Origin of the sequence: Draconibacterium sp. IB214405, assembly GCF_033963885.1 — a bacterium.
Classification (GTDB): domain Bacteria; phylum Bacteroidota; class Bacteroidia; order Bacteroidales; family Prolixibacteraceae; genus Draconibacterium.
Genome location: NZ_JAXBMA010000004.1, coordinates 57672 through 115342, shown reverse-complemented (window position 1 = coordinate 115342; position 57671 = coordinate 57672). Strand labels below are relative to the sequence as shown.

The following is a 57671-nucleotide window of genomic DNA, read 5'->3' as shown; positions in this document are numbered from 1 at the left end:
AAAAATCCTAATTGAAAACAAGAAAAACTATAGTCTCCTGTTTTTCTTGCTCTTTCTTCTTTTAAATATTTCGTCAAGTGCTCAAGAAAAAGAAACCCTGAAAGAGCAACTGAATATCTTGCTGAAGCAAAAAAGCAGTTCCGCCTTTTATTCTGGAGACGAAAACTACCGAAACGGGAAAAAAGTGACGCTCGATACAGCTTATTTTTCATCGGCCAACGATACGCTTTATTTACATTTTAACAAAGCATTGGCAGAAATGCCTTTTCGTGAAAGTAGCCTGGCTGCAGTTTACGATTCAATCCGACAGGTTTTGCCTGACTCGTTGCAGGATATTCCGTTGAATATTCAGGCTTTTGATCTTCCGCTAGAAGAGTTAATCCCCAATTACTATCGAAATAAGATTCCCGTTGATAAGAACAGGTTAACACCAAGTGATAGAAATCGAAAAAATGTGGTAAAAAAGATCCGTTCTTATGAAATTTCGGAAGGTCTTGATGGAGCAAATATTGCGATGTGGAACAGTCATGGTTGGTATTACGAACCTTCCCGCGACCGTTGGGAATGGCAGCGGGCACGCTTGTTTACCAATCTTGAAGATATTTCGCCAAGTTCGTTTGTAATTCCGTTTATTATCCCAATGCTGGAAAATGCCGGGGCCAACGTGTTTAATGCACGCGAGCGCGACTGGCAAGTTAACGAAGTGGTGGTGGACAACGATCGTTCAACCGAAAAAAGTAAATTCAAAAAACCACGAAAGCGTAATGGAGCTGAAAAAGGATTTGCTTATTCTGGATTGATCGAAGGAAACACAAATCCTTTTAAGGAAGGAACTGCAGTAAGTTTTGAAAGCAGAAACAAATCAAATGTTGTCACTTATATTCCCGATTTTCCGGAGGCAGGAGAATATGGAGTTTATGTTTCGTATGCAAAAGGGGACGGACCGGTGACTTATCGCGTAACACATTCAGGAGCTGTAACTGATTTTCAGGTTGACCAAAGAATGGGATATGGCACATGGATTTATCTCGACAAATTTTACTTCAACGCAGGAAAAGATAAAAATGTAGCTAAAGTAGAGCTGATCGCTCCGGAAGGTGAGGGGAAAGCATTCTCTGCTGATGCGGTACGTTTTGGCGGAGGAATGGGGAATATCGTCCGCAATGGAAGACCGGGCGGACTTGCACGTTTTTATGAAGGTGCCCGCTACAACCTGCAATATTCTGGCGCACCCGACACACTGGTGTGGAATCTCTACAACGGCGAAGACGATTACAAAGACGATTATATGAGTCGTGGTGAGTGGGTAGATTGGCTGATGGGAGCGCCGTTTGGCCCAACGAAAAGCCGAATGGCTCCGGGATTGGAAATTCCAATCGATCTGGCTTTTGCGTTTCATACCGACGCCGGAATTCTACCCGATAACAAAATTGTAGGAACGCTTGGAATTTACTCAACCGACAGAGATACTTCCGTTTTTCCAGATGGACAATCGAAATATGCCTCACGCGATTTGACGGATTTAATACAAACTCAAATTGTCAGCGATATAAATGCAGTCTACAAAAGCAACTGGACACGTCGCGGAATGTGGAATTCGCAATACAGCGAAGCTTATCGTCCGCAGGTACCAACGATGCTGCTGGAGTTATTGTCGCATCAAAACCTGGAGGATGCCAAATATGTGCTGAATCCACAATTCCGTTTTGATGTTTCACGTGCCATTTATAAGGGGATGTTACGTTTTGTAACAGCGCAAAACGGGCAGGATTACGTAGTGCAACCTTTGCCGGTTGATCATTTAAATGCCCGCTTTACAAACGAAAATTCAGTGAAATTATCATGGGAACCGGTACTTGACGAATTAGAACCGACCTCAGTTTCTGAAAAATATATGGTGTATAAACGGGTTGGCGACAACGGTTTTGATAATGGAACATTGGTAGATAAACCGGAAATAACAATTGCCGACCTGGAGCCCGGAAAAGTCTATGGATTTCGGGTAACCGCTGTAAATGCCGGTGGCGAGAGTTTCCCGTCTGAAACATTGGCAGTGGGAATTGCCGAAAACAGCAAAGGCGAAGTGATGATCGTAAATGGTTTTGATCGAATTGATGGTCCTGCCATTTTTGAGACCGATTCGCTGGCGGGTGTTTTGCGTTTCCTCGATCATGGAGTGGCATATGGATACGATGTTTCGACTACCGGCGATCAATACGATTTTGAGCGTAAATCGGTTTGGCTCGATGATGATAGTCCGGGTTTTGGCGCAAGTTATGCCGATCTGGAAACGACCATTTTTAGAGGAAATACTTTCGATTTTTCAATGATTCACGGCAAGAGTTTGCTGGCCAATGGTTATAGTTTTGTAACGTCAAGCGATGAGGCTGTAGAGAATGGTTTGACCGATCTGAATAACTATAAATTGGTTGATTTGCTTTATGGCGAAGAAAAACGAACCTATTTGCCCGGTAAAGATTCTGTTCCGTACTTCGAAATCTACACCGAAAAAATGATGAATGCGCTTACTGAATACACAAAAAATGGTGGAAACATTTTTATGTCAGGGGCGTATGTGGGGACCGAGATTCCGAAAGATAAAACGCAAAAACAACGGATTGGTAATCTGTTTGGGTTTAAATGGCGAACAGATCATGCAGTAAAAAGCGGACAGTTTTATTCCGTGAATTCAAATAGTAACTTTACCGGAGCTTTCAACACCGATTACAATTTGGAGCAATACCCAGTTGAAGCGCCGGATGGAATAGAAGCATTTGATAAAAATGGGAAAACAATTTTCCGGTATGGCGAAAATGGAATTAGTGCAGGCGTTTTGTACAAAAGTACCTACAAGTCAGTTGTTTTGGGCTTTCCTTTTGAAAGTGTAAAGGGGCAGGAACAGCGCGATTTGTTGATGCGTGAAATTCTGAAAATGTTAAATGATTAAGAGACTTATACGATAAATAATGACTAAAATTAACTGCTTTGTACCCGCCGCAGCCTGGTCGCAGGTGGCGGAAATGATTGAAGAATTACAGGCCAATCCTTCAGTAAATAAAATATTTTTACCCGAAAATGTAGCCAAAGAAGCCGGCGAAAAGGCAGAAGCTTTTTCGTTTGAATCTCTAACTTCAACGGCAACAGTAAAAAGTATGGCTGCTTTGGCAGAAGACGTGGACTACGTTTTATTGCTGACAAAAGTAACTGCTGTAAAACTGGGACAATTTGCTATCGAGCGATTAGTGGATACTGCTGAATTAACAGGTGCTGTTAAAGTATATTCCGATTATTACGAGGTGAAAGAAGGCAAACTGGCGGCGCATCCAGTAATTGATTATCAGGAAGGCAGTTTACGCGACGACTTTAATTTTGGTCCGCTGGTGTTGTACAAAGCCGATGCATTTAAAACGGCAGTGAAAAACATGACACAGGATTTTGAACATGCAGGAATGTATTACCTGCGTTTAAAAGTGGCTCAGCAGGGCGACTTGTTCCGTATTCCTGAATTTTTATATACCATTGACGAAACTGATAACCGCAAAAGCGGTCAGAAGATATTTGATTATGTAGATCCGAAAAACCGCCAGGTACAGGTGGAAATGGAACAGGCAGCAACCGAACATTCAAAAGATGTGGGAGCCTGGTTAAGTCCTGATTTTACTCCGGTTGAACTGGATGAAAAGGCTTTTGCAAAAAAAGCGTCAGTAATTATTCCGGTGCGAAACCGCGAAAAAACTATTGCCGATGCTATGGAGTCGGTGCTGATGCAAAAAACGAATTTCGATTTTAACCTGATCGTTATCGACAATCACTCAACTGACAAAACCACTTCAATCATCAAATCTTTTGCAAAAAAAGATATGCGTGTTGTTCATATTATTCCGGTTCGACAAGATCTTGGAATTGGCGGGTGCTGGAACCTTGGGGTGCATGATTCGCGTTGTGGAATGATTGCCATGCAGCTCGACAGCGACGACATTTACAAAGACGAAAATACGCTGCAAAAAGTAGTTGATGTTTTCGAAGCAGAAAAATGTGCGATGGTTGTTGGAACTTACCAGTTGGTGAATTTCGATTTGGAAGAGATACCTCCTGGAATTATCGACCACAAAGAATGGACACCCGACAACGGGAAAAACAATGCATTACGAATTAACGGTTTGGGGGCTCCACGTGCTTTTTATACGCCGGTATTACGCGAGGTGAAAATTCCGAATACCAGTTACGGCGAAGATTATGCCGTTGGTTTGGCTATTTCAAGAGATTACCAGATTGGCCGTATTTACGACAATTTATACCTGTGCCGACGTTGGGATGATAACTCGGATGCAGCTTTGGATATTGAAAAAATGAATGCACACAATACATACAAAGACAGGATTCGTACTATCGAATTAAAGGCACGCCAAAGAAAGAACAGAGGGTGAAACTATGCTTCGACTTCGCTCAGCATGACCGTGACATTGTTGTCACAGTGAGCGTAGTCGAACTGTAATGTGATATAAACAAACTTTATGAATTCAATTTCAACAGAAATAAAACAACTGCTTACCGATCAGAAAAATGAATGGGAATTGGCTGGGAAGAATTTTTCCGGGCTGGAGAATGTGCAGGTGCGCGAATTTCAGTTTGACGGATTTACGGTAAAAGTTCAGTTTAATCCCGGACGAATTGTTTCGTCGGCAGCCAAAGTGGATAAAAAGTCGATTGAAGCGCGCCCGTGTTTTTTGTGTGAATCAAATCGACCGGCAGAACAGCGGGGAGTGACTTTTGGTGATTATGAGGTGTTGGTAAATCCATTCCCGATATTTCCGGAGCATTATACGATTCCAGCTTTTGCGCACACGCCGCAGCAGATTAAAGGAAACTTTGAAAGTATGCTCGATTTGGCACAGGCGATGGAAGGTTTTACCCTGTTTTATAACGGACCAAAATGTGGCGCTTCTGCACCCGATCATTTTCATTTTCAGGCCGGTAATACAGGTTTTATGCCGTTAGATACCGAGCTGGAAACAATGACAGAAAAATATGCGGAACAGTGGTTTAAAGATGATGTAAACTACTATGTCATAAAAGATGGAATTCGCAATTTCTTTGTCTTGGAATCAGCAGACAGCAAAGCTTTGGGAAATGCTTTTGACGGAATTTACTCCATGCTTGACGTTTCGTCAGATGACGATGAACCGATGCTGAATATACTTACACGCTATAAAGATGGTGGCTGGAGAATCCTTGTTTTTCCACGTGCATTACATCGTCCGTCGCAGTATTTTGCAGAAGGAGAGGAGAATATTTTAATCAGTCCGGCTTCGGTTGACATGGGCGGCGTACTGATTACTCCCCGGGAAAAAGATTTTTTGAAGATCAGCAAAACAGATATAGAAAGTATAATGAGGCAGGTTTTATTGCCTGAAGACCAATTTGATAAACTAACCAGAAAACTTAAACAATGAGCAGTCCGAATATTCATGTGGGCATAATGAGTGTCGATCAGATCGAATTCAGTTTTGGCGGAGAATACCAGCTTTTGGGAACAGATCATATTTTTTCGGGAGCCGGAAAGGTTTGTATTAAAAATGACAATTTACAGCTCGAAGGCACGACTATCAGTCTGGAAAAACTGTATTTCGTACCGCTGGAGAAGAGGAAATCAGAGTTCGAATTAAAGGATGTAACCATCGGTGTAAATTTCCACTGGGAGCAGAAGGAGAACCAGAAATTTCAGGGAGCTTTGAAATTTATCATCGAAGAAGGACAAATTACCGCTGTAAATATTCTGTCAATTGAAGATTACCTGATCAGTGTTATTTCGTCGGAAATGAGTGCTAAAAGTTCGCTCGATCTGCTGAAAGCGCACGCCATTATTTCACGCAGTTGGTTGATTGCGCAAACCGAAAAACAGGATAAGCTGACCGAGGCCGCAGAATCATACGAAAGCACTTTTAAGTCTGACGATGAGTATATTAAATGGTACGATCGTGAAGATCACACGAATTTTCATGTTTGTGCCGACGATCATTGCCAGCGCTACCAGGGAACTACACGATCGCATAATCCAAATGTGGTAAAGGCGGTAAATGAAACCGCTGGCTTGGTGCTTTCTTACAAGGGTGTTATTTGCGATGCTCGTTTCTCAAAATGTTGCGGGGGAATTGCCGAGCTTTTCGAAAATTGCTGGGAGCCTGTTAATCATCCGTATTTAACTGCGGTGATTGATAATCCTGCTGCACCAAAAGGATTTGAAACCGATCTTACAGTTGAGGAAAATGCCGTTCCGTGGTTGAAAAATGCGCCGGAAGCCTTTTGTAATACCGACGATGAAGAGGTGCTGAAACAGGTGCTGAACGAGTACGACTGGACTGCCAAAGATTTTTATCGCTGGACCGTTGAATACAAACAAGATGAACTTTCTGCATTGATTTTGAAACGTTCGGGACATGATTTTGGAAAAATTCTGGATATGATTCCAATTGAACGTGGCGTTTCAGGGCGATTGATAAAACTAAAAATAGTTGGCTCGAAAAAGACTTTAATCGTTGGAAAAGAATTGGAAATCCGCAGGTGGCTGAGCGAATCGCATTTATACAGCTCTGCATTCCTGGTTGAAAAAGAGGATGTTGTTGACGGTGTTCCCGGTAAAATTATTTTACGCGGAGGTGGTTGGGGACACGGAGTTGGTCTTTGCCAGATCGGTGCGGCTGTAATGGGGCACAAAGGCTATAAATACGATGAAATTCTGAATCATTATTTTAAAAATATAACTTTGGAAAAAAGGTATTAACGGTTCGACTACGCTCATCGTGACATCAAGCTGAGTTATGTCGTTCCTGTCATGCTGAGCGAAGTCGAAGTATATCTCAAAGAATCATAAATAACAACTATGTCAGCTAAATCAACTAACCGCAATCCCTGGTTTTGGATTCCCACACTTTATTTTGCCGAAGGTTTACCCTACGTAATTGTAATGACACTCTCGGTGATCATGTACAAACGCCTGGGTATATCAAATACTGATATTGCTTTATACACTAGCTGGTTGTATTTGCCGTGGGTGATTAAACCACTGTGGAGCCCAATTGTGGATTTGCTGAAAACCAAACGATTCTGGATCGTGATCATGCAGCTGGTGGTTGGCGTAGGTTTAGCCGGAGTGGCGTTTACTATTCCTGTAAGTAATTTCTTTCAGTACACGCTGGCATTTTTTTGGTTAGTGGCGTTTAGCTCGGCAACACACGATATTGCCGCCGACGGATTTTATATGCTGGGATTGTCGCAAGGCGATCAGTCGTTTTTTGTGGGAATCAGAAGTACCTTTTATCGTTTTGCCATGCTTACGGGGCAGGGGCTTTTGGTAATTATTGCAGGTGCTTTGGAAACCGCAACAGGTTTGGAACCACTCGAAGTAAATGTTACTGCCCAGAATATTCAGGTTCAGGAAATTTCGTTTAATCCTGAAAGTTACCATCAGTTGCAAGAAGCCGGTGACATTTATTTTGTTTCGGAGAAGGATGTGAAAGTACCCATTGGTCTGGTGACAAAGGATCAGGCGGCTGAGCTAAAAAGGAGTGTGGACGAATGGAACATAGAGAATAACTTTTATGCCGTCGAAACTCCCATTGCCAGCAAAGATGCCGGTTGGTGGACACGAAAAGTGTCAACGCCTTTAAAAGAAACACTAAAAGAAAAATTCAATAAAGAAACGGTTGACCTGAGTTCCGAGGTTGGTAACCTGGCCATTATTCCAATTCAGCTTTCAACCCAACCTGAAGCCGGCGAAGAGGTGGTGTTGAATTTCGGTTACGAAAAAGGCGATGCCAGTATAAAACTGGTGCAAACATATCGTTATGTGTTTAACGAAACGAACTGGAATAAACCTGCATTTGCTGTTGTTCAGCTCGATCCGAAATTAAAAAAGGCCACTCAAACAACTTTTGTTGGTCGTTCGGGAAATATAAAATTTGCATGGTCGGTGGTTTTGGCTTGTATTGCCGTGCTGTTTGCTGCTTTTTCTCTCTATCACCGTTTTGCTTTGCCATATCCGGCAAGTGATGTCGCCAACAAAACCGAAGGTAAAAGTGTATTGGGCGAGTTTTTCGAAACCTTCGCAGCCTTTTTTCGCAAAAAGGAAATTGTGTCGATTATGTTGTTCCTGTTGTTATACCGATTGGCCGAATCGCAACTCGTGAAAATGGCCTCGCCGTTTTTGTTAGATGCCCGTGAAGCCGGAGGATTGGGAATTACAACCGGTGATTTGGGATTGGTGTACGGAACCGCCGGAATGATTGCATTAACAATTGGAGGAATTTTAGGTGGTATAGTAGCCTCGCGCAAAGGACTAAAACACTGGCTGTGGTGGATGGCGTTGGCCATAAACCTGCCAAACCTTTGTTATTTGCTGCTGTCGTTGTTTAACCCAACATCGTTGTGGTGGATTTCGGCTGCCGTGGTTATTGAACAGTTTGGCTACGGTTTTGGATTTACGGCATATATGCTCTTTTCTATTTACGTTTCGGAAGGAAAACACAAAACTGCACACTACGCCATTACCACCGGTTTTATGGCGCTGGGAATGATGATTCCGGGCATGTTAAGTGGCTGGTTGCAGGAAATAATTGGTTACCAGAGTTTCTTTGTTTGGGTGATGATCTGTACCATCCCAATCTTTTTGGTGTTGCCGTTTATAAAAGTTGATCCGAATTTTGGGATTAAACAGAGGGAATAATTTTTGGTTTCTGTCTAAGCGCTAAGAGCATAGATTACAGTAATAAAAGGATGCCATCTTTCTGAGTTTTTTCTTTGAGAGATGGCATCCTTTCTTTCTCACAAAATACATAAAGCTGCACCGTAAATCTTGAAACTTTGTCAGCCCCAAATACCCGTTTTACGACAAATCCGCCGATAACAATTCTTGGAAAGCTTTTTGATAAACTTTTGTCTTTGTAACTTTGATAAGCTATGAACGACAAAGACCTTAAAATAAAATACGATAGTATCTGCAACCATTTGGCTGAGCGGAAATTAAAACCTGCCTTCGATCTGCTGGAAAACCTTATTCGCGAAAGCGGTTTGCTTATTCACCTCGATGAATGGCGCAACCTGGAGCAGAACTACAGCTACATGTTAAAATATACGGTTGAAGGAATTCAGGATCCCGAGCGGCAAAAGGTATATCAGAAGCTAATCGTATCGGTTTTTGAGTTGAACGACAAAATCTATGATGAGCTAAGGCTGAAAATGTCATCGTCGGTTACTTACGAGAAAAAGCGCGGATATCAGCCCGAAAAAATAAATTTCACCACACTTTTGGACGAACTGGAAGATTTTTACCTGCAGGAACAACTGGTACAGCTGGTTGACGATGCCGAGGTGCAACAATCGTCGAAGCGGATAAAAGCCCGCGATCACCAACAGAAGGTAGTTTCATTGTTTTATTTTATTTGGTTTCAGAATGAATTGAACGATGAGCACCGTGTTTTTCTAAAGGCCTTTTTTAACAGTGAGCTGATAGAGAAATCGTATAAGTCGTTTATAATTTCGGCTGTGCTGATGAGTTTACTGCGTTATTTTGATGAGGCCAAGTTTTCGATCCTTTTTGATGCCTACGAGCTCGGGGAGGCAGATGTAAATCAGCGGGCTCTTGTCGGTTTGCTCATCGGTTTTTATCGTTACGACAGTCGTTTGCCGTATTATCCGGCGATAATAGGCCGCCTGAAACTGCTGAACGAAAATCCCGAATTCAAACAAAATATCGAGCAAATTATTATTCAGCTGATCAGAAGTAAGGAGACCGAAAAGATTCAGAAGAAGATTACTGACGAGATCATGCCTGAGATGATAAAGATTAGTCCGAATTTAAAGGACAAAATCAATCTCGACAGTTTGATGGACAATGCACTTGGCGACGACGAAAATCCTGAATGGGAAAAGATTTTTGAGGATTCGCCGGGATTGATGAATAAAATGGAAGAGTTTTCGGAGCTTCAGATGGAAGGAGCCGATGTGTTTATGAGCTCGTTTGCCATGCTGAAAATGTTCCCGTTTTTTAGCGAATTTGCCAACTGGTTTATGCCGTTCTTCCCAAAAAATCCGGAGATCGATTTTGTGGTAAATCGTAACGATAGTATTAACGAACGTTTTATAAATGTGATTGCGCAGGCACCGGTCTTATGCAACTCCGATAAATATTCGTTCTGCTTCAGTCTGCAAAATATTCCGGCTGAAAACCGCGAATTTATGGCCGAAGGATTAAATGCCGAAATGCAGCAGTTTGAGGAGATGAAAAACGACGAAAAGCTGACTGAACCCGGGAAAATGGCCGGGTATGTATCAAATCTTTACATCCAGGATTTGTACCGCTTTTTCAAGTTGCATCCGCGTAAAAACGATTTTGAAGATATTTTTAACTGGCGTTTCGACTTCCATAACCAGCAAACACTTGGCGAAATTCTGAAAGAAGAAACAACCATTGTGCGGAATATTGCTGAATACTATTTTTCGAAGAATTATTACAACGAAGCCGCCGAAGTTTTTAATTACCTGCTCAATGAGGAGAAAAGCGGGGAGTTGTATCAAAAACTGGGTTACTGTTATCAAAAGCTGGGCGATTTCGAACAGGCTTTAAAAGCTTATAAAAGTGCCGAGCTCTTTGAGCTGAATAAAAAGTGGAACCTGAATAAGATTGCATTGTGTTACCGTAATTTAAAACAGCCGCAAGAAGCCCTGGCTTATTACCGCGAGGTGGAACTGCTGGATGAAGATAATTTAAATGTTCAGCTGAATATTGGCCACTGTTTGCTTGAATTGGAGCGTTTTGAAGAGGCGTTGAAAACTTACTTTAAGGTGGAGTACCTGATGCCGGATAACAAAAAGGTGTGGAAACCAATTGGCTGGTGTTCGTTGATTGCAGGTAAGTTTGAGCAGGCAGAGAAATATTTTAAAAAGCTTATTGATGATGCTCCGAATAAACACGACCTGATGAATATGGGGCACGTGCAATGGTGTTTGGGAAAACGCAAAGAGGCGTTGGATTATTACAAACAATCAATCGTTAAAACCGAATTTACCGAGCGTGAGTTTTTCGAGGTTTTTCACGAAGATCTACATTATTTAATCGGATTGGGAATTGACAAAGATGATGTGCCAATCATGCTCGATCAGCTGCGTTATTTTGTGGAAGAATAAGCAAAAAGAATCTTTTAATCCTTTCCTGTTTATCTCCCAATCTGTTAATACATCTGTGTGTTTTCCATTGACTGTTCTTTGCGAAAACGCTCCGAATGCCTTTGCTATATTATTTAGGAAATAGATTGCGAATAACTTCTGACTCGTTAGTTAGCAATTATTTAACCATAAAATTTGTTGACAAATACACAATTTTCCTGTAAATTTATAGAACTAAGCATTGTTATAAATCATAATAAACTTGAATGCTATGGGAAGTAAACTACTGCTTTTTGTTTTCATCCTTCTCGCGCTGATTTTCCTGGGATTATTATTAAAAAATAAGAATGTAAAATCAAGTTTTTTAAAAACGCTGATTTATGCTGTTCTGTTAGCTGTTATTATTGGAGCCGGAGGATTTTTAGGCTTAAAAAGTCTTATCGATATAAGTTATAATCTTACCTATATTTTACTCGGGATCTGGATGCTGGTATTGGGCGTTACCAATGTTTTTATACTCAAAAACATCATGGCGTGGTGCGACCAAAAGTCTTTCGGAACCGAGTTGATGTTTACTTTTTTTACCGCTATTTTAGGAGGAATTGTCCTACAATTGGTATTTGTCTTAACAGATTTTAAATTCTTTGCCGGAGTGTATCTTATCACATTGTTTCTGTTTGTATTGCCCTATGTTTTTTACGGAAGTGTTCTGCGTTATATGGCGATTCCTGTAAAGATACTTCGGAAATGGTATTATCCGGTTGATAAACATATCGAAGATCCATCGGACAGGGAAATGGAAATGCCGCTGGTAGTGGGATTCGAGTTTAAGAAAAAACACGACGATGTTGGAATGACCAGTTTCAGGGCAAAAGCACCGAAAGAAATGATTTTTGGTAAACTATTCTACTATTTTATAAATGATTACAACCACCGAAATCCGGATGAAAAAATCGAGTTTCTGAACGAAAAAGAAAAACCCTGGGGATGGATTTTTTACATAAAACCTTCATGGTTTAGCAAAATCAGGTACATCGATCCGGAAGAGACAAACAGCTTTAATCTCATTAAAGAAAATTCAGTTATTGTCTGCAAACGCTTAATTGAGAAATAAAATGAATACCACAAAACACCACTTTCCGGTCAACTGGATTGACGGGATGAAAATAAACAAAGATCATTTTATTGCTACTGATTTAAACATTAGCCAGCAAGCGGTAAATACCTATCTGGCCTTTGTTAATCCCTTTAATTACGGATTGCTCCTGCAAAATAATTTAAGCCTTAACGAAGCTAATATTGTGCTCGATATTGATGCGCAGGGTGTGCTTCACGCCAAAGTAATTAATTGTAGCGCTGTTACACGCGGCGGTTTCCGAATCGATATTAAAAACAACTACTTTTCAGTCCGGGAACTAGAGGTGAGTATTCCGCAGGTTCGTGTTGAAAAAGAGCCGATGAATGGCGAAGAACATTACATTGCATTAATGGTTAATCCGTTTCAGCGTACACCTTTTGGTATTCCCGACGAAGCCGAAACACCTCCACGAATGCCGTCTGTTTTACCACTTTATAGCTTGTCGTTGCATCCGGTTTCGCAAATCGACAGTGTTCGAACCGGTAACGCACTGGTAATTGGTAAAGTAGTTTATAAAGGCGACAAAGCCGAATTGGACGAAGATTATATACCACCTTGCCAAACCATTTACAGTCACCCAAAACTGGCAGAGTACCACGCACAATTGCTAAAAGTTATCGGCCAGATTGAGATTGATATCGTAAGTATCTTGAAGCGTATAGAAGACAAACGGCAAGCAACATCGATTGCCGAAACCGTTGCCGACGTTGCCAATGCATTGCTTTTGTTTTTAGACGTGAATGTTATTGAGTTCCGAAATATGGCCAGGTATTATCCGCCGGTATTTATTTTCGAGCAAATGGCTGCGATGGCGCGAAATTTAAATAACTCGATTAACAAACAATCGACTGCCAACCGCGAGGAACTGCTGAATTACATTCAGGACTGGAGTAACTTGAAACAGGGAGAATTTGAGGAAATGCTGAGTAAGGCGATTGAGTATCATTATGATCATGATGATATCAACGCATCGATTAACCGTTTGGCGCCTTTTGTAAATGCGATTTCTAAGATTTGCGGAACACTGAGCAATCTCGATTTTATTGGCAAGAAAAAAGACCGTCAGATATTTGTAAAAGAACAAAAAGAAAAACCCGGATCAAGCTTCCTGGTTGATTAAAATTAAAACATATTGCTATGGATCCACTAAATAAACAAGAACGAACACAAGCCGTTTTAAAAATGTTGCTATTTTTTGTTTTGGCTGTAATTATCGTTGCAATTCCTATGTATTACGCTTTTAGGATGCCGGAGTTAGAATCCGAATGGAATAGCGAACAGTACGAAGATGCACTAAAAAAACTGGCTGAAAATGAAACTTTCGAACGTGAGTTTCTGCGAAAAACTGATTCGGCAATAGCTTTGTTTACAGCTTTCCAAATCGAAGAAGATGAGGTAGCCCGCGATAAAATCCAACTGCGTTACTCAAACGCTACCAACCAAATGGAAGATTATCTGCAAAAAATTGAAGAAGACAGTGTGCGTGCCGACCTTTACGACAATATCATTTATACGTTCAATAACTTGTTTAGTGCCTGGAACGAAAAGGTTGAACTCGAGAAGGAAATGAATAAGAGCCAAAGTAAACAACAAGAGTTAAAGGAAAAGATAACGGAGCATTCGCAAAAAATTGAAGAGGAAGAAGCAAAATCATTACAGGAAAAGGAAATTGACCTGATACAAAAGGCACTTGATAAATACAATGGAAGTAAACGTTTGGCTGCGCAGGACCTTGGAACTACCGAGCGAAAACTGCGGAAACGAATGAAAGAGTTGGGGATGATCGATTAGCCGGTTTCTCACCCGCTTAAACACCACTCAATCTCAATTCATGACAGATCATGATGAAATAATAAACGTCGTTAAAACCATTTACGAAGATATTCGGGCAGAGGCGGTGATGGCTGAATTGCTTGAAAACGGCATCTCGTCCGAAGATTTTATTGTAAGGCCAAAAGGTTTGTTTAAAAGACGTTATTCGCGCGATATTGATCGTGTTGATGATTGTGATCTGGCCAACTACCAAAAGGTGATGGAGCTGTATTTAAACCGAGACGGTTTATACGACTCATTACCGCAAGGTTTGTTTCATAAAAAAACAGGAAATGAGCTAGACAAAGAACGCAAGTTTTCGGAAGATTCGGTAGAGTTAAAAAAAGAAGAAAACGAGGCACGCCTGTTTTTCCTGCCATTCGAGAACGAACTGTTTTTTCAGCGCGTTCAACTCGAGCTGGAAGAACGTAATATACTGAGCCGTTTTAGCGAGAAGATCTTTAACGATATTTATCCCGAGTTGTGGAACCTGCATCGTTCGATTAACCGGGAATACGTTTACCGAATGGTACTTTTTCTCCATCTGGCACACAAAATCGCAGGTAATTTATTGCTAACGGCAAAATGTCTGGAGGCTGTAATAGGAGAGAAGGTTGAAGTGGAAAGAGGAAGCTTGACAACTAATTCTTCAACATCCGGAACCGACGTGATAAACAGCTCGCCATTAGGTGCCTGTAAACTTGGCGTAAATCTGGTAACCGGATTTCAGCCGGGAAACCGTCAGTTTTGCATCGGATTTAAAATAGGACCGCTTACCAGTATTCAGCCAAAGGAATTTTTAAAAGATGCGCCAATGTCGCGGTTTCTGGAATGTTTTTACAACTACTTTGTACCGGTAGAATTTAATGTTTCAACCAGTATTATTGTAGATACCAGTAAACAGAATTTCGAGCTGAAAGAACAAGAATCGGGGCCGGTGTTGGGTTACGAAACAGCAATTTAAACAGTATCGTATGATTTCGGAATATTACACATTGCCATTAAAACCTGGACTTTTAATCCAAAAAAGAGATCATAAAAAATGTTCGCTGTTGGAATCGGTATCGGGAATGATGCATTTAATTGCTGTAACCTACTTTGGAGAGTGTAAACACGATCAGTCGTTTGGTTGTGAAATTTGGGAGCATGATTTTGAGAACATCAGTAATCCACAACAATATCGCGAGAAACTAATCCGGTCAGTTCAGAAAACCATTGAAACACAGGAAAAAAGGTTAAGCGATGTGTTGGTTGATATTCAAATCGAACAAATTGATTACCGCTTGATTCAGCGCAGGATCAAAAGCAGAATAAGTTTAAGGGTAAACGGTAGGTTGCGTGCAACAAACGAACCGTTTTCGCATTTCGATCAGTTTTTTATCGGACCATTATCTTATTTCTAAATTATGCAAGAATCGAAAGAAAAAATAAGTAGCAGGATGCTCAAAAATGCATCCCGAATCTGGGGCTTTCAGGATACGCAATCCGAAAGTGCTTTTGATCCGGTAGTTGGACTAATTCTTGGTGCACTGGCTAACGAACTGGCCAAAATATCTACTGACATTCATACGGTTGAATCGAGAATATTGGAAAAGCTGGTTGAACTGCTCACGCCGGGACCAATAGCCGGTCCGTCTCCGGCTCACTCCATTGTGCAGGCACGTTCGTACGAGGCCGATCAATACATCGACCAGAACTATCAGTTTTATCTGAATAAACGATATGCTTTGCGCGGAGAGCACAAGACCAATGAAAAACCCGTATTTTTCTCGCCAACGGGGCGCTTCCGGGTTTTCGACGGCCAGGTAAAATACCTCGTTTCGGCTGCAAAAATGTATCAGTTTAACGAACGCCTTGAAAAGGAGGTGGTGGCAATGGCTAACCAGGCAAATGCTCTTAAGGTTTCAGAATTTTGGCTGGGAGTGGAGTTAAATTCAGCACTGGAATCGCTTGAAGATCTTTCCCTGTTTTTTGATTTGAGAAATGAGGTGTACAAAAGGAGTTTTTACGAATCGGTATCAAAGGCAAACTGGAGTATAAACGGAAAAACAATTCCTTTTAAACAGGGCATGCCAATCCAGAATTCGGAGGCCGATACTTTGAGTAATTTGTTGCTAATGGAGCAGGATGTAAGTACAAAAACCATAAAACATATCAGCCGCTATTACCACAAACAATTTCAAACCATTAATGGCCCTGTATTAAATCAGTTTAAAAAATATGAGTATGGTGTGCCTGATGAGTTTTATAATTGGTTTAATAACAGTGTTGTACAAAAAATGGATAACGATTTGTTATGGTTTAAAGTGGAATTTCCTCAGGTTTTGCCTGCCGATGTTGTTGATGATCTGTTTTGTGCAATCAACTGTTTCCCGGTGCTAAACCGTCATTTGGAGGAGTTTACACAATCGGCCCGTAACTACATTAATATTCTGCCCTTGTTAACCGACGACGTGTTTTTCGATATCAAGGCAGTTTCGAGCAGCAATGGCAGACAGTTTACCCGAAAATCCTTTTCAGGAATAAACGATATTGAAGAGGAAACTTATATCCTTAGAAATGGGGGAGTTGGCAGGTTCGACTCTCGCGATGCTGCTGAAGTAATTAATTATTTGCTTGAACTACTTCGCGATGAAAGTGCAGCCTTCTCAATAATTGGAGCTGACATGATCACTACAGAACTGAAAGAACTGAGCCAAACCATAACTCGTCTTGAAAGCCGCCTGAAGGAAAGCCAGGTTTTAAAACGAAATATTCCTTATCTGTTACTAAAATCAGTTGCAGAAGATGATACAATATTTGTGGAATTCTGGACGACGAATGGCAGCTTTGCCAACAAAATAAAAGCTGGTGAATATTTGTTCGTTTATGATGGTGGAGGATTGTCGCCCGATTCGCTTGTGCTGGTAACTCCAACGGTTGGCGGTCGCGAAAGTCTTGATGCGGAAGACCGGATCCACGCCTATCGGAAGGCCGTTCTTTCGCATGGCCGGATTGTGACAAAAGAAGATATCAGGGCATTGTGTTACGAGCATTTTGGCAAGGAGATAAAGCATGTTGAAATAAAAAAAGGTTTGGAAACCGGTCAGGGAACTCAAAGCGGTTTTTCCCAAACCCTGGATATTTTTGTTACTCTCGTTGCGACTTCAGAAGAGTATGCACAGGAAGATCTTGAATTTATGCGAAAAGATTTTCTCCTGAAACTGGAAGAGCAGTCGGCGAATGTTTTGCCTTATCGTTGTTTTATCAATCGTTAAGTTCTAATTAATCAGGTTGTGTTTGTAACTAATTTATAATCTTTGTTTTAAGATGTGTATTGTTGCCCGAAAAAGTTGATTATTGGTGCTGCTTTTTGTAACTTGTATAGGCTAAATGCAAGACCGTTAACCAATGAAACATATTATTCTTTTCTTGCTTATATCGGGCCTCATAGTAGCCTGTTCAACATCGCAAAAAACTACTCAAAACGATCAGGAAAACTTGTCATCTGAATATACATCAGAACCCGCTTTAAGTGCCGACATGGAAAATCAGGAACCTGAAGAAAGTTTGGAACCAATTATTCATGTGGTGGAAAAAGGAGAAAGCCTTTGGGTGATCGCTCAAAAATATGGTGTAACAGTACAAGACCTAGTTGAAGCCAACAATATTGAGGACCGGAGTCTGATTAAGGTTGGACAGAAGTTGATGATACCAAAGAAAAGTCGTAATTAAATAGTAATTCACAATTAAAACATACAACTATGAGCTTACAATATGAATCTAATATGACAAAGTATGCCAATGTCGTCTCGAAGTTATGGAAGAATTGGAGGAGTTCTAGTACTAATCAATTGGTTAATGAAGCATTGAAAGCAGTAAAGAGTTGTACCACGTTTATGCCTCCTATAGATTATCGAGCCTATTCCAAGGCCAATTTTGGAGATTTTGGCGTGCATTATCCCGGTTTATGGAGAATAGAAATAAACAGATACCATGCCCAATTTGATAATATAACTTTGGAGTATTTTATTGAGTGGGCCTTAACTCCTTATCATGAAAGTCGGCACGCAGAACAAACATATAGAATTGCTCAGGGAGTGTTGTCAAATGAAATTAAATTTCCAACAAAGGATCTGGCAAATAAGATTCAACTTGCTATGAAAGGAAGATCGCCAAAAGAAATAAGACAAGCTTATGAGACTGGCAATCCTTTCGAAGTAATTGATTCAGGATCAAGACAGGCTATTGTAAAAAGTTGGTTAAATATTCCTACAAAGGTTATCGTTCACGCTGATACTCACAGAAGTTATTTTAAAAATTTTATCTCATCTACACCTCCATTGTGGATGGATAAAAGAAGTGGAACCTTAAAGAATGCAGTAATAGACTGGATGAAAATATCATACGACAGATACTTAGGGGAGATCGATCGCAAAGCACAAGGATTTGTTGGAGAAAAAACAAAAACCAGGGGATTTGCTAGAATGTATATGTCTTTACCAGAAGAAAAAGATGCGTACGGAATAGAGAAACAAATTAAATTAAAGATATTGAATAATCTAGGAAAGTCATTTCCAGCAGATGAAAATGTCACACCACCATAAATGATCCAGGCATTTCTATTATCCAATCAAAACCGTGGGCCAGCCAACAACAATAGTACCGCCATGAGCCGTAGAATCGCCCATTCGTGCAGCGGGTCGTCCGCTAATTAGTACGGTTGCCGAGCCTTTCGCTATTGCATCGGGCGGGCCAACACAGATGCAGGTATCGCCAACTACGGCAGCAGGTAATCCTCCTATCAATACATTAGGAATTCCCGGTCCGGCAATTGGGCCACCAATATGTGGTATTGGCGATGGAAATGCCGGTGTTTGCATCGGGCACGTGTGCATATCTGTAAGTCGTGCTGCTGGTTGTCCCATAGTTAATTTATTTTTACAAGTGCTCCCTGAATGGTTGTTGTTGCTCCTTTTAATTCAGCCGAAACTCCTCCGGAAACAGAGGCACTAGTGCCGGCAGTAATGCCTGCGCTGGTAGCTGCATTAAGGGTGTAGGCTCCTCCGGAGGTAACTTGTGTTGCTCCTCCCGACATCGTAGTTAAACCTTCTCCTGCTGTAATATCAATTCCCGAGCCGGCGGTGATTGAGATCGATCCTGTTGTTTGAATAACAAGATCTTTGCTGCTATTCATTGAAATCCCTTTTGTTGAAAGTTCAAACTTATTTTTATTCTCGTCTTCAACAATTACTGATTTTTGCTGATCGCTTAAAATAATTTGCTTTTTATCGGGAGTTTGGATGGTCATTGTTCCCGATTCTTCGTTGAATTGAATGCTTAAGCCGTTAAATATTAGTCCTTTAATATTGTTAGCGCGTTGCGGGAAAACATCTCCGGGTTTTCCGTTACCATTGTAAACGCTGCCAATAACAAAAGGTCTTTCGGGGTTGTTTCCCTCGAAACCAACCAAAACCTCGTCGCCAATATCCGGTGTAAAATAAACGCCACGTCCAACGCCCGAATGCAGGTTAGTTACCCTAATCCACGGTCCTTGATCTCCACTTTTTTCCCACAAAAAACGAACCCGTATTCTTCCCAGTTTTTCAGGATCTCTGTTGTCGGTAACCATTGCAGTTTGTGGTTCGCAATTTACTTTGACCTCAGGATTTGTATAATCCGGTATTGTCGTTTTGGCCGATACACCTTGAAACTCGTTTTTGTATGAACCAAGATTGTCGCAATAATGCTTGAGCTCTGTAATAATATATTCTCCGTAATCCGTTTCGCCGGTTTTTAACACCTTTAGAGCCTTGATTTTAACTTTACCACCTAATTTTACCAAAGGATTTAGGCTGCTACCCTGAACAGTTGACATTCCGGCAGCCTGTGCACCTTCTTTTAACTCAGCCATCTCGGTGAGATGTCGGGCATAGTTATCTTTCGAAACATTAACGTTGTTGACAAATGATTGCGGTTGGAAAATCGCATGTTTTGCTGATTTGTCGAAAGCTAATGCTCCAATCTCATTTTGTTGAGTCCTTCCTTTTGATTTGGTGGCTTGGTTTTCGATTGTTTCGTTATTTATGTAATCAAAAAAACTGTATTTAAAATTAAGTGGTTTTAAATTGATCTTGAAATCAAAACTGGTTTGATCCAAGCCCAAAACCAGTTCGGTAGCCGCTGTTGAATTTAGTTGGCCAAAATGCAATTCAGTGCCATCGTAAAACATCCATTCTCCATAACGTGTTGCCAAACGACGGAGAAATTGGTAGCAACTTTCATTATACTGCACTGTATATTCAAAAGTGGTATTACTTCGAGGATTTACATTGCATTTTAGCAAATCGCGGGGATACGGACTTAATACCTCATTAACGATTTGATCCAGGTTCCTGAATACAAACGATCTGCAGCCAGGAATGTCTTCAAGCAAAAATTCAGGACTTGATCCTGAAAGTATAATGTTCTCGTTATCAAGATAGGATACTTTTAATCCCTGAACATCGGTTATCAATCCTTTAAAAACAATTCTGCCGGCTTCGCTGCCATCTCCTTTTTGACTGACATCGATATTTATCACGATTGCAGAGCCTATAAAACTCGTTGAATTATTGAGAATAAATCCGTCAACTTCTTCCAGAGCATCAAGCCGGGTTACCACCTTGAATTTGTTCATTCCGTATATGCTCTGGGTCAGTTCAAGCGAAGTGTAGTCTTCCAGCTCAACTCCTTCAATTTCTATTTTTACTCCTGATGCGAGAGCCATTTTTTACACTTTTAGCTGTTTATACATTTCTGAATCCGGTCCACGAATTCTCCATTTGTTCACCCGCAATTGTCATTTTTTGCGCGGAGATCGTAATCCTGATATTAACGCTGGTAACTTCTTTAAATACTTCTTTGTAGTAGATGAGGTAAGCGTTTTCGAATTCGATGGTTTTAATCGATTTGCCTTCGGGTAAACCAATAAAAATAATTTTCCCGTTTTTTACTACGTTATGAAACATCCAGTGCAAAAGTTCACCATCGTTTTCGATATCCAGTAAAATATTGATTTTTCCGCCCTTCATTCTGCCGCAAATTTGCCCGGTTGTGGTGTCGACATCCTGTGCAAATTCAAAATCACTTTCAATCACACGAATTCCCTTTTGCTCTTTGCGGTGTCCTGAAATATGTAAACGGGCTGATAATGACATAACACTTTTTATTTAAAGGGTTTATATAAAATCAGAAAGCAGAATGGTGCGGTTTTACGAACTCCATTCGTTTATGATTTCACCATTGCCCATTGTAATTATTTGGGCTACCAATGTTATTGAAGTAACCATTGCCCCTGATCCTCCTGAGTGGTCGAAGGTTTCGCTAAACGACGAAATAAAAGCATTGTTGAAACTTAATTCTCTCATCGTTGCTTCTTCGTTGCGTTTAATGTAGGTTATTGTTCCTTCCTTTAGCATTTCGCCTACACAAATGTGCTCAAAGAACAAATTGTTGGCATTCGATTCCATCGATATACTAATTTCTCCTCCTACGGTGGATGAGGTAGGTCTTCCCATTTCGTCAACGGCACGGTACACATTATAACTGGAACTTAATACTCTAAATTCCTGGCCGGTTGTTTTAAATATTGCTTTAAATGACATAGTTTTTCAGATTTAAATTGTTTGAAAAAAGGTTATCAACCGGCTAATCATCCAACCATTCGTTGGAGTGTAGTGCATTTCCCATCTGTATTTCTTTGGCCGAAAGCGAAAGTGTAATCATTCCGTTTCCCGATTCGCCAAACGATTCGCTAAAATCAGTTACAAAGGCTTCTTTAAATTCAAACTCTTTCAATTTGCCTTCTTCTTCACTTTTCATCATGGTAATTTTACCATTCTTGCGCATAAAGCTGTCGCACATCCATTCCAGAAACTCGTTCTGTGCTGTTGACTCGAGCGAAATATGAATTTCTCCTCCCTGAACCTCTGAAGCGGGTTGACCTGTGTGATCGGTTAGCTGACGGAGGCTGTAGCTAAAGCTTTGTAAAGGATGGCTTTTTCCATCCACTTCGATTGAAATATTCGACTTTGCTAACATAACTTGGTTGTTTAATGATTAGTAAAAACTGTTTAAAAGGTTAATTCTGTTCATAATCCGAATCCCATTCAGTGCCATCGTCGCCTTTCTGACCATCCATTTTTATCATGAAATTTTTGGCAGGGAAATAGGGTGTCATATGAATATCAAGATAGATGCGGTCTTTCTGTACCGGATCCTGTTCAAAGCGTTTCACAGAAAAATTTTCGATGAGTTTTCCGGGACCGGTTATGCTGTCGAGGAATTTTACGATCTGCGAAAGTATCTCTTTTCGTGTTTTAACGTTGAAGTTTTCAAATGCACGACGGTTAAGGAAATCCATCATAACTTTGGTTACGTAGTCGAAAACCCGAACAACGGAATAAGTTTGTAAACCGAGGTTGTCGCCATTAAACAATGTTTTTGCCGAGAAGGCCATAACTTTTCCGTACTCGTTCACCATCGGAACCAAACCCAGTTTTTCGAGGTTGGCAATTTCACTTTTTTTCAGGTCGAAAGCTACACCGTCAACTTCGTTCAAACCTCCGTGTTTTTTACCAGCAGCCACCTGCGACATCAAAGTATTGTAAATGGTTCCGGCCAGTGCTCCCGATGGCGGAACAAACAATTCTTCATCTTCGCCCACTTCATCAAACTTGTCGCGGCCAACCAGCCAGTTACAGGCCATCATTACGTTTGACCGGTACATATCGCCACCGGTTAAATTGGCCATCTCAAACAGATCCATTACGTCGTCAGGATTGTCGAGGTGTTCAAAGTCGGTTACCAACATTACTTTATTTTCGTGTGCAATTTTTGCCCACTTTTCGACCACCTTGTTTGATCCCAGGTAACCAGGAACAACCAAAATTCCGTAATTGTCGCGTAAGTCCAGTCGGTCGTAACTGTTAACCAATTCTGCCTGAACAGCGTCGATAAAACGTGTATCATCCAGATCTTTCAGCTGCTCAAGATCGGCATTCATTACCGAAAGATTCTTTAGTTTGGTGCTTTCTGTATTTTTAAAGAACAAGGCTACCGAACGGTACGAACGTTCCAGCTCTTTTGTAGCTTCAATGACTTTGGCCATATTTGTTTTGTAGGTTTTTTCGGCCACCTCAATATTTTTCTCACTTGCCTCAACCATGTCCGAAATACTACTTGACGATTCCAGCACCGCAGCCCATAACTGAAGTGTTTTTTTCAGTTCTTCGCGTTCGTTTTTGTAAGCACTTTCCGAAAGGAAAATTCGTTTACGGGCTTTCCGCTCAGGATTCATGTTTTCAACGCCTTTAAAAGCCATTTCCAACAAGTCGAAACCTCCGCTGCCAGCGAGTTTGTCGAGACCGGTTTTAAGCTGTTCTGCCGGATTTTCAATTCCCTTTACATTCTCGGCAACTTTCTCTTTATATTGAGCAATATTTTGTGCGCTTTCTAATTCTGCCATAATTCTAATTTTTAAGTGTTAATAATTATCAGTCAGTAATTACTTTGCTTCCTCCAGTTCTTTTATCAAAGCATACATTACACCCAGTAAGTCGGCTTTTGTATCCGGATTTTCGAGTGTTTTTCGCAATAGTTTGTTGCTTTTTAGCTGCTTAATAATTTTCTGGTATTGCTCTTTTTCAATATTCAGATCTTTCAGAAACTCGCTTTGGGTAGTAATTCCTTTTATCCCAAAATCAGACAATCCCCTGAATGAAAGAGTTTCTTCCTTGCCAACTCCTTCGCTATCCTCAAAATCAACTTCCACCTCCGGTTTGTAGTGCTCGAATACATCGTCGATGGTTTGAAGCCCTTCAACAATGTTTGGCTTAATTGGTGCATCACCTGTGAGTTTTTCACATAATAAAGTCCGGTTTTGCGGTATCTCGGCAAATGCTTCGCTGGCATCGCCTTTTACTTCTGTTCCGCCTATTCCATACTCTTGCATAATCGATTATTTTAAGTTATTAATTGTATTAGCGTTAATCTGTTGATTCCCAAATCAGTTCTTCATTTTCGCCTAGTTTCAGGTTAAGTTTCGATCCGCTGGCAATTTCACCGGCTATGATCTTACGAGATAATGGCCGACGAAGTTTGTTTCGAATAACTCCAAGTAAAGGTCGCGCACCAAATTTTGGGGTGAAACCCGATTTGGCCAGTGTTTCTTTCGCTTGCTGCTCAATGGTCAATTCAATGCCTTGTGCCGTTAGCGATTTATAAAGGTTCTTTAAATGAATGTCGAAGATTTTTACCACATTCTCTTCGCTGATAGGAGCAAAGGGGATGATTTCGGTTAAACGACCCAGAAATTCAGGACGGAAATAGTTTTCCATTATTTCGGCCAGTTTATCCGAAGGTGGAATATTGCCCTTGTTGAATTCGTCGACGATATACGAACTGCCAATATTGGACGTGAAAAGGATAACGGCATTCGAAAAATCACCTTCCTTTCCAAGGCGGTCGTGAAGTTTGCCTTCGTCGAGAATTTGGAGGAAAATATCGAATACCGAAGTATGCGCTTTTTCTATCTCATCGAAAAGTACAATGGCATATGGTTTTTGCCTGATTTTATTTACCAGTAAACCGCCTTCTTCGTAACCAACATATCCGGGAGGGGCTCCATATAACAATGCTGCAGAGTGTTCTTCTTTAAATTCCGACATGTCGAAACGTATGAGGGAAGTTTCGTCGTTAAACAGAAATTCAGCCAGCGTTTTTGCCAGTTCGGTTTTACCGGTTCCGGTTGGCCCGAGAAAGAAAAACGATCCGATGGGTTGTCCGGGTTTGCTCAGTCCTGAGCGCGATTCACGTATAGCTTCCGCAATACTTTTTATGCCATGATCTTGACCGACGACACGCTTTTTCAGGTGCGATTCAATATTTAGTAAACGTTCTTTTTCCTGGGTTTGAACTTTCCCGATTGGTACGCCCGTTTTATGGGCAACCACGGCAGCCAGGTCCGATTTATCGAGTGAGTCGTTGGTTTCTTTCGAGAGTTTCGAAAGTTTATCGAGTGTGTCGTTTATAATGACTTTCATTTCGTCGGCAGTGCCGGCTTTTTCGGCATCCTGCTCATCGGTTAATTTTATCAGCATTACCGGGCTCAATCGTTCTTTAAGTTGCGAATTGAACCACAGAATTTCTTTTTTCAACTCATCATCCAACAGGTTGTTTTTATTTTCTGTTAGATCTGCCAGCTCTTGTTTTAATGTTTCTATTTCAGTGGTGCCCGTATCGTGCATCATTTTTACCACTGCCATCGAGCGGTCGATCAGGTCGATGGCTGCATCGGGTAAACAACGTTCTTTCAGGTACCGTTTTGACAGAAGAATGGCTTCTTCAAGATTCTCTTTGCTAACCTTAATTTTATGATGTTCTTCGTAAACAGGAATTACCTTTTCAAGCATCCGAACACAAGTGGTTGTTTCGGGTTCTTCAATTTTTAGTATTTCGAATTTACGTTTAAAAGCTTCGTCACTTTCTATCGATTTAGTATAGTTGTCAATTGATGTTGTGCCGATAACGGTAAGATTACCTTTGTCGAGCTCGGGTTTTAACAGGTTGGCTGCTCCCGACGCTCCGGCATGACTATCGAGCAGAAGATGAATTTCGTCAACGAAAAGTATAGCTTTTTCAAACAGTTCAATTTCTTTTATGATATTTTTAATGCGGTCTTCAACTTCACCTTTGTAAGATGCGCCGGCAATGAGTGAACCAAAATCGAGTTCGAATATTTTTATGTTCTTCAGGTTCTCAGGAACTTTCTCAGCAACTATATTTTGGGCAAATCCATGCACCAAAGCTGTTTTCCCAACACCCGGATCGCCAATGATAATAACATTGGGTTTAGAACGCCGGCCAAGTATCTCCGACATCATTCTTATTTCCTTATCCCTGCCAATAACAGGATCGAGTTTTCCTAACTGAGCATCTGCAGTTAAATCAGTGCAATATTTAAGTAGTGCGGTTTGTTTTAGCTGTGTTTGTTTGCCCGCTTCGGATTTGTTTTCTTCTGTTCCGATAATATTATCAAGTGTGGCATTTTCGATTACCCGATCAAGCAACTCCTGTTCCTTCAGGTCGAAAGTTTTGAGTTGTTCGTAAGTAAACCCAACACCCGGAATAGTTAGTGCAATCAAAACACACATCGGGGTGATGGTATCTTCTGAAAGTTTTAGCCGCACATTATCAGCTTCGTTAAAAACTGCTTTTACATCGATGTCGGCAGTTGGTTGGTCGGCAACTTTGCTGGCTTTTGGATAGGTTTCAATACGCATCTCGGCCCATTCTTCCATGTAGTAAAAGTCTTTACCCATGGCTTCCAACACCGGAATTAGACCAATTTCTTTATGCAAAAGTGCTTTTAGGAGATGTGCAGGAGAGAATTCTGCATTCATAAATTCTTTGGCAATAGCCTGGGCAATGCTGAGCGCCTGTTTTAGTTTGTCGGAAAGTACAAAGTCCATGGTAATGTATTTAAAAGTTTACCATTACACTCTGGTTTCGGATGTACTTAATTGGATCGCTGTGCTTTAATTCGTCAGACAGAAACCTTCATTAGGGATTTCGGGTTCTATCAGAATTGTTTACAGAGAACTTCTGTTTAAGAAGTAGGGTAGCGTACGAATTGAATACAATTTACGGCATTATTGTTTTAATATCAAGTAATTAGTTACTTAAATTTAGAACAATGTTTAATTAATTATTTAGTTGGCTTTTGAAAAGGACGGACTGCGGGGAACATACTACTTATAGAAACTGAAATGTTTGAGAAGGGAAGGATAGGAGGTCTAAAATTACCACCGGCGATATCTTCCGGTGGTAATTTATTATTCTTACTTCATCCAATTTTTTACGGCCTCAATATTCATCTCGTTAACAATATTTTTGGCTTCGGATGTGTATAAAAACTCGAGCTCTTTATCAAAGTAAGCAGTTACTTTATCACGAACCATTTTCATGGTTGCATTCAGCATTTTGTTATCGGTAGTGAATGCTTCGGGTAAAACGGCCACTGTTGCAGGCAGCCAGCGTTCGGGGAATTCTCCCTCGTATTTACCGCCTTTTTTGTATTCGTTTATCTCTTTCTGGATAATTTCGATGGCAGCTTTTGCTGCTTCATCGCTACCTTTTTCAATTCCGCGGTGTTTCAACTCACGGTTAATAGCTTCCATATCAGGAACAACCATTCCGGTTGTATACGGATTTTGATTGTTATACAGCATTACCTGCTGAATATACGGCGACTGGTCAACCAGTGCTTCCTCGATTCCTTCAGGACTGTATTTCTCGCCATCGTTACCAATTAACAGACTTTTAAAACGACCTAAAACATAAAGAAAGTCGTTTTTCCCCATGTAGCCCATATCTCCGGTGTGGAGCCAGCCGCCTTTCAAGCTTTCGGCAGAGGCAGTCGGATTGTTCCAGTAACCTTTCATTACGTTGTCGCCTTTAATCACAATCTCTCCTTTTTGGCCGGTAGGCATTTCATTACCATCGTCGTCGAGAATCTTAATCTCAAGGTTTTTAACCAATTTGCCGGAAGAACCAAAAACAACATCGTGTGGCACATTCGATGAAATTACCGGGGCCGCTTCTGTAAGTCCGTAGCCCTGACAAATAGGCAAACCAACGGCATAAAAGAAACGCTGAAGTTCAACATCGAGAAGTGCACCGCCACCAACAAAAAACTGCAGGTTGCCGCCAAATCCTTCACGAACTTTGGCAAATAATACCTGATCGAACAACCAGTAAAGCGGCTTCAAAAAGAATCGCCAGCCTTTTCCGCGGTTGTTGCCATAACCGTTGTGTGCATAGGCAACTTTTAATGCAAACTGAAAAACTTTATACAGGAACTCGCCTTTTTTGCGGATACCGGCCTCAATATTTTTTCTAAATGTTTTAGAATAGGCAGGCACGCTCATCATTAGCGAAGGTTTTATTTCCTTTATATTTTTAGGAATATTTCGTAAGGTTTCCATTGGGGAGTTGCCAATTTCAACCGATGCAATACTGGCACCTTTATACATAAAAACATACAAACAAGTGGTATGCGCAAATGCGTGATCCCAAGGCAAAATAGCCAGTGTTATCCATTCCGACTGTAAATCGAGCAGTGAATTCGATTGTACAACATTGGCTGCATAGTTCAGGTGAGTCAGCATAATTCCTTTCGGGTCGGCTGTTGTTCCCGATGTGTAGGAAATATTAGCCACATCGTCGGGTTGAATGTCTTTCCAAACCTGTTCGGTTTGTTCGGCATTTTCTTTTCTGTATTTTGCCCCGGCAGCTAATAATTCTTTGTAATCAACATCGTTCTCTCCCGGATTTTCTTTGCCATCGATGTACACCACCTTTTCCAGCTCGGGCAGTTCTTCGCGAATTGCTTCCACTTTTTCGGCATGCAGTTTCGATACAAAAATGTATTTACTGCCGCTGTGTTTTATGCGGAAAGCAAGTTCGTTGTTTTGTAAGCGGATTGATAGCGGAACATTTATTCCACCGGCGTAAAGCATTCCAAGTTCACTAATGATCCAATCGTTGCGGCCATCGGCGATTAATGCAGCTCTGTCGCCTTTTTTAAAACCAAGTTGAATTAAACCGGCAGCCAGGTCAAGTACTTTTTCGCGGGTCTGCTTGTAGGTTGTTGGCTGATATTCTCCTTTTGTTTTTTCCCAGAGGTACGGATTGTCGGGGTAGTTGGCAACGGCCGTTTCAAATAACGCAACAATAGTTTTCATAAGTTTATAATTACATTTTTACTCTAATTCGGTTTTTATTTCTTCCCGTAAACAGTCAAAAGTAAAAAAAATCCTGAAAGTAGATTTGTAAAATAGGGGCATAAAAAAATGCCCTTTCGGGCATTTCCTTTTATTCGGTAATAAATTTGTAGATCGTTTTCTGATCGTAAAGCTCGCCTGGCTTTAAAATCGTTGTTGGGAATTGTGCCTGATGAACAGAGTCGGGGTAGTGCTGAGTTTCTAAAGCAACACCCGAATAACTTCCAAACTTTTTCTTTCCGTCGATATTAAATTCCGGAATCCAGTAGCCGGTATAAACCTGCATGCCCGGTTGAGTGGTGTACACTTCTACTTTTCGTCCGCTTTTTGCCTCGCTCAAAGTTCCGGCCATAATTAAGTAACCATCTTCGTTTCCAAAAACAAAATTATCGTCGTAGCCCGTTTCCAATCCTTCAGCACCAATCTTTTTTGGAGTAGTAAAATCAAATGCAGTTCCAACAACCGGTTTGATTTTACCTGTCGGAATTTGCTCAACCATTTCGGTCATTTTAGTAGCGTTCAACTCCAGTTCATGATTAAGAATATTCTCTTTTTGACCGGTGAGATTAAAGTAGCTGTGGTTGGTTAAGTTTACCACCGTTGTTTTATCTGTTTCGGCATAATACTGAATTGCCAAATCGTTGTTCGCATTTAAGGTGTAAATGCAGGTAACTTTCAGGTTGCCCGGATAGTTCTCTTCTCCGTCGGCACTCATGTAGGTAAGTTTTAGCCCAACTTTCTCCGCTGATTCGATAATTTCAGCATCGAATAATTTTTTATCAAATCCTTCCAAACCACCGTGCAGATGATTGGGGCCGTTGTTTACAGCCATTTCATAGGTTTCTCCTTCAATTTCGAGATGCCCCTTGGCAATACGGTTTCCAAACCGTCCAATAATTGCACCGAAATAAGGGCAATTTCCTAAGTAATCGTCGCTGAGGTACGTTTCCAGATTTTCAAATCCGCAAACAATATTATCTATTGAGCCGTTTTTATTGGGCATATCAATTGCCGTAATAATGGCACCGTAATTCGTAATTTTTACGCTAATCTCTTCGTTAGCAAGGGTAAAAAGAAGGGCTTCGCGGCCGTCTTTTAGTTGTCCAAAAGGTTTTGCAGTTATTTTCACTTGTATTTATTCTTTACTATTTTGTACTCAAAGTTAAATTAAGGAGTGAGTAATTGTATTATAAACAATCAAAAAAAATAACAATTTATGGTTTTGTAACATTTATCATTTAGTTACTTGCCCTATTAAACTTTTAATCGTTTTCAACTCAATTAGTCCCCATTGTAAATCAAGAGCGTAAAAATGCAAAAAAACAAAAGTTTAACTGGTTGGTACTGGTGGTGTTTTAAAACATCATTTTATAATAAAAATTATTACTTTTGAATAAACTAAACCATATGGCCAGAAAAAAAGTTATATCACTCAATCCTAAATCAGCAGTTCCAAAATACCGCCAAATAATTGATTCTGTTTATTCTGCAATAGAACGAAGATCACTTAAGAAGGGAGATAAAGTCCCGTCGATAAACCAGGTGTGTGCCGAATATAACCTGAGTAGGGACACGGTGATGTACGCATTTAACGAATTAAAATCGAAAGGAATTCTGAAAAGTCAACCCGGTAAAGGTTATTATATTGCCAGCACCGAAATTCAGCTGGAAGAACGTGTTTTTGTACTTTTTGATGAACTGAACGCTTTTAAAGAGGACCTATATAATTCGTTGATAAATTCGCTAAAAGGAAAGGCCACAGTTGAGGTTTATTTTCATCATTTTAATTACAAAGTATTTAAAAATCTTATTACCGAGAGCATCGGAAACTATACGTCGTATTTAATTATGCCTGCAACATTTGATAATACCAGTCATTTATTATCGAAACTACCGCAGGATAAAGTTTATATTATCGACCGCTTAAAACCTGATTTGGAACAATACCCGGTGGTTTACCAGGATTTTTACCAGGATTTTTACGATGCACTGGTTGAAGGAAAAGAGTTTATAAAGAAATACCGAAAACTGGTTTTTGTAAATCCGGGAGGAAAGGAGCCGGTTGAGCGATCGAAAGGATTTGAACGTTTTTGTACAGAAAATAAGTTTAAGTACGAAATTGTAAAATCACTTTCAGGGGTTAAGCCGTCGTTGTGGGAGGCTTATTTTCTGATCTCCGACCGCGACCTGGTTGAAATGGTGAAAATTGCAAAGTACTGTAAGTTTAAACTGGGTAAAAAGTTTGGCGTTGTTTCTTTTAATGATACCATGCTAAAAGAAGTAGTAGCCGGAGGAATTACTACCATCTCTACCGACTTTAAAGAGATGGGTAAAACGCTGTCTAATATGGTTTTAAAACGAGAAAAAGAACAAATTCGGAATAAAGCGCATATGATTTTTAGAAATAGTTTATAAATGTTAAATCTGTTGTGCAACATCATTTAGTGATGCACGCAGCTGGCATTAAAAACTATATTTGTACCCACCAGTACCTACCAGTTAGGAAACTAAAAAATATAGATTAAATCAATAAAATATTATGACAAAGATTAACACACTAGTTGAGAAGATTAACGGGGGAGACAATCCGTTATTTAAAGAATTGTATGGTAGCGATGCCGCCGAATTAAAAGTTCAGGCTGATCGTTATGCCGACCTAATGGGAGAGTTTGAAAAAACTTACGGAAACGACGACGTTGCACTTTTTAGTTCGCCGGGAAGAACCGAGATTGGCGGAAACCATACCGACCATAACTACGGTCGTGTGTTGGCCGGTGCGGTAAACCTCGACAATATTGCAGTAGCCTCAAAAAACGGTACAAACACTGTTCGAATTAAATCGGCAGGTTATCCTGAGTTCCAGGTTGAGCTTAGCGATTTCCAACCCGACGAAGCTGAGTTTTATACTTCAACTTCATTGGTGAAAGGTATTGCTGCCAAAATGAAAGAAAACGGATACGAAATTGGTGGTTTTGATGCGTGTATCGAAGGTCGTGTTCCAAAAGGTTCAGGATTGAGTTCATCGGCATCGTTCGAAGTATTGATTGGCGCTATTTTTAGCGAATTGTTCAACGACGGCAAAATGGATGCAGTTGAAAACGCTATCATCGGTCAGTGGAGCGAAAACAACTACTTCGGAAAACCATGTGGTTTAATGGATCAAACAGCTTGTTCGGTAGGTGGTTTGATTACCATCGATTTTAAAGATCCTGCCAATCCGGTTGTAAAAGAAGTTGATTTTGATTTTGTTTCTACCGGATTCTCATTGGTAATTACTGATGTTGGTGGTGGTCACGACGATCCTGCGTCTCAGGCTGAATATGCATCGCTTCCAACCGAAATGAAATCGGTTGCTGCCGAATTGGGTGCAAATGTTCTTCGCGAAGTTACTTTGGAACAGATCGTGGATAAAATCCCAGAAATTCGTGAGAAAACCGGCGATCGCGCTATTCTTCGTGCCTACCACTTCCAGGGCGATAATGCACGTGTTGTAAAGCAGGTTGAAGCATTGGAAAACAACGATTTTAAAGCTTTCCTCGAAATGGTTGTTGAGTCGGGTTACAGCTCGTACATGTACAATCAGAATATTTTTGATGTAGTTCATAAAGACGAACAGGTTGTTTCGCTGGGACTGGCACTGAGTGAAATGGTGCTAAAAGGTAGCGGAGCTTGGCGCGTACATGGCGGAGGTTTTGGAGGTACTATCCAGGCTTTTGTTCCACAAAATAAACTCGATGAGTATGTAAAAGTACTTGAGCATGTTTACGGAGAAGGATCTTGTCATAAGTTATTTATCCGTTCAAACGGATCGATAAAACTTGACTTATAAGCCGATTTATTTCGATATACAACGGCGAACATACGAGAAAAGATAGTTGTAAAAAATGCATCTAATTTCTTCTCAATTTCAAACGATATTTTAACTTTGAGGCCGAATATCATACTTATCCCGATATTTCATCGGGATAAGTTGGTTTTTCGACCTAAATTATAACTGACATAATCAATCGATGAGTTTTAATATAGAAGACCATCCCCACAAAAGATATAACCCATTAACAGGCGACTGGATTCTGGTATCGCCTCACAGGGCTAAACGACCATGGCAGGGACAGGTTGAAAAACCGGTTGTTCAAGAACGACCAAAATACGATCCGGGTTGTTACCTGTGTGCAGGAAACGAGCGGGCCGGAGGAAAAGTGAATCCCGATTACAAAGGAACCTTTGTATTTACCAATGATTTTAGTGCTTTGTTAACAGATACACCGGAAGGTGGTATTGATGAAGGCGAATTATTTCAGGCACAAAGCGAAAGCGGTATTTGTAAAGTAATTTGTTTTAGCGAAGATCACAGTCTAACGATTCCAGAAATGGAAGTTGCCGATATCCGGAATGTTGTTGATCTGTGGTGCGAGCAATATACCGAGCTTGGTAATAATCCTGAAATCAATTACGTGCAGATATTTGAGAACAAAGGCGCAATTATGGGCTGCTCAAATCCACATCCACACGGACAGATTTGGTCGTCGAAAGGAATTCCTACCGAACCGGCAAAAGAGAGCAAAACGCAAAAGGCATATTTCGAAAAGCATGGTAAAACCATGTTATTGGATTACGTTAATGCTGAATTGGAAAAGAAAGAGCGTTTGCTCGATCAGAACGATTCGTTTGTTGCATTAATTCCTTTCTGGGCAGTGTGGCCTTTTGAGGCAATGATCATCAGCAAACGTCCTGTTCAAAATATTCTGGAACTAACAGATAAAGAACGTACTGATCTGGCAGATATTTACAAAAAGCTAACGGTAATGTACGATAACCTGTTTGAAACATCGTTTGCATATTCGGCAGGTTTGCATCAGTCGCCAACCGATGGCGAAGATCATCCGGAGTGGCATTTACACATGCATTTTTATCCACCATTATTACGCTCTGCAAGCGTTAAAAAGTTTATGGTAGGTTACGAAATGCTGGGAACTCCACAACGCGACATCACGGCTGAAGGAGCTGCCAAAAGGCTTCGCGAGTTGCCAAAAATCCATTTTAAAAACAATTAATTATTAATAAACTTAAATCAATAAAATTATTATGGAAGCTAAAAATCAAAATTACACAGTACCTATTATTATGATGATCCTGCTGTTTGGTATGATTGCATTCGTTACCAACCTGGCAGCTCCAATGGGTGTTGTGCTTAAATCGCAGTTCGGTGCAAGTAATTTCCAGGGAATGATGGGTAATGCCGCAAACTTTATTGCTTATGCAGTAATGGGAATTCCCGGAGGTCTGTTACTTCAGCGAATTGGATATAAAAAGACTGCATTAATTGCTATTGCGGTTGGTTTTGTTGGCGTTGGAATTCAATATTTATCAGGTCATGCAAGCGAAGGTTCTGCATTCACTGTTTACCTGATTGGTGCATTTGTTGCAGGTTTCTCAATGACTTTGTTAAACACTGTTGTAAACCCTATGCTTAACACCCTTGGTGGTGAAGGTAATAAAGGTAACCAGTTGATTCAGGTTGGAGGTTCTTTCAACTCTGTAATGGCTACTTTTACTCCTGCATTTGTAGGTATCTTAATCGGATCGCAAGTTGCTAATGCACGTATTACCGACATTTTCCCTGTAATGTACATTGCATTGGGTATCTTCGCGTTGGCTTTCTTTGTACTTATGGCGGTTAATATTCCAGAACCTCACGTTAGTGCTGCAGCAGAACCAATGAAAAACCTGATGTCAGGTGCTTTGAAATTCCGTCACTTCATTTTCGGTGCTATCGGTATTTTTGTATACGTAGGTGTTGAAGTTGGTGTACCTGGAACTTTGATTTTCTGGTTGACTGACCCGGCTGCATCTATCGGAATCGATGCAGGTACTGCAGGTTCGGTAGCAGGAACTTATTGGTTGCTTATGCTTGTTGGCCGTTTGGTTGGAGCTTCAATTGGTAGTAAAGTATCGAGTAAAGCGATGTTAACAGTTGCTTCATTTGTTGGTATGATCTTCGTTCTTTTGGCGATTATTTTACCAACATCATCAGTAGTAAGTATGCCAGTATTCCAGGCGCAAGGTAGTTCATTGTCATTTGTATTCGCACAAGTTCCAATTAACGCAATGTTCCTTGTTCTGCTAGGATTGTGTACTTCTATTATGTGGGGTGGTATCTTTAACCTTGCTGTTGAAGGTTTAGGTAAATATGTTGCTGCTGCTTCAGGTATCTTTATGACTCTTGTAGTAGGTGGTGGATTACTTCCATTGATCCAAAATGCTGTTGCCGACGGTATCGGATTCCAGCCTTCGTTCTGGGTTCCTTTCTTAGGTTTGGCTTACCTGTTCTTCTACGCAGTAATTGGTAGTAAAGTAACAAAACGTGCAGAAAGCGTTGAGCTTTAATAGAAATTAGAACCTCACGTGTTGAGGATTTAAATATCAATTCGGGATTATCCCGCTAAGCCATCCGTCAGCTGACGGGTGGCTTTTTTTATTTCATCTAGAAAAGAGAAGCTGAGTTATGCGTTGCATGCATAATTTTTTAATTTAGCACTACTTAATCACTACTATGTACGACATTATTGGAGATGTTCATGGTTATGCTACCCTGCTAAAAAAGCTTCTGCTTGAAATGGGCTACACTAAAACAAATGGCAGTTTTTCGCATCCAACGCGCAAAGCTGTATTTGTTGGCGATTTTATAAACCGTGGTCCTGAAATCAGGAAGACTATCCGCATCATTAGGAATATGGTTGAAAGCGGGCATGCCTATGCCATATTGGGTAATCACGAGCTAAATGCCATTATCTACCATATAAAGGACAAACAAGGCCGGTCAATTATATCGAAGCCGAGCAGGTACTTTCTGTCGCTTTTTAAAACCATTAACCAGTATTCGGCCGGATCGCTTGAATTGCGCGAACAGCTAAAATGGTTACGCACCTTGCCGCTTTATCTCGATTTGGGTGGTATTCGCATCGTTCATGCCTGCTGGTCGGAAGAAGCAATTCAGACAGCAGATACTTTGTATGAAGATGGAAAAATAAAAAAGAAGGTTTTCAGGAAATTAACAAGGAAGTCGGGAGCAAGTATTGCAAATTGTTTATGGATACTTACAAAAGGCGTAAACTTAAAAATGCCGTCGGATTTGAGGGTGATGAACAACAAAGGAGTTGCGCCACGATCGATCAGAATAAGATGGTGGGACGACCTGAAAGGAATGACTTTCCAGAATGCGTCGTTTGAAAGCAAGTTTTCGATGCCATCGTATACCATTCCCGAAGAAATTGTGCCCCGAACATTTCCATATCCCGAAGATGCGCCGATTGTATTTTTCGGACACTATTGCCGCGGAGCCGGTCCGCACATTATAAAACCCAATGTTTGCTGTGTTGATTCATGTGTTACGGGTACAAAATCTCTTTTGGCTTACAGGTGGAGTGGCGAAAAGGAGCTAAATATGAATCATTTAGTGAGAGTTTAAAAAATATTGCATCCGTATGTGTCTGTTTATCAGTGTAGTAAGTTATTTTTTAAAAAAATATTTTTTTGTATTGCAGGTAAAAAAAGAAAGTATATATTTGCATCACCTTTGCAACGGGTACTAAGCCCGAAAAAAAGGTAAAAGTTCTAAAAAAACGGTGGCGTAGTTCAGTTGGTTAGAATGCCGGCCTGTCACGCCGGAGGTCGCGAGTTCGAGTCTCGTCGTCACCGCTTATTTTTTTTGACAAAAAAGTTTAGAACATCAATTTATTGGTGGCGTAGTTCAGTTGGTTAGAATGCCGGCCTGTCACGCCGGAGGTCGCGAGTTCGAGTCTCGTCGTCACCGCTTATTTTTTTTGACAAAAAAGTTTAGAACATCAATTTATTGGTGGCGTAGTTCAGTTGGTTAGAATGCCGGCCTGTCACGCCGGAGGTCGCGAGTTCGAGTCTCGTCGTCACCGCAAAAGCAGCTCAAAAGGCTGCTTTTTTGTTTTGCAATCATTGCGTCCTACAAAGAAATGAATCACTTGTCGAATTCGGTGGTTTACATTCTAGATTTTATATTATAAGAATGCTGCCGCAGGCCATCATTTTTGGCTTGATCCAAAAACGATGCAAAAAGATCAAGGCTGCTTTTGTTCTCTACTCTTCGTTTTCATAAAACCTAAGTTCGGACGGGTGATCTCCTCAATTCTTCGGAGCTTCCCGCTCTCACTAAGGTTTCATTTTAACTCCGGGCAAAGACCAAAAGAGGCCGAGCCTTTGATGTTAGTTTAGCTACATAGAAGCATGGCCTCGGCCGGTGAACCGGAAAACAAGTGGTGACGTCGTTAAAAAATTACTGATGTTTGAGGAGGTACGACGAGTTTCAGGAATTTTAGACGGTGCCGCGTAGCTTTTCCGAGTGAAGTGGGCGCAGCCTTGGGTTTTCTGTCTACTCTTTGGGCTGAGCCAAAGAGTAGAATCCGCCTGATAAGGCACAACTTTCTTTTTTAATGGTTGGTAGTATTAGACTAGATTGAAGCCTTTAAAAGTAGGACGTTTTCTTTCCTCCTGAAATTTAATATAATCCACATTGAATGAAACTCATTATCCACGGATTTAAGTAAATTTTTATATCTTTCACCTCATATTTATAAACCCAACTTTAAGTTAATTACCATGAAAAGAACCGCTTCGCTTTTTATTATTGCGCTCTTAATGCTTTGTTCAGCCAGTGTTATGGCTCAATATCCGTCTGTAACTTTCTTTGGAGGTGCAAATATGGCAACTACCGATATGAAATTTGGCTCGGTAGAAACCGATATTGAGGATTCTTTTGATCCTTTGTACGGAATGAATATTGGTGCGCTGTACGAATATGTTTTGAACAAAGACAAGTCGCAGGAAATTGCTGTTGAAGGAGGACTAATTTTTGAAACAAAAGGTTATCATCAGAAGTTGGAAGAGTCAAGTTACAGTCATAAAAATAAAACCACGCTCTATTTTGCCGATGTGCCGGTTTATCTGAAATATCTGTATCGTTTTCGCTCGCTGAATAAAATTTATGTTGGTGCAGGAGGTTTTGTTGGCGGAGGTTTGTTTGGTAACGAAGCGATTACTTTCCAATATGCGGGTGCCGAAAGTTCCAGTAATTCAGAAAGTGTTACATGGGGATCGGAAGGCGATTATAAAAGACTAGATTACGGCGTTTCGGCTAAATGCGGCTTTTTAATGGATTCGGGTTTTAATATCTGCGTATCGTACGACTATGGTTTTGCCGATATTGCCACTCTCGAAAGCCAGGAAGCCAAAACAAGAGTCTTACGCCTATCGTTGGGATACACCATGAAATTTGATGACTAATCCGTCAGCATTAAAAGATCGTTTATATTAAGAAATTGAAGTCGCGTGCAGAGAATATCCCGGTTTACAGCTTGCATAATTTTAGTTCGGAAGAACGGGCAAGCCAGCAATTTCAGGTAGAAATATTTGATGCCAACCGGCATTTTGCTGTAAAATATCCACACCGGCACGATTTTTTTGAAGTGTTGTATCTGCAAAAGGGTACCGGATCGCATGTTATCGACGGAAACAAATACGACATTGAGCCTCCCTGCGTATTTTTTATGTCGCCGGGGCAGGCTCACAAAATTGAGTTCTCGCAAGACATCGAAGGCTTCATTTTTATTTTTACCTCCGATTTCTACCTGCTGAATCAACGAAACCCTAACCGTTTAATCGAGTTCCCTTTCTTTTTCACAATTCGGCAAAATAATCCGCCGCTTCTTTTAACCGAAAAGAGTGACATCCTCTTTTTGGAAGGCCTTTTCAAAAAAGGAATTGAAGAAATAAAAAAGGAGAAAGGTTATTCGATTGATATTTTACGATCGGTTCTCGATTTGATCTTAACAAGTTGTGCAACGCTTTATCCCTACGATGAAAACCGTTGGAAAGGGAAAGGGCACATTGTTGTAAAAAAATTCTTTCAGTTGCTGGAGGAACATTTTCACGAAAACCTGTCGGTGGCTGAGTACGCCGATATCATGGCTTTAACACCAAATCACCTTACTCAAACAGTTAGCCAGCTAACCGGAAAAACTTCATCTCAGATTATTAAAGCAAAACAAATAATCGAAGTTAAACGTCTGTTGGTACACACGAATTTGAGTGTTTCCGAGATTGCAACAAAAATGAATTTCCCCGATCAAAGTTATTTTGCCAAATTTTTTAAACGCGAAGTTGGCATTTCTCCTCTGCAGTTTCGTTCTCAATCCCTCTAAGGATAATGAAAATATACTATTTCTAAAATTCTTTAAAATATTGAAAATTAGCTAGCTAAATTTGAGAGTGGAAATCATACACGAATACAAATCCATGAAAATTACCTAAAATTCATGTATTTTTACATGTTAGGCTTGCAGAAATTTTGTTGCTTTGTATTCGAGCTTTGCGCATAAGGGTAAAAAATGTGAAATGCCGTAGCTTTAACTATATTAAACGTAAAAAATAAAATATCATGGAAAATTATTTCAATACACTACCTCTTCGTCTTCAGTTAGACCAGTTAGGAAAATGCGACTTTATGGATGAGTCGGAATTTGCAGACGGAGTTGAAAAACTTAAAGGAAAACAAATTGTAGTACTGGGTTGCGGAGCACAGGGTTTAAACCAGGGATTAAACCTTCGCGACAGCGGCTTAAATGTGGCTTATGCATTGCGTCAGACAGCAATTGATGAGAAACGTGCATCGTTTGTAAATGCTACTGAAAACGGTTTCGAAGTGGGTACTTTTGAAGAATTGGTTCCTAAAGCTGATTTGGTATTGAACCTTACTCCGGACAAACAACATACTCCGGTTGTAAATAAAGTGGTGCCTTTAATGAAAAAGGGTGCGTGTCTGGCCTACTCACATGGTTTTAATATCGTAGAAGAAGGAATGCAGATTCGCGAGGATATCACCGTAATTATGGTGGCACCAAAATCTCCCGGTTCCGAAGTTCGTGCAGAGTACTTGCGTGGATTTGGTGTACCTACATTAATTGCAGTTCACCGCGAGAACGATCCGAATGGCGATGGTTTGGAAATTGCCAAAGCATACGCTGTTGGTACAGGTGGTCATAAAGCAGGTGTGTTACACTCGTCGTTTGTTGCCGAGGTAAAATCAGATTTGATGGGTGAGCAAACAATTTTATGCGGATTGTTGCAAACTGGTTCTATTCTTTGTTTCGACAAAATGGTTGAAAAAGGAATTGATGCCGGTTATGCGTCGAAACTGATCCAGTACGGTTGGGAAACAATCACTGAAGCGTTAAAACTTGGTGGTATAACCAACATGATGGATCGTTTGTCGAATCCTGCAAAAATTGAAGCTTACAAATTGTCGGAAGAATTAAAAGGTATTATGCGTCCGTTGTTCGAAAAGCACATGGATGATATTATGTCGGGAGAATTCTCATCAACGATGATGGTAGACTGGGCTAACGACGACAAAAACCTGTTGGGATGGCGTGCTGCTACCGGCGAGACTGCTTTCGAGAAAACACCGGCAGGCGATGTTGAAATTAGCGAGCAGGAATATTTCGACAATGGAACTTTAATGGTTGCCTTTGTTAAATCTGGTGTTGAATTGGCATTCGAAGTGATGACCGAATCGGGAATTAAAGAAGAGTCGGCTTATTACGAATCGTTGCACGAAACTCCACTGATTGCCAATACAATTGCACGTAAAAAACTGTTCGAAATGAACCGTACAATTTCTGATACTGCAGAGTATGGTTGTTACCTTTTCGATCATGCATGTAAACCTTTATTGGCTGATTTTATGACTAAAGTTGAAACCAATATCATCGGAACAAACTTTAATGAAGGAAAAGACGGACACGTTGATAACAAAGAGCTGATTGAAATTAACGATGAAGTACGTTATCACGATGTAGAAATTATTGGTGCCGAATTACGCGAAGCGATGGAAGCAATGAAATCGATTATCTAGTCTTGAAATAATAAAAACAGACGATCATATAAATTCGAATCTGGCTCTGCCATAATGGTAGGGCCAGTTTTCTTTTGTAGAGCGCTGTATCTTTCGTAATTTTAAATAAAAATGGCTCGTACCGGCTTTTATATCACCCTGCTTTGTTTGGTTTTAAGCGTTCTGCTTGTATCCTGCAACAGTTCAACTAAAAACAAGAGTAAGACTGAAAGTATACAGCAGGCGCTGATTGCACCCGAAGGCTGGCAATTATTATTCGATGGAAATACACTCGAAAACTGGGAAATTACCTCGTTCGGAACGGAAGGACCCGTAATGGTTTCCGATGGAAATATTGTTATCAATTACGGTGACGGTTGCAGTGGAATTACCTGGACGGATACTTTCCCGAAAATGAACTACGAGGTTCAGCTGGAAGCGCGTAAAATGGTGGGTAATGATTTCTTTTGCGGTATGACTTTTCCTGTAAACGACGATTTTTGCTCGCTGATAATTGGAGGGTGGGGCGGTCCGGTTGTTGGTCTGAGCAGTATCGATGGTCTTGATGCCTCGGAGAACGAAACCAACATATTAAAACATTTTGAAAAAGAGCAATGGTACACGATTCGTTTGCAGGTGTCAGAAACAACTATTAAGGCCTGGGTTGATGACGAAAAACTGGTTGATTTTAATTTTGTCGACCATAAATTGAGCATCAGGCCCGAAGTTTCTTTATCAAAACCATTTGGAATTTGTACCTGGATGACGACAGGCGAACTGCGTAATATCTGGTTGCGAAATATTTAAACCGGGTTGTAAAACTTACTTTTTCTTTTTCTTCTTTTTGACCTCTTTTATTTCCCGCTCGTTATCCCGCATCAGCTTTTGCCAGTTGTAATCGGTATCTTTTGTAAATTCAAGTGTGTCAGCGTAATCACTTTTTTCGATGTCCAAACGCGAAATTTCCTTGTCCAAAAAGCTTTCTATTTCGTCGAGTATTTCGCGTTCTTCCGCGCTGCAAAACGAAACTGCTTTTCCTTTCTGATTTCCACGGCCTGTTCTTCCAACACGGTGCACATAATTTTCGGCAACCTCCGGCAAATCGTAATTTACAACAAAATCAACGTTAGGAATATCAATACCACGCGCACTTACATCAGTGGCAATCAGTAATTTCAGTTCACCGGATTTAAAACGTTTCATTGTATTGTCACGTTCTGCCTGCTCTTTGTCGCTGTGAATGGTGTCGCTGTCAATTTCCACGCGTGCCATCGCTTTTTTAACCCGCTCGGCCCTAACTTTTGTACGTACAAAAACCAGGATTTTGGCTCCCGGATTTTCGTCAACCAAACGCTCAAGAAACGCTCTTTTATCATCCATTTCAATAAAAGCCACCTGGTGTTCAATGGTTTTTGCCACCGGGTTTTTAGGTGATATTTGTATGCGTATTGGTTTGTTAACCAGGGAGTAGGCCAACTTTTTAATCTTTTTGTTGATGGTTGCCGAGAAAAATAAGGTCTGTCTTTTCGAGGGAAGAAAACGAATCAGATCGTTTATATCTTTAATAAATCCCAGATCGAGCATGTGATCAGCTTCGTCAAGAATAAGCGTTTTTACATCCTGAAGTTTAAGGTGGCCCTGGCTAACCAGGTCGAACAAGCGGCCGGGTGTGGCAACTAAAACGTCGGTTCCTGTTTTTAAGCGTTCTATTTGAGGATCCTGATCAACACCACCCATTATAACCGTAATTTTTACTCCGGTATTTTTTGCAATCGCCACAAACACATCGCTTATCTGTTGCGCCAGCTCGTGTGTTGGAGCCATAACCAGGCAACTAATACCCGGACCTTTTCCTGCACGTTTTAATTGCTGAATGTTGTGAATAACCGGAATAGCAAACGCAGCCGTTTTTCCAGTGCCGGTTTGTGCAATTGCCAAAACATCTTCCCCTTTTAAAATGGGAGGAATAGCTTTGTATTGGATATCGGTTGGCCGGCGGAATCCTTTGCTTGTCAGGTTGGTTTTTATGGTGTTGGATATGGAATAATCCTCGAATTTCATCTTTACTAATTTGTTGCAAAGATAACTGAATTTATTGAGCGACGATTAAAAACAAAAAATGCACAATTTGAACGCAGAAATGGAGAGAATTGTTGGTGCTTGAGAAATTGTTTAACTGCTAAATTGTATACGTGCTAATTGCCTACAGCTACTTTTTACCACATTCACAATCACTCATTCACGTTAAACCTTATCTTCTAAAGTGTTGCCCAAATGCGCGCTAAAGAAAATCCCGGCGCTTTAATATTCAGATCGAGGAAGTAGCCAAACGGTGTTTGAGCTGTGGTGAAATCGGCATTTTGGAGTCTGATTTCGGCTTGGTCGAATAATTCTTTGGTAAAATTAACTGATGCTTTTGATTCGGATAAATGGGCGAAAGAATGAAGGATGACACTTTTACAGTTGTTTTTACGGGCGGTCCATTTTAAATGGTTGACCAGCTTTTTTTCGCGGCTTTTTACATCTTTCTCTTCATCACTTTCTTCTACCTGAATAAAAGCCAAAATTGAATCAGTAAAGGTAGCTCCTTCAGTAATGTCAACTACTTCATCTAAATTTTTTTGGGCAGGATTGTACGAAAACTCATCGACATACATCACCAACACTTTCATAGTATCTAAATTGTTTTAAGCGTCACGAAAAATGACTGATAATAAATCTTTGTCCGGGTAAAGATACTATTCTGAAAGCTTATTGAAAAACTATTTACCTGCGGCTTTTTTGAGCATACTTTCAGCAAGTTTTGTTGTCCAGTCGCACAGTTCGGCAATTTGTTCTTCGCTTAATTTCGATTCCGGGTGCATGAGTTTATAGGATTTTAAAGGCATGGATTTCCGTTCGGTTTCCTGGCATATCTCTTCGAGAATGGTAATTTTCTCAAAAATATCCATGGTTCCCCATTCCGAAAAATTCAGCTCCGATTTGCCGTGTTGCACATGGTCGTCCACCATCCACGAAACCGGCGAAATTTGATGGTACCACAAATAATTGGTGTTGCTCGAATGGCAATCCATACAAGCACCCGATAAAAGTATTTGTATGTTCTCAGGAACCTTTTCCTGACTAAAAATATGATTGCTGCTTACTCCATCGCTGTTTTTTTCTGGACGAAAAAACTGGATAACGATAAAAGCAAGCAGCAATATTAAGATTGTAAATCGTATAAATCGACGCATATTACATTTCCTTTACCAAGGCTTCGGCTTCTTTTTTCGACCAGTCCATAAGCATTTTTTTATTCTCTTCGCTTAAAGCTTTATCCGGAAACCGCTCCAGAAATTTCTTAGGAGGCATTTCATTTTTTTCCAATGCTTCACCTATTTCTTTATAAGCGTGAATTTTCTTAATTGCAGAGAGCTCATCGAGCTTATCAAATTGAATTTCTTTTTTACCATCTTCATTTCTTGATTCTGAATTATGACAACCATAACACGAATTTTGGATCACGGCCTTCACATCATCGGGCATTGGCTCGCTTGTTTGTGCAGGCTTTTTGGCAGCAAGAGCAACCAATCCGGAAACAAGAACTACGAGGGTAAAAACAGATAATGACTTTTTCATAATTTTAATTTATTGGTTATATAGCTTATAGAACATCGTACTTGAGTTTTTGTTGAAAAGTTTCGTGATTCTCGTCAATCTGATTAAAAAATCCGTAATTTACGGTCATAATATTTTATTCACCCTACGAAAACCATTTGGAATGCGTTTATATATTTCGGTATTAATTCTTCTAATTTGTATCAGTAATTCGGTTAGTGCTCAGCTTTCTGAAGGCGGGTTTCCTTTACAGGTTATTAGCCAGAAAAGTGCGGAGCAGTTGGTCGTTAAAATGCCTGCTCTAAAACAAACTGAGATTGACGCTGCTATGCAGGAAAACCGTGCCGCTGAAAACCAGCTTAAACCTTTAACTTTTGCGCATGTTTTTAATGTCGATTTGAATCCTGCAAATTCGGGAGTGTGGTATACAACAAATGCGGGTTACAATGTTTGGAAAATAACGCTTTCTTCAGAAAATGCTTATTCACTCAACTTAATTTTCGACGATTTTGAGTTAAACGCAAAGGGACGTTTATTTCTATATAACGAAAAAACGAATCACTACCTGGGCGCTTTTACATCCAATAACAATGCTGCATCGCAAAAATTTGCGGTAGCTCCTGTTGCCGGAGATGAAATTACCGTGCAGTACGAAGTACCCAAAAATGCAGGTACGCCAAACGATTTTACCATCACGAGGGTGAATCATGATTTTATGGGAATTCTAAAGTTCGACCGTCGGCCGATTGGCGGAGATCCTGCAGGCGATTGTAATGTTGATGTAAATTGTGAAATAGGAGATAATTGGAATCAGTTAAAAGATGCGGTTTGCCGCCTTATTGTTGATGGGCGGGAAGTCTGTTCCGGAACGCTTGTAAATAACACGGCTGAGGATAAAACGCCTTATGTTTTATCGGCTTCGCATTGTTACGATGCCTGGGATTTGGCCGAAACAACCGTTTACACCTTTAATTACGAAAGTCCGTATTGCGCTCCTTTGGATGGCGACCCGATTCATTCATTATCGGGTGCTGTTATGAAAGCACATTTTGATAGTCTTGATTTTGCCCTGGTGGAGTTGAATGATATTCCGCCACCTGATTTCAGACCTTATTATGCCGGCTGGGACCGATCGTCGGGTTTGCCCGATTCATCGGTTAGTATCCATCATCCGATGGGAGACGTTAAAAAGATTTCATTTGATTATGATGCGCCTGAATATGCAACATTTAAGTCATCATCGATCAAAAATCCAACAGACGGATCGTTAAAGGTTTTATATTGGGACGAAGGAGTTACAGAGGTTGGTTCGTCGGGAGGAGCTCTGTTTAACATGAAGGATCAACTCATCGGAACATTGTCGGGAGGAGCTGCGGTTTGTGGAAGTCCTGTAAACGATTATTACGCACGTTTTGCCATGCAGTGGGATTTTCAGTCCGACTCTACAAAACAGTTGAAATATTGGCTCGATCCGGCGGGAACCGCTGTTCTGTCGTTAGACGGAAAACAGTTCAATACCGGTGACGATTTGTGTAATGCTTTTACCCATTTAAACGATGCGGATGAGCATGGAAATATCACTATCACAGTTTCGGGCGAAAGTGCAGGTTTCTGGGGCGGAACAAATTCTGTTGGAATTGAAGAGATCGTTGAACGTTTTGCCATTGATGGAAACGAAATCCTTGATGGAATTTCGTTTGGTGTAGGGAAGCTTATTACAGGGAATAACAACAGCAGCATAACGGTTAAGGTATACAATGGCAACAGTTTTCCGGAAGATTTGATTTACAGTAAATCAGTAACCATTGATAATTGGGCCGAAGATGCCATGAACTTCGTTGGTTTTGATGAAATGGTACAACCGGCCGATACTTTTTTTGTGGGATTTGAACTCAGCGATATACAGCCGGCCGATACTTTTGCCATATACCAGTCGCTTAGAGAGTTTACAGGTGCTGAAAATCATTGTTACCTGTTACAAGACGGAACCTGGAAAAGTTTTTCGGAACTGAATCCGCAAGATTACGCGATGGTGAATGTAATGGAACTGGTCGCCTGTAATTACAGGTTAAATACCGATACACAAGTTGTCGATCAGCCCGAAAATGTAATGGTCTATCCTAATCCTACAGCTGGAGAATTAACGCTTGAATCGGATAAAACTATTGATCCGAAAAGTATTAAAGTATTTAATCTGATTGGTCAGGAAATGCAAATAAGCGTTTCGTATACCAATACCTACCACACAAAAATCAATTTGCTGGGAAAAACTCCGGGAGTGTATTTTGTCCGGTTTTCGTACGGCGATTCATTTGTTACACGAAAAATCTCTTTTGTCCCGTGGTAATTATTTTTGTCCGGTAGCTTTTTTGATGATGTCGTTCACAGGGTCGGCCGAAGGTTTATTTTCATTGTTCTGAGGAATTGTAGAAGCATTTCCATCGCGGAAAGCTGAATAGTGTGGCGACAGAATTTCAACTCCGGCTTTATTAAATTCATTCAAAATACTTTTGTTGAGTTCCGAATAAAAATGTGCCATTTTCCCCGGTTGTTTGGTGTAAACATTCAGCTCGTATTCTACATAAAAATCATTAAGGCTTTTTTGAAGTACAAATGGTTTGAAATCGCGGGTTAGGTTTTTGGTGTTTTTTGCAGCCTCCAGCAATAGTTTTATCACCGTTTCAGCAGGAACATCATAACCAATGGTTACCGAAGGGTGTAAAATAATTCCAATCTGACTGGCATTTTTTGTATAGTTCCACAAATGTGTATTTATGATGGTGGCATTCGGAATGGTTACATCTTCGTTTTTTACGGTTTTTATTCGTGTTACAAGCAGGTTCTTTTCAACAACATCACCCATCGTTTTACCAATTTTTACCCGGTCGCCAATTTGAAATGGGCGCATGTAGGTGATCACAATTCCGGCAACAATATTTGCAATGGCCGACGTAGAGCCTAAGGTAAAAATTACCCCAACAAAGATTGATACACCCTGAAATGCTTTTGATGAAGGCAGGTATTGTACAATTAAAACAGCGGTGATAATGTAAATGACGATTTTTACCAGGTTGAAGGTTGGCTTTGCCCAATCACTGTGAAAACCTTTAATTTTGAGTTTTCCGGTTTCAATTTCCCGAACTACTACTCCCAATATTTTTAAGAGGTAGCGGGTGATAATGATGATGACAAAAATGGAAAACAGATTGGGGATAAAAGCCACAAAGTCGTTTGCAATTTTCTTTACCGGATCAGCAATATATCCATAGAATTTATCGGCTAAATCGCGGGTCCACGGCAAAAAACTAAATAAAAAGGGTAGGTATAAAAACAGAACCAGCACCAGCAGCGCAAACTTAACAACTTTAGAAATCAGGAGGAAAATGTTTCCGGTCTTGCTTGGAACCAGATATTTAAATATACTTTTTCGTTTTTTCTTCAGTCCTTTTTCGTAGTGTTCGAGCTTGGTATTCAGGATTTTAAAAAACTTATTGATGAGGAATATGATCAGGACAAGACCGCCTAACGCCAGCAAGGTATAAAGAGCTCGCAATAACCAGTAAGTTAGTGTACTCCGTGCAATAATTTCGTTAAACGATTCCCTGATGAGAACAAGGTATTCGTTTGCTAACGCTTCTCTGTTTTTTCCTAAAATGGTCGCATCTGCATCACTAACGCTTGTTAACGGAAAATTGTCGTAAGAAATGATTGAGTAGTTGTTTTTCTCAGTAATGTTAAACAGTTGTTCGTCGACCCGAAATTCTGTTACTACCAGGTCAAACCGTTCCAGTATTATTGCAGCTCTTTCTGCAGGGGTAAAAGGACCAAGATTGGCATAAATCGGGAAAAGTGTATCGTTATTAAATACAACATACGCAGCCTGCAATTCAGAATCGTTAGTGCCGGTTGTCGTTTCAGTCTTTGAATTGTTTATCGCGGTTTGAGATAAAACCTGAAAGAATAGAAAAGTTAACGTTACCAGAATCCCTAATTTTCGCATAATTTGGATGTTTTGTTAACGAAAAGTTACAATAAAATTCTAAATCAATAACAACGTATTACTGGGTGGTATATGACTATTTTAATACCCTATATCTGTGAAAAGGGAAAAGATGAATGATGCAGGTTTAATTTCAGTTTACCGTTGGCATTTTTAAAAAAGCCCATAGTATATTCCACCTTGGTTTCATTGCCATCTTTATCCATAAAAAAATAGTTTCCCATACTAATCGCCAAATCATAATTTGCAATATAACCATGGTTTTCAAAGCGCACTTTTTCCCATGGCTGAAGTGCAAAACCCTGGTCTTCAGGGAATTTGTCGTTACCACCGATAAAATATGAAACGGCTTCTTCCTGGTTTTTTCGAAACTGAGGATCGGTAGCTTTTGTTGGTTTAAAAAGAACGGTGCCTTCTTTGTAGCCGTACATCGATTCAACCAACTCGGTTGCAGCTTTTACAATGTCGCCATTCTCTTTAAAAATTTTGCCAATTCTGATAATGCCGTTACCCCAATCGTACTGTCTTTGAATAATTTGTTCTTTAACGAATTTTTCATTCATACCGGTATAATTTTACAGAAGATAACAGGAATAAAGATGGCTTAGTTCAATTCAATTGCAATAATTTCTTGAAGCTGTTCGATGGTCATCTTTTTGCCTAAAATCTTCTTGGTTTCATCCAAAAGAAAGACACCCGGTGTTTTCCGGCCGTCGTATTTAATTTTAAACCGCGAGCTGTGGTCAGGGTCCCAAACATTTAGCCAGTCAAACATATTGTGTTTGGTTAAAAACTCCGCCCACTCTTCTTTGTCGTCCATTGAATAAATAGCATAAACTTCCAGTCCTTTATCTTTGTTTGGCAGGTATACATCGTTATAAAATTCGGGAATAAAAACCTTACAATGCGAGCAGTTGGGCTCGTAAATCAGCAGTACTGTTAATTTCGATTCAATCTGGTGAAGGTTGATAAATTCTCCGTCGAAACTTTCAAGTGTAAGGTCGGGAGCAGTTGCTCCAATCAGGTTATCTTGCAAAAAAAGAACATTTTCCCTGATTTGTTCGAGTGTTTCATCTGTTGCCCAAAACGCCTCGCCACTGAGGTAATAATCGCGGGCAAGATCAACAAACAGGGCATCCATTCCCATAAAATTGCTGTTTAAACTACTATTCAGAAAGAACGAAGTGGCAAACTGAAAAATTCGTTTGTTCGGGTAAACATCTTCCAGAAATTGGTACACGTATGGTTTTACCGAATCATAGGCGGGGTAAAGCACTTTTTCAAACCACGTTTCTACCTTCGTTTTATAAAACGGGGTGTATAAATAACGTTCGTCGGTATAGTCGAAATAATCCCAGTAATGTTCGCGCTGGTAATTAAATTTGGCACGTAGCAGCAATGAATCATTTTCCACGATGTTCGGTGGAAGTGTTGATTCATCGAGCTCAGGAACATAATTGGCTGTTATAAATTTATACAAAAAAGAATCGGGGAACTTTTTGTTTACTGTGGCCCAATACGCCTGCATTTCTGTGTCAAGCGCTTCTCGTTGATTGGCTATTTTTTCTTTTTCCTGTTCATCGGCATTACGGTAGGCTTGATTTAACGTGGAACTCTTTTGCTGTAAACCGCTAAGATAATTCATGTAATTGATAAAAGCTTCGGATTCCGGGGCACCTTCAATTATCGAGTTTTTACCATCAAACGTAGGATTGGTTAACGAAAATTGTTGATCTGCACCCAATAAAAAATCAAAATGATGGTCCTGGTCAACCAGTATTTTGTACAATCCCTGAGATAAAAGACTGTCGCCAGTGAATGTACCCTGCCCGTTTTCGTCCAATGTGGTCTTGTCAGCTGCATATATTTTGCCAAGGTAGTGATAAGCAAGTTGTATGGTTTTATTCGGGGCCTGTTCGAGTGTTACATTGATGGAATAATTTTGCGCCGAAAGCTGAAATGTAAAGCATATTAAGAGGAGAAAAGAAAGTCTAATCATTGATGTTTGCATTAAAAGTTTAAAAATAGAATAAATCGCTGAGCTTTTTCCAAAGAGAATAACCAAATTGTATGGGAAATGTTGGTATAACTTTGTTAAATTCATGCCCTGATAAAAAGAGAGTATGCTTTCGGTAAATATTCCGGTATATAATATTGAGGTGGTTGACCTGGTAAACGCTTTGCACGAGCAAGTTACTGCTTTGGCAATTGATTTTGAGATTCGGGTGTACGACGATGCATCGGATGAGATTTTTAAATCGTTAAACAGATCGCTTAAAAACAAGCCCAATGTTATTTATCAGGAAATGGATTCTAATCTGGGCAGAGCAGCGATCCGCAACCGAATGGGTGCTGAATCGGAATATGGTTGGCTACTGTTTATTGATGCCGATTCGCGGGTTATAAACGCTAACTATTTAAAAAACTACCTCGATAATTTAAGTGAAAATCGGGTTTTGTGTGGCGGAACGGCTTATTCCGAGAATAAACCGGCGGATCCTGAAAAATTCTTGCGTTGGACTTATGGACATAATCGCGAGGCAATTTCTGCAAAAAAGCGAAACCGCAGCAAAGGATTTATTATTACCTCCAATAATTTTCTGATTTCAGCCAGCATGTTCAGACAGGTACATTTTCGGAATGAACTCCGCGAATATGGGCATGAAGACACGCTTTTAGGGTATGATTTGTATTGTGCCGGAGTTGAAATCTTTCATGTTGATAATGCGCTGGAACATACCGGCTTGGAAAGTGGTCAGGCGTTTCTGAGAAAAAGTTGTCTGGCGCTGGAGAACCTGCAAAAAATAGGAGAGGAGCTGTTGGATGGCGACCGCACTTTTTATCGTCAGGTGAGTTTTCTGCGTAAATTTAAGCGGATTACCTTTTTTGTGCCGGGCAGTTTAATTGGCAAACTTTTTAGAAAGTACCGCGAAAAAATGGAAGAACAATTAAAAGGGAGACGCCCATTGTTATTGTACTTCGATTTGTATAAACTGGGTTATTATGCAAGCATAAAAAACCGCTGACAAAAACTTGCCAACGGTCTTTTCATATCTTCTGGTTATATCTTTACTCGTCGAGTTTTATATCTCCGTAACGACTAATTACATTAACTTTTCCACCGGTTCCATTACCAACTGCACCAACCACGGTACTTTTATGGTTTTCTTTAATGCGGTTTCCGCTAAAATCGTCTTCAGGATACGAAATTCCACAATAGTCGCAGCTTGCATCAAGCGAATAATTGGCATCGTCGAGTCCTAACGAAATCTGTCCGTAGCTGTTCGTGATGTCGATAAAGTCAAAGTCCGCGTCCACTTCATCAACCTTTATACTTCCGTAACCCGATTCAACTTTTAAACTCTTCGACAGTTCCTCTACCTTAATATTGGTGTATTTCATGTCGGCAGTAAGCGATTCCAATTCTTCACACTTAAACTTGTCGTATTTCGAATCCAACACCACTGTTCCACATTCTTCAATCGAGATATTCGAATATTTTGATTCGAACTTTAATTCTTTGGCTTCTTCAATGTCGATAGGCGAATAACTTACATCGATGTTCATGTACGAAGCGGCACCAATATTTGCATTACCGTAGGCAAGCGACAGGTTTAATGAACCGTCTTTCGGAGTTGCCAGATCGTAAGCCGTGAAATTTCCGTATTTACAGTCGAAATCTCCGTTTCCGGTAAGTTGCCCCACAATTGTATTTCCGTACTTATTGCTAATTTTCAGGTTCTTATCAGCCGGAATATTTACCTCATAATCGATGCTGAATTTCCGCTGGCTTTTAAAGTTGTTTTCGATATCAGTAACGGCTTTTACCAGACTACCTGACTTTCGAATGTTCACTTCAATCATATCAAGAAATTCCTCAGCTTTTCTTTCGTTGGCTGCATCAACCGTAATTTCAACATGAACGGTTACCGAGTCACCACCTGAATTATTAATCTTAACTTCGCCAAAACGGTTGTCGATTTCTAGAGAGGCCACCTCGTTATTCAACCAAGCTTCGTGGTACACTTTTGATTTTTCTTCAGCATTTACTGTTGTGCCGATCGCTAACAGACCGATAAAAAACAGTGCTGTAATACTTTTTAATGTCTTCATTTTATTCTGGTTTTAATATTTACTACTATTATTCACTTATCTGCAAGAATCCGTGCCGGCTAAATTGCCATTGCTTCCTGCTCAATTTCGTTTGTTTTCTGTTGTACTTCCTCTAATTTGTTAATGATTATATTGATTACACTAAGCTTAGCCTGATAATATTCCAACATGGCATTAATAACACGTTCGTCGTTTGGATTTGCTGCCAGATCGTTCTGCAGGTTTTTATACATTGTTTCAAATTCTGCCAGTTCTTCATTCATCATGTTTTGTTCATCTTCCGAAATCAGGCCTTGTTCCATCCATTTTTCCCACTGGGCCATTCCGGTGTTTATCGAGCTGGTGTAGTAATATTCCACTTCGCTGTATTCCGGCGAAATTGATGCCAGTGTAACAGTTGATGTTTCATTGGCTGCGTTAAAAATTCCCTGGTTATTTGGCGAGAAATAGATAAACGCCTGGTTGGTTGCCAGAAATACAAATACAACGGCTGCAGCAACTTTCCAGATCAGACTCAGGTTTATTTTCCGCGTCTTTTTTTGCTGTGCATTCAATTTTGCTTCAAACCGTGCAAAGTGTCCTTCCATCGGTTCGTTATCGTTTAACGCATCAATGTTTTCAATTATTAATTGCTCTATGTTATCTCTTTTTTCCATCGCTCAAAATTTCATTCTGTTAATTGTATGAAAATATCTCTGTCCCTTTCAATAGCTCTCGTAACTTGTTCTTGGCTCGCAGCAACTGGGTTCTCGAAGCGGAATTCGAAATCCCCAGAATCTGGCTTATTTCTTCGTGGTCGTAGCCTTCAATTAGATAAAGGCTAAGTACCACGCGGTATCCGTCCGACAGTTTCTGAATGGCCCTTTTTAAGGCTTCTGCATCAATGTCTCGCGTTTCCATCTGATAATCGGCAATTTGAGCTGTTCGCTCGTTTACCTCTTCAAATTTTACCTTTCGCTTTTTTAAACAATCCAATGAACGATTCACCACAATACGTTTTAACCATGCACCGAAACTCACTTCGCCTTTGTAACTTTCAATTTTGTTGAATGCACTTAAAAAGGCCTCCTGCATCACATCTTCGGCTTCCATACTGTCATTTACAATCCGCAGGCAAACGCTGTACATTGCTTTGTAATACAATTTGTACAACTGGAATTGTGCCTTCTGGCTTCCTTCCCTGCATTGATCAATGATCTCCTGGTGAATATTTTTATAAAGTGTATTCAAACTCTTAATTTTCTGCTTCAATGACGAAGGCAATATTTCAATGTTGCATACGTTTCCGAATTATTTTTTGTTTTTGTGTATTTTATTTCGGTTTAAGTACGTAACAGATTCATATTGCGCTTGTAAAAGCCGGGTTTTACCAAAAGTTATTATTACGATTAACTAGTAAATCGATGAAAATGTTAGTCAGATAACATCACGTATTCAGTTCTGAAAGTCGATTCAGAACGAGAAGAATGTAAATACGGAAATTACACGTTTGAATGAAAATTAAAGCGTGCTGTAATAGTTGATGAGCTCTTTTAGGTCTTCAGCCTTTCCGGTCTTTATTTTCTTTTCTTTTATGAAAGCTTCAATTTCTTTTTGATGATCAGGGAAAAGTGCAACCAGCTCTTTTTTGTTGCCAATCAATTCTGCTGCTTCCATTCCAAATCGGATGTAAAAATCGTCGGATTGGCGCTTGAACTCCGCCGGTTTTGCTTCTGCATATGCACCGGGTTCTTTTGGTGGCTCAAACTGAATAACCGGTTTTAAATACAGACTGGTATTTCCCGACTTCAGCAGTTGGAAAAATCCCCGCTTCATTTTACTTAAACTCATGTACGGTGCATATACCAGTGTATATTCTTTAAATTCAATTTTTTCAACAATTTCAGGTGCTGCAAGTGCCGATACTGTTTTTTCGGGAGTTTCGAACTCAATTCTGTCATTATAAATATTATAGCGTAACGGAACCGCTTTAAACTGCACTTTTGATGTGGTAAAAATACTCGCCTCTTCAAACGACTTATTTAAGTATGGCGATCCTTTTATATCGCTTTCTTCCAGTTGTTTATTAAAATCGCTATTCGTAAGTTCCTTTTGTCGGTAAAAATCCAGGGCCGAACTTATTTGGTAATCAACCTGGGCTTGCACATAACCTAAACCAACAAATACCAAAGCGAAAAGAACAATCAGTTTTTTTGATTTCATGATAGAAAGGATTATCAATTTATACTATTGCTTATTAATCGGGTAGAGAATTGTAATATTTTGTCAGGGAGATCAATGTCTCTTCCTTACCCATTTTTACTTTATTGTTTTTAATAAATGCTTCAATTTCTTCCTGATGATCAGAGAAGAAGTTAACAAGATCTTTTTTCGACTCTATTTTTTCAGCAGCATCCATTCCTACACGGAGATAGTATTCATTCGGACGTTCCACAAATTTAGCCGGTTCGGGCTCTTTGTATGCTGCAGCTTCTTTTGCTTTTTGAAACAATACAATCGGGCGCGAATACAGGTTAACATCTCCTTCCGCGAGTACAATAAAAAAGCCGTTTTTCATTTTTTTTCCACTCTGATAGGGTATATACGAACAGCTATTTTCGCCAATAACGGCTTTTTCTACAATTTCAGGAGTTGTGAGTGCAAGAATCTGCTTGTCGGGCGTTTGAAACTCCAGCTCGTCGTTGTAAATGTTATAACGTAGCGGGATATCGTTAAACTGAACTTTTTGGTAGGTATAAATGGTTCCTTCGATAAATTCATCATTCAAAAACGGTGTTCCTTCAATGTCGCTTTCATCGAGTACGTTTTTATAATCACCTGAATCGGACCTATGCAACTTAAAAAAATCAACCGCATTTTGAATGTCGTAGATACTTTGTGCGTAAGATCCAACTGCAGTGAAACAGAGAATAAAAGAAAAGAGAATTAATTGTTTCATGACTATTTTATTTATGAGTAAATCTATTTGTTTTCATTTTCAATTGCAAATTCAGCAATTGCTTTGGCGTGCAGCTCTAGAGTGCTGAACAAAGGCAACTCGTAATCTTCCTGTTTTATCAGTAAAGGAATTTCGGTACACCCAAGAATCATTCCTTGTGCACCCTCGCCGGCTAGCTTATTCATAATCGCAATAAAACCTTTTTTAGTTTCCGGAAGAAAAACCTCTTTTAGCAACTCATTCATGATTGAAGAATGAATAAAATCACGTTCTTCCTTTGACGGAACAATTACTTCTATTCCAAAGTTTGCCAGGCGTTTTTTGTAAAAATCAAGTTCCATGGTTTCGCGTGTTCCCAGCAGGCCAACTTTTTTTAATTGATGTGTTTCAATGGCTTTTGCAGTTGCATCGGCTATGTGCAGAATTGGTTTGTCCGTTTCGCGGATTAGTTCCTCGTAGGTAAAATGGATTGTATTGGCACACAAAGCCACAAAATCGGCTCCGGCATTACAAACGGTTTCGGTGGCCTGTTTTATAATCCGGTAAACACCATCGCGGTCGTTTTGCTGATTACAGGCATAAATATCGCCGTAATTTACCGAATTCAGTACAATTCGGGGGAAGGTCATCCCTCCAAGATTTTGGTTTACAGTTTCGTTAATGATCTTGTAATATTCCTGTGTAGATACCCAGCCGGTTCCGCCAACCAATCCAATTGTTTTCATAGGCAAAGTTTATGTTCTCAAAAGTGCTTAAATTATTTGAGATAGTTAAAATTTATTATTGCTAATTTTGCCCGAAAATTTATGATGCAAAAACCGGAACTTCTTTTACCCGTTGGAAATCCAGAATCGTTTTATGCTGCTTTGCGAGGCGGGGCAGATGCGATTTATCTGGGATTAAAACAATTTAATGCCCGCGGAAGGGCGAAAAACTTTACCAATGGGCAGCTTATTACCATTCTGAAAGAAGCCAAAAAGAATAATGTTCTGGTTTATATTACTTTAAACACTGTAGTTAAAAACAACGAAATTCCTGAATTGCTTGATTATCTGAATTTCCTGAATCAGGCTGGTGTGCACGGGATAATTCTTCAGGATTGGGGAGTGTATTTTATAGCACGAAGTTTTTTCCCGAACCTGGTTTTACATGCCAGTACACAAATGGGTATTCATAATTCAACCGGTGCCAATTACGCGCAAAAGAAGGGAATTGAACGTGTTGTATTGGCGCGTGAGCTTACTTTGGGTGAATTGACCAAGATCTGCAAAAAGAGTAAGGTGGAAACCGAAGTGTTTATTCATGGGGCCTTGTGTTATTCCTTTTCCGGGATGTGTTTGTACAGCAGTTATGCCGGTGGACGTGGCGCAAACCGTGGGCTGTGTACGCAACCGTGCCGACGAACTTATACTGCCACAAATTCAAAGCAGTTCCTTTTTAACTTAAAAGATAACCAGCTGATTGATCTGGTTTCCCGCTTTCAGAAAATGGGTGTATCCAGTTTAAAAGTTGAGGGACGAATGAAATCGGGCGAATATACCTACCGCGTTGCTCAAGCTTATCGAACTGCACTTGATAACGAAGTTAAATTAACGGAAGCCAAAGAACTTTTAGCACTTGATTTTGGGCGCGAGAAAACGGCTTATTTTATGGGCAAGGACGTTAAAACAGCGATTGCCGAAAAAACAGTAGCCGGTGTTTATCTCGGAAAAGTTAGCCGGGTGAAAGGAGAGTACCTTAGTATTTCTTCTCATATGAAAATTGAGCCCGGATTCCGATTGCGTTTTCATATTCCAAACACCGAAAAGCAGGAAACAGTAAAAGTTCGCGAGGTTGTTGAAGAAAATGGACTCTATAAAATTCATACGGCAGGAAAGCAGGTAAAACCAAACAGCGAAGTTTATTTGTCGGGGATAAGCGATGTAAAGTTCCCATCAAAACTCGACGATGCCAGAACGCATTTTAAGCCGATGAATTTTGGGCACAAACAAAAGATATTGAATGCTTTAAAAACTAAAAAATCGTCGAAAAAAGAGGAGTACTATTTTCGTATAAACTCGATGGAATGGCTGAAAAAAATGAACCTGAACGAAATGGATGGTTTGTTTCTGGCTTTCTCGAAAATTACATGGAGCCGATTCGACCCCGAAGTGCCATTTATACAGAAGTTTAAGGATAAGATTTTT

The 57671-nt window shown here is 40.2% G+C and carries 49 protein-coding genes and 3 tRNA genes (2 of these 52 cut by a window edge); 29 read left to right on the top strand and 23 right to left on the bottom strand.

Annotated features, from left to right (window positions below; genetic code table 11):
* The 14 genes from SLH46_RS13080 to SLH46_RS13015 form a co-directional block, all read left to right on the top strand.
* Nucleotides 1–2947, top strand: partial view of a golvesin C-terminal-like domain-containing protein gene (locus SLH46_RS13080; RefSeq protein WP_320281644.1) — the 3' portion only. 26 nt of this gene lie to the left of the window's left edge; only the last 2947 of its 2973 coding nucleotides appear in the window; the start codon falls outside the window, past its left edge; the stop codon is at nucleotides 2945–2947.
* Between the two features lie 19 nt (nucleotides 2948–2966).
* Complete coding sequence (locus SLH46_RS13075) at nucleotides 2967–4427, top strand: glycosyltransferase family 2 protein (RefSeq protein WP_320281643.1); 1461 nt, start codon at nucleotides 2967–2969, stop codon at nucleotides 4425–4427.
* Nucleotides 4428–4514: 87 nt separating this feature from the next.
* The gene (locus tag SLH46_RS13070; RefSeq protein ID WP_320281642.1) at nucleotides 4515–5453 is read left to right on the top strand and encodes a DUF4922 domain-containing protein; all 939 of its coding nucleotides are present in this window, start codon (nucleotides 4515–4517) and stop codon (nucleotides 5451–5453) included.
* Nucleotides 5450–6781 carry a SpoIID/LytB domain-containing protein gene (locus SLH46_RS13065; protein ID WP_320281641.1) on the top strand — a complete coding sequence of 444 codons (1332 nt, stop codon included), beginning with the start codon at nucleotides 5450–5452 and terminating at the stop codon, nucleotides 6779–6781. The genes SLH46_RS13070 and SLH46_RS13065 overlap by 4 nt, the downstream gene beginning before the upstream one ends.
* Before the next feature lie 99 nt (nucleotides 6782–6880).
* Nucleotides 6881–8722 carry an MFS transporter gene (locus SLH46_RS13060; RefSeq protein WP_320281640.1) on the top strand — a complete coding sequence of 614 codons (1842 nt, stop codon included), beginning with the start codon at nucleotides 6881–6883 and terminating at the stop codon, nucleotides 8720–8722.
* A gap of 233 nt (nucleotides 8723–8955) precedes the next feature.
* Nucleotides 8956–11181 (top strand): tetratricopeptide repeat protein, encoded by a 2226-nt coding sequence (locus SLH46_RS13055; protein WP_320281639.1) that lies wholly within the window; start codon nucleotides 8956–8958, stop codon nucleotides 11179–11181.
* A 250-nt stretch (nucleotides 11182–11431) separates the two neighbouring features.
* Nucleotides 11432–12274 carry a TssN family type VI secretion system protein gene (locus tag SLH46_RS13050; protein WP_320281638.1) on the top strand — a complete coding sequence of 281 codons (843 nt, stop codon included), beginning with the start codon at nucleotides 11432–11434 and terminating at the stop codon, nucleotides 12272–12274.
* A 1-nt stretch (nucleotide 12275) separates the two neighbouring features.
* Entirely contained in the window at nucleotides 12276–13418 is a 1143-nt protein-coding gene (gene tssK, locus SLH46_RS13045; RefSeq protein WP_320281637.1) for a type VI secretion system baseplate subunit TssK, read from the top strand.
* 17 nt (nucleotides 13419–13435) lie between these two features.
* The gene (locus SLH46_RS13040) at nucleotides 13436–14089 is read left to right on the top strand and encodes a helix-turn-helix domain-containing protein (protein WP_320281636.1); all 654 of its coding nucleotides are present in this window, start codon (nucleotides 13436–13438) and stop codon (nucleotides 14087–14089) included.
* 40 nt (nucleotides 14090–14129) lie between these two features.
* The gene (locus SLH46_RS13035) at nucleotides 14130–15074 is read left to right on the top strand and encodes a hypothetical protein (protein WP_320281635.1); all 945 of its coding nucleotides are present in this window, start codon (nucleotides 14130–14132) and stop codon (nucleotides 15072–15074) included.
* Nucleotides 15075–15084: 10 nt separating this feature from the next.
* Nucleotides 15085–15513, top strand: coding sequence for a GPW/gp25 family protein (locus tag SLH46_RS13030; protein ID WP_320281634.1), 429 nt, complete (start codon nucleotides 15085–15087; stop codon nucleotides 15511–15513).
* 3 nt (nucleotides 15514–15516) lie between these two features.
* Complete coding sequence (locus SLH46_RS13025; RefSeq protein WP_320281633.1) at nucleotides 15517–17367, top strand: hypothetical protein; 1851 nt, start codon at nucleotides 15517–15519, stop codon at nucleotides 17365–17367.
* Between the two features lie 133 nt (nucleotides 17368–17500).
* Nucleotides 17501–17824 (top strand): LysM peptidoglycan-binding domain-containing protein, encoded by a 324-nt coding sequence (locus SLH46_RS13020; RefSeq protein ID WP_320281632.1) that lies wholly within the window; start codon nucleotides 17501–17503, stop codon nucleotides 17822–17824.
* A gap of 29 nt (nucleotides 17825–17853) precedes the next feature.
* Nucleotides 17854–18696, top strand: coding sequence for a hypothetical protein (locus SLH46_RS13015; RefSeq protein ID WP_320281631.1), 843 nt, complete (start codon nucleotides 17854–17856; stop codon nucleotides 18694–18696).
* A gap of 18 nt (nucleotides 18697–18714) precedes the next feature.
* On the opposite strand, the gene SLH46_RS13010 is transcribed toward SLH46_RS13015, so the two are convergent.
* The 10 genes from SLH46_RS13010 to SLH46_RS12965 form a co-directional block, all read right to left on the bottom strand.
* A complete protein-coding gene (locus SLH46_RS13010; RefSeq protein WP_320281630.1) occupies nucleotides 18715–19017 on the bottom strand; it encodes a PAAR domain-containing protein in 303 nt (100 codons plus the stop codon).
* A gap of 2 nt (nucleotides 19018–19019) precedes the next feature.
* Nucleotides 19020–20858: a type VI secretion system Vgr family protein gene (locus tag SLH46_RS13005; protein WP_320281629.1), complete on the bottom strand. Its 1839-nt coding sequence runs from the start codon at nucleotides 20856–20858 to the stop codon at nucleotides 19020–19022.
* 19 nt (nucleotides 20859–20877) lie between these two features.
* Nucleotides 20878–21288, bottom strand: coding sequence for a type VI secretion system tube protein TssD (gene tssD, locus SLH46_RS13000; RefSeq protein ID WP_320281628.1), 411 nt, complete (start codon nucleotides 21286–21288; stop codon nucleotides 20878–20880).
* 54 nt (nucleotides 21289–21342) lie between these two features.
* Nucleotides 21343–21735 (bottom strand): type VI secretion system tube protein TssD, encoded by a 393-nt coding sequence (gene tssD, locus SLH46_RS12995; RefSeq protein WP_320281627.1) that lies wholly within the window; start codon nucleotides 21733–21735, stop codon nucleotides 21343–21345.
* 43 nt (nucleotides 21736–21778) lie between these two features.
* Nucleotides 21779–22171, bottom strand: coding sequence for a type VI secretion system tube protein TssD (gene tssD, locus SLH46_RS12990; protein ID WP_320281626.1), 393 nt, complete (start codon nucleotides 22169–22171; stop codon nucleotides 21779–21781).
* A 40-nt stretch (nucleotides 22172–22211) separates the two neighbouring features.
* Nucleotides 22212–23597 (bottom strand): DUF5458 family protein, encoded by a 1386-nt coding sequence (locus SLH46_RS12985; protein ID WP_320281625.1) that lies wholly within the window; start codon nucleotides 23595–23597, stop codon nucleotides 22212–22214.
* Nucleotides 23598–23636: 39 nt separating this feature from the next.
* Nucleotides 23637–24083, bottom strand: a complete 447-nt coding sequence (locus tag SLH46_RS12980) for a hypothetical protein (protein WP_320281624.1) — start codon at nucleotides 24081–24083, stop codon at nucleotides 23637–23639.
* A gap of 34 nt (nucleotides 24084–24117) precedes the next feature.
* Nucleotides 24118–26601, bottom strand: a complete 2484-nt coding sequence (locus SLH46_RS12975) for an ATP-dependent Clp protease ATP-binding subunit (RefSeq protein WP_320281623.1) — start codon at nucleotides 26599–26601, stop codon at nucleotides 24118–24120.
* Nucleotides 26602–26970: 369 nt separating this feature from the next.
* Entirely contained in the window at nucleotides 26971–28875 is a 1905-nt protein-coding gene (locus SLH46_RS12970; protein ID WP_320281622.1) for an AMP-dependent synthetase/ligase, read from the bottom strand.
* Between the two features lie 130 nt (nucleotides 28876–29005).
* Entirely contained in the window at nucleotides 29006–30043 is a 1038-nt protein-coding gene (locus SLH46_RS12965; RefSeq protein ID WP_320281621.1) for an aldose epimerase family protein, read from the bottom strand.
* A 278-nt stretch (nucleotides 30044–30321) separates the two neighbouring features.
* On the opposite strand from SLH46_RS12965, the gene SLH46_RS12960 reads away from it, so the two are divergent.
* The 12 genes from SLH46_RS12960 (at nucleotide 30322) to SLH46_RS12905 (ending at nucleotide 41641) form a co-directional block, all read left to right on the top strand.
* Complete coding sequence (locus SLH46_RS12960; RefSeq protein ID WP_320281620.1) at nucleotides 30322–31329, top strand: GntR family transcriptional regulator; 1008 nt, start codon at nucleotides 30322–30324, stop codon at nucleotides 31327–31329.
* Between the two features lie 124 nt (nucleotides 31330–31453).
* Nucleotides 31454–32743 carry a galactokinase gene (locus tag SLH46_RS12955; RefSeq protein ID WP_320281619.1) on the top strand — a complete coding sequence of 430 codons (1290 nt, stop codon included), beginning with the start codon at nucleotides 31454–31456 and terminating at the stop codon, nucleotides 32741–32743.
* Nucleotides 32744–32924: 181 nt separating this feature from the next.
* Nucleotides 32925–33968, top strand: a complete 1044-nt coding sequence (locus SLH46_RS12950) for a UDP-glucose--hexose-1-phosphate uridylyltransferase (RefSeq protein ID WP_320281618.1) — start codon at nucleotides 32925–32927, stop codon at nucleotides 33966–33968.
* Nucleotides 33969–33999: 31 nt separating this feature from the next.
* Nucleotides 34000–35301 (top strand): MFS transporter, encoded by a 1302-nt coding sequence (locus SLH46_RS12945; RefSeq protein WP_320281617.1) that lies wholly within the window; start codon nucleotides 34000–34002, stop codon nucleotides 35299–35301.
* Nucleotides 35302–35467: 166 nt separating this feature from the next.
* Nucleotides 35468–36382: a metallophosphoesterase gene (locus SLH46_RS12940; protein ID WP_320281616.1), complete on the top strand. Its 915-nt coding sequence runs from the start codon at nucleotides 35468–35470 to the stop codon at nucleotides 36380–36382.
* Nucleotides 36383–36538: 156 nt separating this feature from the next.
* Nucleotides 36539–36612 (top strand) — tRNA-Asp (locus tag SLH46_RS12935).
* Nucleotides 36613–36653: 41 nt separating this feature from the next.
* Nucleotides 36654–36727, top strand: a tRNA-Asp gene (locus SLH46_RS12930).
* A gap of 41 nt (nucleotides 36728–36768) precedes the next feature.
* Nucleotides 36769–36842, top strand: a tRNA-Asp gene (locus SLH46_RS12925).
* A gap of 700 nt (nucleotides 36843–37542) precedes the next feature.
* On the top strand, nucleotides 37543–38226 hold the full coding sequence (locus SLH46_RS12920; protein ID WP_320281615.1) for an outer membrane beta-barrel protein: 684 nt from the start codon (nucleotides 37543–37545) through the stop codon (nucleotides 38224–38226).
* 35 nt (nucleotides 38227–38261) lie between these two features.
* On the top strand, nucleotides 38262–39143 hold the full coding sequence (locus tag SLH46_RS12915; protein WP_320281614.1) for an AraC family transcriptional regulator: 882 nt from the start codon (nucleotides 38262–38264) through the stop codon (nucleotides 39141–39143).
* 236 nt (nucleotides 39144–39379) lie between these two features.
* Nucleotides 39380–40855 (top strand): ketol-acid reductoisomerase, encoded by a 1476-nt coding sequence (gene ilvC, locus SLH46_RS12910; RefSeq protein WP_320281613.1) that lies wholly within the window; start codon nucleotides 39380–39382, stop codon nucleotides 40853–40855.
* 111 nt (nucleotides 40856–40966) lie between these two features.
* On the top strand, nucleotides 40967–41641 hold the full coding sequence (locus SLH46_RS12905; RefSeq protein WP_320281612.1) for a 3-keto-disaccharide hydrolase: 675 nt from the start codon (nucleotides 40967–40969) through the stop codon (nucleotides 41639–41641).
* A gap of 15 nt (nucleotides 41642–41656) precedes the next feature.
* Here the strand turns inward: SLH46_RS12905 and SLH46_RS12900 are convergent, their stop codons facing one another.
* The 4 genes from SLH46_RS12900 to SLH46_RS12885 all read right to left on the bottom strand — a co-directional run bounded on the left by SLH46_RS12900 (nucleotide 41657) and on the right by SLH46_RS12885 (nucleotide 44455).
* On the bottom strand, nucleotides 41657–42895 hold the full coding sequence (locus SLH46_RS12900; RefSeq protein WP_320281611.1) for a DEAD/DEAH box helicase: 1239 nt from the start codon (nucleotides 42893–42895) through the stop codon (nucleotides 41657–41659).
* A 197-nt stretch (nucleotides 42896–43092) separates the two neighbouring features.
* Entirely contained in the window at nucleotides 43093–43506 is a 414-nt protein-coding gene (locus SLH46_RS12895; RefSeq protein WP_320281610.1) for a threonyl-tRNA synthetase editing domain-containing protein, read from the bottom strand.
* 90 nt (nucleotides 43507–43596) lie between these two features.
* Nucleotides 43597–44070: a heme-binding domain-containing protein gene (locus SLH46_RS12890; protein WP_320281609.1), complete on the bottom strand. Its 474-nt coding sequence runs from the start codon at nucleotides 44068–44070 to the stop codon at nucleotides 43597–43599.
* Nucleotide 44071: 1 nt separating this feature from the next.
* Nucleotides 44072–44455: a heme-binding domain-containing protein gene (locus tag SLH46_RS12885; RefSeq protein WP_320281608.1), complete on the bottom strand. Its 384-nt coding sequence runs from the start codon at nucleotides 44453–44455 to the stop codon at nucleotides 44072–44074.
* Nucleotides 44456–44597: 142 nt separating this feature from the next.
* On the opposite strand from SLH46_RS12885, the gene SLH46_RS12880 reads away from it, so the two are divergent.
* Nucleotides 44598–46781 carry a T9SS type A sorting domain-containing protein gene (locus SLH46_RS12880; protein ID WP_320281607.1) on the top strand — a complete coding sequence of 728 codons (2184 nt, stop codon included), beginning with the start codon at nucleotides 44598–44600 and terminating at the stop codon, nucleotides 46779–46781.
* On the opposite strand, the gene SLH46_RS12875 is transcribed toward SLH46_RS12880, so the two are convergent.
* The 3 genes from SLH46_RS12875 to SLH46_RS12865 all read right to left on the bottom strand — a co-directional run bounded on the left by SLH46_RS12875 (nucleotide 46782) and on the right by SLH46_RS12865 (nucleotide 50433).
* Nucleotides 46782–48434, bottom strand: coding sequence for a mechanosensitive ion channel family protein (locus SLH46_RS12875; protein ID WP_320281606.1), 1653 nt, complete (start codon nucleotides 48432–48434; stop codon nucleotides 46782–46784).
* Nucleotides 48435–48523: 89 nt separating this feature from the next.
* Nucleotides 48524–48997: a hypothetical protein gene (locus SLH46_RS12870; RefSeq protein WP_320281605.1), complete on the bottom strand. Its 474-nt coding sequence runs from the start codon at nucleotides 48995–48997 to the stop codon at nucleotides 48524–48526.
* A gap of 41 nt (nucleotides 48998–49038) precedes the next feature.
* Entirely contained in the window at nucleotides 49039–50433 is a 1395-nt protein-coding gene (locus tag SLH46_RS12865) for a peroxiredoxin family protein (protein ID WP_320281604.1), read from the bottom strand.
* A 124-nt stretch (nucleotides 50434–50557) separates the two neighbouring features.
* Between SLH46_RS12865 and SLH46_RS12860 the strand changes: the two genes are divergently transcribed.
* Nucleotides 50558–51460, top strand: a complete 903-nt coding sequence (locus SLH46_RS12860) for a glycosyltransferase family 2 protein (protein ID WP_320281603.1) — start codon at nucleotides 50558–50560, stop codon at nucleotides 51458–51460.
* A gap of 43 nt (nucleotides 51461–51503) precedes the next feature.
* On the opposite strand, the gene SLH46_RS12855 is transcribed toward SLH46_RS12860, so the two are convergent.
* The 6 genes from SLH46_RS12855 to SLH46_RS12830 all read right to left on the bottom strand — a co-directional run bounded on the left by SLH46_RS12855 (nucleotide 51504) and on the right by SLH46_RS12830 (nucleotide 56210).
* Nucleotides 51504–52547, bottom strand: coding sequence for a hypothetical protein (locus tag SLH46_RS12855; RefSeq protein WP_320281602.1), 1044 nt, complete (start codon nucleotides 52545–52547; stop codon nucleotides 51504–51506).
* A gap of 59 nt (nucleotides 52548–52606) precedes the next feature.
* Nucleotides 52607–53203 (bottom strand): hypothetical protein, encoded by a 597-nt coding sequence (locus tag SLH46_RS12850; RefSeq protein WP_320281601.1) that lies wholly within the window; start codon nucleotides 53201–53203, stop codon nucleotides 52607–52609.
* 19 nt (nucleotides 53204–53222) lie between these two features.
* Nucleotides 53223–53777 (bottom strand): RNA polymerase sigma factor, encoded by a 555-nt coding sequence (locus SLH46_RS12845; protein WP_320281600.1) that lies wholly within the window; start codon nucleotides 53775–53777, stop codon nucleotides 53223–53225.
* A 270-nt stretch (nucleotides 53778–54047) separates the two neighbouring features.
* Entirely contained in the window at nucleotides 54048–54749 is a 702-nt protein-coding gene (locus tag SLH46_RS12840) for a hypothetical protein (protein ID WP_320281599.1), read from the bottom strand.
* 34 nt (nucleotides 54750–54783) lie between these two features.
* Nucleotides 54784–55485, bottom strand: a complete 702-nt coding sequence (locus SLH46_RS12835) for a hypothetical protein (protein ID WP_320281598.1) — start codon at nucleotides 55483–55485, stop codon at nucleotides 54784–54786.
* Between the two features lie 23 nt (nucleotides 55486–55508).
* Nucleotides 55509–56210: an aspartate/glutamate racemase family protein gene (locus SLH46_RS12830; RefSeq protein WP_320281597.1), complete on the bottom strand. Its 702-nt coding sequence runs from the start codon at nucleotides 56208–56210 to the stop codon at nucleotides 55509–55511.
* A gap of 81 nt (nucleotides 56211–56291) precedes the next feature.
* Between SLH46_RS12830 and SLH46_RS12825 the strand changes: the two genes are divergently transcribed.
* Nucleotides 56292–57671, top strand: the 5' portion of a protein-coding gene (locus tag SLH46_RS12825) for a peptidase U32 family protein (protein ID WP_320281596.1). 600 nt of this gene lie beyond the right edge of the window; the window shows 1380 of its 1980 coding nt (coding positions 1–1380); its start codon is at nucleotides 56292–56294; the stop codon falls past the right edge of the window.

Excerpts from the sequence above, each read along its gene's own strand:
- SLH46_RS13075 (WP_320281643.1), top strand. The coding sequence starts at position 2,967 with ATGACTAAAATTAACTGCTTTGTACCCGCCGCAGCCTGGTCGCAGGTG.
- SLH46_RS13070 (WP_320281642.1), top strand. The coding sequence starts at position 4,515 with ATGAATTCAATTTCAACAGAAATAAAACAACTGCTTACCGATCAGAAA.
- SLH46_RS13065 (WP_320281641.1), top strand. The coding sequence starts at position 5,450 with ATGAGCAGTCCGAATATTCATGTGGGCATAATGAGTGTCGATCAGATC.
- SLH46_RS13060 (WP_320281640.1), top strand. The coding sequence starts at position 6,881 with ATGTCAGCTAAATCAACTAACCGCAATCCCTGGTTTTGGATTCCCACA.
- SLH46_RS13055 (WP_320281639.1), top strand. The coding sequence starts at position 8,956 with ATGAACGACAAAGACCTTAAAATAAAATACGATAGTATCTGCAACCAT.
- SLH46_RS13050 (WP_320281638.1), top strand. The coding sequence starts at position 11,432 with ATGGGAAGTAAACTACTGCTTTTTGTTTTCATCCTTCTCGCGCTGATT.
- tssK (WP_320281637.1), top strand. The coding sequence starts at position 12,276 with ATGAATACCACAAAACACCACTTTCCGGTCAACTGGATTGACGGGATG.
- SLH46_RS13040 (WP_320281636.1), top strand. The coding sequence starts at position 13,436 with ATGGATCCACTAAATAAACAAGAACGAACACAAGCCGTTTTAAAAATG.
- SLH46_RS13035 (WP_320281635.1), top strand. The coding sequence starts at position 14,130 with ATGACAGATCATGATGAAATAATAAACGTCGTTAAAACCATTTACGAA.
- SLH46_RS13030 (WP_320281634.1), top strand. The coding sequence starts at position 15,085 with ATGATTTCGGAATATTACACATTGCCATTAAAACCTGGACTTTTAATC.
- SLH46_RS13025 (WP_320281633.1), top strand. The coding sequence starts at position 15,517 with ATGCAAGAATCGAAAGAAAAAATAAGTAGCAGGATGCTCAAAAATGCA.
- SLH46_RS13020 (WP_320281632.1), top strand. The coding sequence starts at position 17,501 with ATGAAACATATTATTCTTTTCTTGCTTATATCGGGCCTCATAGTAGCC.
- SLH46_RS13015 (WP_320281631.1), top strand. The coding sequence starts at position 17,854 with ATGAGCTTACAATATGAATCTAATATGACAAAGTATGCCAATGTCGTC.
- SLH46_RS13010 (WP_320281630.1), bottom strand. The coding sequence starts at position 19,017 with ATGGGACAACCAGCAGCACGACTTACAGATATGCACACGTGCCCGATG.
- SLH46_RS13005 (WP_320281629.1), bottom strand. The coding sequence starts at position 20,858 with ATGGCTCTCGCATCAGGAGTAAAAATAGAAATTGAAGGAGTTGAGCTG.
- tssD (WP_320281628.1), bottom strand. The coding sequence starts at position 21,288 with ATGTCATTATCAGCCCGTTTACATATTTCAGGACACCGCAAAGAGCAA.
- tssD (WP_320281627.1), bottom strand. The coding sequence starts at position 21,735 with ATGTCATTTAAAGCAATATTTAAAACAACCGGCCAGGAATTTAGAGTA.
- tssD (WP_320281626.1), bottom strand. The coding sequence starts at position 22,171 with ATGTTAGCAAAGTCGAATATTTCAATCGAAGTGGATGGAAAAAGCCAT.
- SLH46_RS12985 (WP_320281625.1), bottom strand. The coding sequence starts at position 23,597 with ATGGCAGAATTAGAAAGCGCACAAAATATTGCTCAATATAAAGAGAAA.
- SLH46_RS12980 (WP_320281624.1), bottom strand. The coding sequence starts at position 24,083 with ATGCAAGAGTATGGAATAGGCGGAACAGAAGTAAAAGGCGATGCCAGC.
- SLH46_RS12975 (WP_320281623.1), bottom strand. The coding sequence starts at position 26,601 with ATGGACTTTGTACTTTCCGACAAACTAAAACAGGCGCTCAGCATTGCC.
- SLH46_RS12970 (WP_320281622.1), bottom strand. The coding sequence starts at position 28,875 with ATGAAAACTATTGTTGCGTTATTTGAAACGGCCGTTGCCAACTACCCC.
- SLH46_RS12960 (WP_320281620.1), top strand. The coding sequence starts at position 30,322 with ATGGCCAGAAAAAAAGTTATATCACTCAATCCTAAATCAGCAGTTCCA.
- SLH46_RS12955 (WP_320281619.1), top strand. The coding sequence starts at position 31,454 with ATGACAAAGATTAACACACTAGTTGAGAAGATTAACGGGGGAGACAAT.
- SLH46_RS12950 (WP_320281618.1), top strand. The coding sequence starts at position 32,925 with ATGAGTTTTAATATAGAAGACCATCCCCACAAAAGATATAACCCATTA.
- SLH46_RS12945 (WP_320281617.1), top strand. The coding sequence starts at position 34,000 with ATGGAAGCTAAAAATCAAAATTACACAGTACCTATTATTATGATGATC.
- SLH46_RS12940 (WP_320281616.1), top strand. The coding sequence starts at position 35,468 with ATGTACGACATTATTGGAGATGTTCATGGTTATGCTACCCTGCTAAAA.
- SLH46_RS12920 (WP_320281615.1), top strand. The coding sequence starts at position 37,543 with ATGAAAAGAACCGCTTCGCTTTTTATTATTGCGCTCTTAATGCTTTGT.
- ilvC (WP_320281613.1), top strand. The coding sequence starts at position 39,380 with ATGGAAAATTATTTCAATACACTACCTCTTCGTCTTCAGTTAGACCAG.
- SLH46_RS12905 (WP_320281612.1), top strand. The coding sequence starts at position 40,967 with ATGGCTCGTACCGGCTTTTATATCACCCTGCTTTGTTTGGTTTTAAGC.
- SLH46_RS12900 (WP_320281611.1), bottom strand. The coding sequence starts at position 42,895 with ATGAAATTCGAGGATTATTCCATATCCAACACCATAAAAACCAACCTG.
- SLH46_RS12895 (WP_320281610.1), bottom strand. The coding sequence starts at position 43,506 with ATGAAAGTGTTGGTGATGTATGTCGATGAGTTTTCGTACAATCCTGCC.
- SLH46_RS12890 (WP_320281609.1), bottom strand. The coding sequence starts at position 44,070 with ATGCGTCGATTTATACGATTTACAATCTTAATATTGCTGCTTGCTTTT.
- SLH46_RS12885 (WP_320281608.1), bottom strand. The coding sequence starts at position 44,455 with ATGAAAAAGTCATTATCTGTTTTTACCCTCGTAGTTCTTGTTTCCGGA.
- SLH46_RS12880 (WP_320281607.1), top strand. The coding sequence starts at position 44,598 with ATGCGTTTATATATTTCGGTATTAATTCTTCTAATTTGTATCAGTAAT.
- SLH46_RS12875 (WP_320281606.1), bottom strand. The coding sequence starts at position 48,434 with ATGCGAAAATTAGGGATTCTGGTAACGTTAACTTTTCTATTCTTTCAG.
- SLH46_RS12870 (WP_320281605.1), bottom strand. The coding sequence starts at position 48,997 with ATGAATGAAAAATTCGTTAAAGAACAAATTATTCAAAGACAGTACGAT.
- SLH46_RS12865 (WP_320281604.1), bottom strand. The coding sequence starts at position 50,433 with ATGATTAGACTTTCTTTTCTCCTCTTAATATGCTTTACATTTCAGCTT.
- SLH46_RS12860 (WP_320281603.1), top strand. The coding sequence starts at position 50,558 with ATGCTTTCGGTAAATATTCCGGTATATAATATTGAGGTGGTTGACCTG.
- SLH46_RS12855 (WP_320281602.1), bottom strand. The coding sequence starts at position 52,547 with ATGAAGACATTAAAAAGTATTACAGCACTGTTTTTTATCGGTCTGTTA.
- SLH46_RS12850 (WP_320281601.1), bottom strand. The coding sequence starts at position 53,203 with ATGGAAAAAAGAGATAACATAGAGCAATTAATAATTGAAAACATTGAT.
- SLH46_RS12840 (WP_320281599.1), bottom strand. The coding sequence starts at position 54,749 with ATGAAATCAAAAAAACTGATTGTTCTTTTCGCTTTGGTATTTGTTGGT.
- SLH46_RS12835 (WP_320281598.1), bottom strand. The coding sequence starts at position 55,485 with ATGAAACAATTAATTCTCTTTTCTTTTATTCTCTGTTTCACTGCAGTT.
- SLH46_RS12830 (WP_320281597.1), bottom strand. The coding sequence starts at position 56,210 with ATGAAAACAATTGGATTGGTTGGCGGAACCGGCTGGGTATCTACACAG.